54 protein-coding genes (1 of these 54 only partly in view) are annotated in these 55795 nt (G+C 65.2%); 10 read left to right on the forward strand and 44 right to left on the reverse strand.

Annotated features, from left to right (window positions below):
- Positions 1-32: 32 nt before the first annotated feature.
- The 21 genes from V9K97_RS16005 to dksA all read right to left on the reverse strand — a co-directional run bounded on the left by V9K97_RS16005 (position 33) and on the right by dksA (position 24017).
- Positions 33-209 carry a hypothetical protein gene (locus tag V9K97_RS16005; protein WP_165442064.1) on the reverse strand — a complete coding sequence of 59 codons (177 nt, stop codon included), beginning with the start codon at positions 207-209 and terminating at the stop codon, positions 33-35.
- A 32-nt stretch (positions 210-241) separates the two neighbouring features.
- Positions 242-1165 carry a UDP-3-O-acyl-N-acetylglucosamine deacetylase gene (lpxC, locus tag V9K97_RS16010; RefSeq protein ID WP_258504050.1) on the reverse strand — a complete coding sequence of 308 codons (924 nt, stop codon included), beginning with the start codon at positions 1163-1165 and terminating at the stop codon, positions 242-244.
- 201 nt (positions 1166-1366) lie between these two features.
- Positions 1367-2587 carry a cell division protein FtsZ gene (gene ftsZ / locus V9K97_RS16015; protein WP_258504049.1) on the reverse strand — a complete coding sequence of 407 codons (1221 nt, stop codon included), beginning with the start codon at positions 2585-2587 and terminating at the stop codon, positions 1367-1369.
- 170 nt (positions 2588-2757) lie between these two features.
- Entirely contained in the window at positions 2758-3987 is a 1230-nt protein-coding gene (gene ftsA / locus V9K97_RS16020; RefSeq protein ID WP_007832444.1) for a cell division protein FtsA, read from the reverse strand.
- A gap of 23 nt (positions 3988-4010) precedes the next feature.
- Positions 4011-4799, reverse strand: coding sequence for a cell division protein FtsQ/DivIB (locus V9K97_RS16025; RefSeq protein WP_258504048.1), 789 nt, complete (start codon positions 4797-4799; stop codon positions 4011-4013).
- 2 nt (positions 4800-4801) lie between these two features.
- Positions 4802-5773 (reverse strand): D-alanine--D-alanine ligase, encoded by a 972-nt coding sequence (locus tag V9K97_RS16030; protein WP_337319206.1) that lies wholly within the window; start codon positions 5771-5773, stop codon positions 4802-4804.
- Complete coding sequence (gene murC / locus V9K97_RS16035; protein ID WP_337297381.1) at positions 5770-7212, reverse strand: UDP-N-acetylmuramate--L-alanine ligase; 1443 nt, start codon at positions 7210-7212, stop codon at positions 5770-5772. Before murC ends, V9K97_RS16030 begins: the two co-directional genes overlap by 4 nt.
- On the reverse strand, positions 7209-8273 hold the full coding sequence (murG, locus tag V9K97_RS16040) for an undecaprenyldiphospho-muramoylpentapeptide beta-N-acetylglucosaminyltransferase (RefSeq protein WP_337297382.1): 1065 nt from the start codon (positions 8271-8273) through the stop codon (positions 7209-7211). Before murG ends, murC begins: the two co-directional genes overlap by 4 nt.
- Positions 8270-9568: a putative lipid II flippase FtsW gene (gene ftsW, locus V9K97_RS16045; RefSeq protein WP_258504044.1), complete on the reverse strand. Its 1299-nt coding sequence runs from the start codon at positions 9566-9568 to the stop codon at positions 8270-8272. The genes murG and ftsW overlap by 4 nt, the downstream gene beginning before the upstream one ends.
- On the reverse strand, positions 9565-11778 hold the full coding sequence (gene murD / locus V9K97_RS16050) for a UDP-N-acetylmuramoyl-L-alanine--D-glutamate ligase (RefSeq protein ID WP_337319208.1): 2214 nt from the start codon (positions 11776-11778) through the stop codon (positions 9565-9567). Before murD ends, ftsW begins: the two co-directional genes overlap by 4 nt.
- A 7-nt stretch (positions 11779-11785) precedes the next feature.
- On the reverse strand, positions 11786-12964 hold the full coding sequence (mraY, locus tag V9K97_RS16055; protein WP_258504042.1) for a phospho-N-acetylmuramoyl-pentapeptide-transferase: 1179 nt from the start codon (positions 12962-12964) through the stop codon (positions 11786-11788).
- Positions 12965-12979: 15 nt separating this feature from the next.
- Entirely contained in the window at positions 12980-14404 is a 1425-nt protein-coding gene (locus V9K97_RS16060) for a UDP-N-acetylmuramoyl-tripeptide--D-alanyl-D-alanine ligase (protein ID WP_443303512.1), read from the reverse strand.
- An 8-nt stretch (positions 14405-14412) separates the two neighbouring features.
- A complete protein-coding gene (locus V9K97_RS16065; RefSeq protein ID WP_337319212.1) occupies positions 14413-15975 on the reverse strand; it encodes a UDP-N-acetylmuramoyl-L-alanyl-D-glutamate--2,6-diaminopimelate ligase in 1563 nt (520 codons plus the stop codon).
- Between the two features lie 2 nt (positions 15976-15977).
- Positions 15978-17726, reverse strand: coding sequence for a peptidoglycan D,D-transpeptidase FtsI family protein (locus V9K97_RS16070; protein WP_337297386.1), 1749 nt, complete (start codon positions 17724-17726; stop codon positions 15978-15980).
- The gene (gene ftsL, locus V9K97_RS16075; protein WP_337319214.1) at positions 17723-18073 is read right to left on the reverse strand and encodes a cell division protein FtsL; all 351 of its coding nucleotides are present in this window, start codon (positions 18071-18073) and stop codon (positions 17723-17725) included. The genes V9K97_RS16070 and ftsL overlap by 4 nt, the downstream gene beginning before the upstream one ends.
- A 2-nt stretch (positions 18074-18075) precedes the next feature.
- A complete protein-coding gene (gene rsmH, locus V9K97_RS16080) occupies positions 18076-18999 on the reverse strand; it encodes a 16S rRNA (cytosine(1402)-N(4))-methyltransferase RsmH (RefSeq protein WP_337297388.1) in 924 nt (307 codons plus the stop codon).
- Between the two features lie 8 nt (positions 19000-19007).
- Positions 19008-19436: a division/cell wall cluster transcriptional repressor MraZ gene (mraZ, locus tag V9K97_RS16085; protein WP_126747920.1), complete on the reverse strand. Its 429-nt coding sequence runs from the start codon at positions 19434-19436 to the stop codon at positions 19008-19010.
- A 269-nt stretch (positions 19437-19705) separates the two neighbouring features.
- On the reverse strand, positions 19706-21034 hold the full coding sequence (gene hslU / locus V9K97_RS16090; protein ID WP_337319216.1) for an ATP-dependent protease ATPase subunit HslU: 1329 nt from the start codon (positions 21032-21034) through the stop codon (positions 19706-19708).
- Between the two features lie 2 nt (positions 21035-21036).
- A complete protein-coding gene (hslV, locus tag V9K97_RS16095) occupies positions 21037-21582 on the reverse strand; it encodes an ATP-dependent protease subunit HslV (protein ID WP_026283873.1) in 546 nt (181 codons plus the stop codon).
- A 64-nt stretch (positions 21583-21646) separates the two neighbouring features.
- Positions 21647-23350, reverse strand: coding sequence for an STAS domain-containing protein (locus V9K97_RS16100; RefSeq protein ID WP_337319218.1), 1704 nt, complete (start codon positions 23348-23350; stop codon positions 21647-21649).
- A 43-nt stretch (positions 23351-23393) separates the two neighbouring features.
- A complete protein-coding gene (dksA, locus tag V9K97_RS16105) occupies positions 23394-24017 on the reverse strand; it encodes an RNA polymerase-binding protein DksA (RefSeq protein WP_012746056.1) in 624 nt (207 codons plus the stop codon).
- Between the two features lie 13 nt (positions 24018-24030).
- Between dksA and V9K97_RS27300 the strand changes: the two genes are divergently transcribed.
- Together V9K97_RS27300 and V9K97_RS16110 are read left to right on the forward strand one after the other, a co-directional pair.
- On the forward strand, positions 24031-24471 hold the full coding sequence (locus tag V9K97_RS27300; protein ID WP_443303475.1) for a hypothetical protein: 441 nt from the start codon (positions 24031-24033) through the stop codon (positions 24469-24471).
- 300 nt (positions 24472-24771) lie between these two features.
- The gene (locus V9K97_RS16110) at positions 24772-26253 is read left to right on the forward strand and encodes a YdgA family protein (protein WP_337319220.1); all 1482 of its coding nucleotides are present in this window, start codon (positions 24772-24774) and stop codon (positions 26251-26253) included.
- Positions 26254-26334: 81 nt separating this feature from the next.
- Here the strand turns inward: V9K97_RS16110 and V9K97_RS16115 are convergent, their stop codons facing one another.
- From V9K97_RS16115 to V9K97_RS16150, 8 genes are all read right to left on the reverse strand, one after another.
- Positions 26335-27387 carry a CobW family GTP-binding protein gene (locus tag V9K97_RS16115; RefSeq protein WP_157612035.1) on the reverse strand — a complete coding sequence of 351 codons (1053 nt, stop codon included), beginning with the start codon at positions 27385-27387 and terminating at the stop codon, positions 26335-26337.
- An 85-nt stretch (positions 27388-27472) separates the two neighbouring features.
- Positions 27473-28693: a class I SAM-dependent rRNA methyltransferase gene (locus tag V9K97_RS16120; protein ID WP_337319222.1), complete on the reverse strand. Its 1221-nt coding sequence runs from the start codon at positions 28691-28693 to the stop codon at positions 27473-27475.
- A complete protein-coding gene (locus tag V9K97_RS16125) occupies positions 28690-29730 on the reverse strand; it encodes a tyrosine recombinase XerC (protein WP_337319224.1) in 1041 nt (346 codons plus the stop codon). The genes V9K97_RS16120 and V9K97_RS16125 overlap by 4 nt, the downstream gene beginning before the upstream one ends.
- Positions 29714-30319, reverse strand: coding sequence for a YdcF family protein (locus V9K97_RS16130; RefSeq protein ID WP_337297395.1), 606 nt, complete (start codon positions 30317-30319; stop codon positions 29714-29716). Before V9K97_RS16130 ends, V9K97_RS16125 begins: the two co-directional genes overlap by 17 nt.
- 26 nt (positions 30320-30345) lie before the next feature.
- Positions 30346-31044, reverse strand: a complete 699-nt coding sequence (locus tag V9K97_RS16135; protein WP_157612032.1) for a DUF484 family protein — start codon at positions 31042-31044, stop codon at positions 30346-30348.
- Positions 31041-31925, reverse strand: a complete 885-nt coding sequence (gene dapF / locus V9K97_RS16140) for a diaminopimelate epimerase (RefSeq protein ID WP_337319226.1) — start codon at positions 31923-31925, stop codon at positions 31041-31043. Before dapF ends, V9K97_RS16135 begins: the two co-directional genes overlap by 4 nt.
- Before the next feature lie 7 nt (positions 31926-31932).
- Positions 31933-32607: a 2-hydroxychromene-2-carboxylate isomerase gene (locus tag V9K97_RS16145; RefSeq protein ID WP_337319228.1), complete on the reverse strand. Its 675-nt coding sequence runs from the start codon at positions 32605-32607 to the stop codon at positions 31933-31935.
- Positions 32608-32643: 36 nt separating this feature from the next.
- Positions 32644-33021, reverse strand: coding sequence for an I78 family peptidase inhibitor (locus V9K97_RS16150; RefSeq protein WP_337319230.1), 378 nt, complete (start codon positions 33019-33021; stop codon positions 32644-32646).
- 57 nt (positions 33022-33078) lie between these two features.
- Here V9K97_RS16150 and V9K97_RS16155 point away from each other — a divergent pair, with 57 nt between their 5' ends.
- Both V9K97_RS16155 and V9K97_RS16160 read left to right on the forward strand, forming a co-directional pair.
- On the forward strand, positions 33079-33309 hold the full coding sequence (locus V9K97_RS16155) for a helix-turn-helix domain-containing protein (protein ID WP_337319232.1): 231 nt from the start codon (positions 33079-33081) through the stop codon (positions 33307-33309).
- The gene (locus V9K97_RS16160) at positions 33306-34019 is read left to right on the forward strand and encodes a LysR substrate-binding domain-containing protein (protein WP_337319234.1); all 714 of its coding nucleotides are present in this window, start codon (positions 33306-33308) and stop codon (positions 34017-34019) included. The genes V9K97_RS16155 and V9K97_RS16160 overlap by 4 nt, the downstream gene beginning before the upstream one ends.
- Here the strand turns inward: V9K97_RS16160 and V9K97_RS16165 are convergent.
- The 10 genes from V9K97_RS16165 to V9K97_RS16210 all read right to left on the reverse strand — a co-directional run bounded on the left by V9K97_RS16165 (position 33982) and on the right by V9K97_RS16210 (position 46928).
- Positions 33982-36132, reverse strand: coding sequence for an alpha/beta hydrolase domain-containing protein (locus V9K97_RS16165; RefSeq protein ID WP_337319236.1), 2151 nt, complete (start codon positions 36130-36132; stop codon positions 33982-33984). The two genes, V9K97_RS16160 and V9K97_RS16165, sit on opposite strands and share 38 nt — an antisense overlap.
- A 461-nt stretch (positions 36133-36593) precedes the next feature.
- Entirely contained in the window at positions 36594-37289 is a 696-nt protein-coding gene (locus V9K97_RS16170) for an EthD domain-containing protein (RefSeq protein WP_337319238.1), read from the reverse strand.
- Complete coding sequence (locus V9K97_RS16175) at positions 37286-38479, reverse strand: NADH:flavin oxidoreductase/NADH oxidase (RefSeq protein ID WP_337319240.1); 1194 nt, start codon at positions 38477-38479, stop codon at positions 37286-37288. Before V9K97_RS16175 ends, V9K97_RS16170 begins: the two co-directional genes overlap by 4 nt.
- A gap of 146 nt (positions 38480-38625) precedes the next feature.
- A complete protein-coding gene (locus tag V9K97_RS16180) occupies positions 38626-39585 on the reverse strand; it encodes an MBL fold metallo-hydrolase (protein WP_337319242.1) in 960 nt (319 codons plus the stop codon).
- 31 nt (positions 39586-39616) lie between these two features.
- Entirely contained in the window at positions 39617-40327 is a 711-nt protein-coding gene (locus V9K97_RS16185; RefSeq protein WP_337319244.1) for an ABC transporter ATP-binding protein, read from the reverse strand.
- Positions 40328-40342: 15 nt separating this feature from the next.
- Positions 40343-42121 carry a branched-chain amino acid ABC transporter ATP-binding protein/permease gene (locus V9K97_RS16190; protein WP_337319246.1) on the reverse strand — a complete coding sequence of 593 codons (1779 nt, stop codon included), beginning with the start codon at positions 42119-42121 and terminating at the stop codon, positions 40343-40345.
- Positions 42118-43041, reverse strand: a complete 924-nt coding sequence (locus tag V9K97_RS16195) for a branched-chain amino acid ABC transporter permease (protein WP_337319248.1) — start codon at positions 43039-43041, stop codon at positions 42118-42120. The genes V9K97_RS16190 and V9K97_RS16195 overlap by 4 nt, the downstream gene beginning before the upstream one ends.
- Before the next feature lie 57 nt (positions 43042-43098).
- Positions 43099-44295, reverse strand: coding sequence for an ABC transporter substrate-binding protein (locus V9K97_RS16200; protein ID WP_337319250.1), 1197 nt, complete (start codon positions 44293-44295; stop codon positions 43099-43101).
- Positions 44296-44363: 68 nt separating this feature from the next.
- On the reverse strand, positions 44364-45140 hold the full coding sequence (locus tag V9K97_RS16205; RefSeq protein ID WP_337319252.1) for an SDR family NAD(P)-dependent oxidoreductase: 777 nt from the start codon (positions 45138-45140) through the stop codon (positions 44364-44366).
- A 27-nt stretch (positions 45141-45167) separates the two neighbouring features.
- Positions 45168-46928 carry an FAD-dependent oxidoreductase gene (locus tag V9K97_RS16210; protein WP_337319254.1) on the reverse strand — a complete coding sequence of 587 codons (1761 nt, stop codon included), beginning with the start codon at positions 46926-46928 and terminating at the stop codon, positions 45168-45170.
- 135 nt (positions 46929-47063) lie between these two features.
- Between V9K97_RS16210 and V9K97_RS16215 the strand changes: the two genes are divergently transcribed.
- On the forward strand, positions 47064-47858 hold the full coding sequence (locus tag V9K97_RS16215; protein WP_337319256.1) for an IclR family transcriptional regulator: 795 nt from the start codon (positions 47064-47066) through the stop codon (positions 47856-47858).
- Positions 47859-48262: 404 nt separating this feature from the next.
- On the opposite strand, the gene V9K97_RS16220 is transcribed toward V9K97_RS16215, so the two are convergent.
- The gene (locus V9K97_RS16220) at positions 48263-49816 is read right to left on the reverse strand and encodes a methyl-accepting chemotaxis protein (RefSeq protein WP_337319258.1); all 1554 of its coding nucleotides are present in this window, start codon (positions 49814-49816) and stop codon (positions 48263-48265) included.
- Between the two features lie 158 nt (positions 49817-49974).
- On the opposite strand from V9K97_RS16220, the gene V9K97_RS16225 reads away from it, so the two are divergent.
- From V9K97_RS16225 to V9K97_RS16235, 3 genes are all read left to right on the forward strand, one after another.
- Entirely contained in the window at positions 49975-50994 is a 1020-nt protein-coding gene (locus V9K97_RS16225; protein WP_337319260.1) for an RNA polymerase subunit sigma-70, read from the forward strand.
- 102 nt (positions 50995-51096) lie between these two features.
- On the forward strand, positions 51097-51681 hold the full coding sequence (locus V9K97_RS16230) for a dihydrofolate reductase family protein (protein WP_337319261.1): 585 nt from the start codon (positions 51097-51099) through the stop codon (positions 51679-51681).
- A 113-nt stretch (positions 51682-51794) separates the two neighbouring features.
- Positions 51795-52271 carry an NUDIX hydrolase gene (locus V9K97_RS16235; protein WP_337319263.1) on the forward strand — a complete coding sequence of 159 codons (477 nt, stop codon included), beginning with the start codon at positions 51795-51797 and terminating at the stop codon, positions 52269-52271.
- A 59-nt stretch (positions 52272-52330) separates the two neighbouring features.
- On the opposite strand, the gene V9K97_RS16240 is transcribed toward V9K97_RS16235, so the two are convergent.
- Complete coding sequence (locus V9K97_RS16240; RefSeq protein ID WP_337319266.1) at positions 52331-52609, reverse strand: hypothetical protein; 279 nt, start codon at positions 52607-52609, stop codon at positions 52331-52333.
- Between the two features lie 171 nt (positions 52610-52780).
- On the opposite strand from V9K97_RS16240, the gene V9K97_RS16245 reads away from it, so the two are divergent.
- Both V9K97_RS16245 and V9K97_RS16250 read left to right on the forward strand, forming a co-directional pair.
- On the forward strand, positions 52781-53167 hold the full coding sequence (locus V9K97_RS16245) for a response regulator (RefSeq protein WP_337319268.1): 387 nt from the start codon (positions 52781-52783) through the stop codon (positions 53165-53167).
- Positions 53168-53294: 127 nt separating this feature from the next.
- A complete protein-coding gene (locus V9K97_RS16250) occupies positions 53295-53651 on the forward strand; it encodes a hypothetical protein (protein ID WP_337319270.1) in 357 nt (118 codons plus the stop codon).
- 85 nt (positions 53652-53736) lie between these two features.
- Here V9K97_RS16250 and V9K97_RS16255 read toward each other — a convergent pair whose 3' ends face one another.
- The 3 genes from V9K97_RS16255 to V9K97_RS16265 all read right to left on the reverse strand — a co-directional run.
- Positions 53737-54138, reverse strand: a complete 402-nt coding sequence (locus V9K97_RS16255) for a GreA/GreB family elongation factor (RefSeq protein WP_337319273.1) — start codon at positions 54136-54138, stop codon at positions 53737-53739.
- A 343-nt stretch (positions 54139-54481) separates the two neighbouring features.
- The gene (locus V9K97_RS16260; protein ID WP_337319275.1) at positions 54482-54772 is read right to left on the reverse strand and encodes a putative quinol monooxygenase; all 291 of its coding nucleotides are present in this window, start codon (positions 54770-54772) and stop codon (positions 54482-54484) included.
- A gap of 142 nt (positions 54773-54914) precedes the next feature.
- On the reverse strand, positions 54915-55795 hold the 3' portion of the coding sequence (locus tag V9K97_RS16265) for an AraC family transcriptional regulator (RefSeq protein ID WP_337319277.1). Its footprint extends 61 nt past the window's final position; only the last 881 of its 942 coding nucleotides appear in the window; its start codon lies beyond the right edge, outside the window; the stop codon is at positions 54915-54917.

The following is a 55795-nucleotide window of genomic DNA, read 5'->3' on the forward strand; positions in this document are numbered from 1 at the left end:
AATGGCGCGGCGCAAGCCAGGCCCGCTACCAGCTAGGCCACACGCTCGGCAATCAGCACCGCAAAGAAGCCGAACGCCGCGAGCAGCGTCCACTTGAGCACGATCCAACCGAAGCGCCGGTACTTGACCTGCCCGGTTCCGGCATAGAACGCGAACGACACGCCCGCCACCAGCAGAAGCAGCAGGATGGCCCAGCGGAAGACAAGCATTGCGTGAAACGAGGAACTGAAGAACCTGCCTGCTACCAGGCCCGCGCCACTTCGCCGAAACCGCGCGGTGCGCGCTTCTCGTCTTCGAAAGTCACGACCTCGTAGGCATCGCTATTCGCCAGCAGTTCGCGCAGCAGCTTGTTGTTGAGCGCGTGGCCCGACCGGAACGCGGTATACGCGGCCAGCAGCGGCTTGCCGATGATGTACAGGTCGCCCATCGCATCAAGAATCTTGTGCTTCACGAACTCGTCGTCGTAGCGCAGCCCGCCGGCATTGAGCACCTTGGTGTCGTCCATCACGATGGCGTTGTCCAGCCCGCCGCCGAGCGCCAGGCCCTTGCTGCGCATGTACTCGACTTCCTTCGTGAAGCCGAAGGTGCGGGCGCGTGCAATGTCGCGGCTGTAGGAATCCTTGCCCAGGTCGAACTCCACGCGCTGGCCGGTGGAGTTGACCACGCGATGGTCGAAGTCGATCTCGAAGCTCAGCTTGTAGCCGTGGTACGGCTCAAGGCTCGCCCACTTCTCGTTGGCGCCCTCGCCTTCGCGCACCTCCACCTTGCGGGTTACGCGAATGAAGCGGCGCGGCGCCTTCTGCAGCTCGATGCCCGCGCTTTGCAGCAAGAACACGAAGGACGAAGCCGATCCGTCGAGGATCGGCACTTCGTCGGCCGTGATGTCGATGTAGAGGTTGTCGATGCCCAGGCCTGCGCAGGCCGACATCAGGTGTTCGACCGTCTGCACTTTCGCGCCGCCAGTAGAAACGGTGGAAGCCAGGCGCGTGTCGGTCACCGCCTCGGCGGTCATGCGGATGTCGACCGGCTCGGGCAGGTCGACGCGCCGGAACACGATGCCCGTGTCCGACGGAGCCGGGCGCAGCGTGAGCTCCACGCGCTGTCCGCTGTGAAGCCCCACGCCCACGGCGCGGCTGATCGACTTGAGAGTTCTTTGTTGCAGCACGCCCGCGATTTTAGGCGGGCGACGGGCATGGCGGCCTATGCCCCTCGCTATGGCACCGATAGACATAGGTTCTATTTCCAGCGGGGCGATGGACGCAAAGGGCACGAAGCGAACGCAGCGCCTAGGGCGGCGGAAGTCCCTTTCAGGTCTTCCCCGTACCCCTTGCGAACCTTCGTGCCCTCTGCGTTCGGTGGCCCGGCCTCAGTCAGCCTGACGGCGCAGGAATGCGGGGATCTCGAAGTCGTCCATGCCGCCCGAAGACAGCGCGTCCACCTTGGCCGCGGCCATTGTGCGGTTGGTACGCCACACGCTGGGAACCGCCATGCCGTCGTAGTTGGGCTGGCTCACGCCGTGGCCACCGTGGCCTGCATGGCCCGTGCCGCCGAGCGTGGGCACGTTGAACGGGATGTTGTCGGTGCCGGTGCGGATCACTTCGAGCGTCGGTGCCTGGCGGCGTGCGTCGGCGCGCGAGAGGCCGGTGGCCACCACGGTCACGCGCATTTCGTCGCCCAGGCTCTCGTCGTAGGCGGCGCCGTAGATCACGTGCGCATCGGGCGAGGCGTAGGCGCGGATGGTGTTCATCGCGAGCTTCGACTCGTTCAGCTTCAGCGAACCCTTCGACGCGGTCACCAGCACCAGCACGCCCTTGGCACCCGAGAGGTCGATGCCTTCGAGCAGCGGGCAGGCCACGGCCTGTTCGGCGGCGATGCGGGCGCGGTCCGGGCCGGCAGCGGCTGCGGTGCCCATCATGGCCTTGCCCGGCTCGCCCATCACGGTGCGCACGTCTTCGAAGTCGACGTTCACGCCGCCGTACTCGTTGATGATTTCCGAGATGCCGCCCACGGCGTTCTTCAGCACGTCGTTCGCATGCGCGAAGGCTTCGTCCTGGGTGATGTCCTCGCCCAGCACGTCGAGCAGCTTCTCGTTGAGCACCACGATCAGCGAGTCGACATTCGCCTCGAGCTCGGCCAGGCCGGCGTCGGCGTTGGTCATGCGGCGACCGCCTTCCCAGTCGAAGGGCTTGGTCACCACACCCACGGTGAGGATGCCCATTTCCTTTGCCACGCGTGCAATCACGGGGGCGGCGCCGGTACCGGTGCCGCCGCCCATGCCGGCCGTGATGAAGAGCATGTGCGCGCCGTCGATGGCGGCGCGGATGTCGTCCACCGCGGCTTCGGCCGCGTCACGGCCCTTGTCGGGCTTGCTGCCCGCGCCCAGGCCGCTCGTGCCCAGCTGGATGATCTTGTGTGCGTTGCTGCGCTGGAGCGCTTGCGCGTCGGTGTTGGCGCAGACGAACTGAACGCCCTGCACGCCGCGCTCCATCATGTGAGCGACGGCATTGCCGCCACCGCCGCCCACTCCGATCACCTTGATCTGAGTGCCTTGGTTGAATTCTTCGACTTCGATCATTTCGATGGTCATTTCTAACTCCTTGAATTTTGCAGTTGCCGTTGTGTATCTATGAATTTTTCTGGTGTCTTGACGAGTTCAACGTAGCCGTCGTCGCGGCGGTGGACCTGTGCGCCGCCATCGCTCGTTGAAATGCAATGGGGGGCCGCCGCGTGCGAGCCAGAGTGGGGAGTGATTCATGCTTAGAAGTTCCCCACGATGAAGTCCTTGAAACGTCCGAACGCAGTCTTTACGGATCCGTTCTTCTGCGCGACCTTGAAGCCGCGCATGCGTGCGAAGCGTGCTTCTTCGAGCAAACCCATCACGGTGGCGGCGCGCGGCTGCGCGACCATGTCGGACAGCGCGCTCGAGTACTTCGGAATGCCGCGCCGCACCGGCTTCAGGAAGATGTCTTCGCCGAGCTCGACCATGCCTGGCATCACGGCGCTGCCGCCCGTGAGCACCACGCCCGACGACAGCACCTCTTCGTAGCCCGACTCGCGCACCACCTGCTGCACGAGCGAAAAGATTTCTTCGATGCGCGGCTCGATCACGCCGGCCAGTGCCTGCTTGCTCAGCATGCGCGGGCCGCGGTCGCCGAGGCCAGGCACTTCCACCTGTGTGTCGGGGTCCGCCAGAAGCTGCTTGGCATAGCCGTTCTCGACCTTGATGTCTTCCGCGTCCTTGGTGGGCGTGCGCAGCGCCATGGCGATGTCGCTGGTGATCAGGTCGCCCGCGATCGGAATCACGGCCGTGTGGCGAATCGCGCCGTTGGTGAAGATGGCCACGTCGGTCGTGCCCGCGCCAATGTCCACCAGCACCACGCCAAGCTCGCGCTCGTCTTCGGTCAGCACCGCCTGGCTCGAGGCCAGCGGGTTCAGCATCAGCTGGTCGACCTCCAGGCCGCAGCGGCGCACGCACTTGATGATGTTCTCAGCCGCGCTCTGCGCACCGGTCACGATGTGCACCTTGGCTTCGAGCCGCATGCCGCTCATGCCGATCGGCTCCTTCACGTCCTGGCCGTCGATCACGAACTCCTGCGGCTCCACCAGCAACAGGCGCTGGTCGCTCGAAATGTTGATGGCGCGCGCGGTTTCCACCACGCGGGCCACGTCGGCGGGCGTCACTTCCTTGTCCTTCACGGCCACCATGCCGCTCGAGTTGATGCCGCGGATGTGGCTGCCGGTAATGCCCGTGTAGACGCGGCTGATCTTGCAGTCGGCCATCAGCTCGGCCTCTTTCAGGGCCTGCTGGATGCTCTGCACGGTGGCGTCGATGTTCACCACCACGCCGCGCTTCAGGCCGTTGCTCGGCGCAATGCCGAGCCCGGCCAGCTTGAGTTCACCGCCGGGCAGCACCTCGGCCACCACCACCATCACCTTGGCGGTGCCGATGTCGAGTCCGACAACCAGGTCTTTGTATTCTTTGGGCATTGAATGTCCTCGGTATTCGCTATTTACTTCTTCTTGGTCTTCGGGTCGGTAACGACCGTGGTGACGCCACGAAGGCGCAACGCGTAGGCATCGTTGTGGCGCAGATCGGCCCCTTCGACGTCCGCCGCGGTGCGGTGGTATTGGCCCGCGACCTGGGTCACGGTTTTCAGGAAACGCTGCGCACGGGCGGCCACCTCTTCGGGCTGCCCGCGGCCAAGCTCGATCTCGGCGCCGCTGTTCAGCACCACCTTCCAGCTGCCCCGGCTCGAAAGCGTGAGCTCGTCGACGCTGAAGTCGTAGGGCTGGAAGATCGGCGCAATCACGCGGTACATGCCCAGCACCTGCCCGGCCTGCTCGATGGGACCGTCGAGCCGCGGCAGGCGGTCGTCCACCTCGGCCACGTTGGCTTCGAACACGTCGCCAAAGCTGTTGATCAGCTTCGAGCCTGCTTCGTCGCCCCAGTTGGCCACGGGCACCTGCTCGGTCAGGGTGACGCGCAGCTTGTTCGGAAACTCGCGCCGCACCACCGCCTTGCGCACCCAGGGCACCGACTCGAAGGCCGTTCTTGCACGGGCGAGATCGACCGTGAAGAAGTTGCCCGAGAGCTGTGGCGCCACGTTGGCGCGCAGGGTCACTTCGTTGTTGTGCGTCACGTCGCCGTCGACCTTGATGCCGGCAATGGGAAAGAACGGCTGCCGCAGCACCCACCATGCGCCCGCCGCAAGCAGCATGAGCGCCACCACCGCGAACGCGAGGTTCGAGACGATGTTCATGAGCTTGACGTCGAACGGCGCCTGGATGCTGTCGGCCATGGCTATTGCGTTTCCCCTGTGGAGTCCAGCGAAGCCGAGGCCAGCACGCGCAGGCACAGGTCTTCGTAGGCAATGCCCGATGCGCGCGCCGACATCGGCACCAGCGAGTGGCTGGTCATGCCGGGCGAGGTGTTCATCTCGAGCAGGAAGGGCTTGCGGTCGCTCGCGCGAATCATCACGTCGGCACGGCCCCAGCCGCGGCAACCGAGCGTGTGGTACGCGGCCAGCGTGATGCGCTGGATCTCGCGCTCCTCGGCTTCGGCGAGGCCGCTCGGGCAGTGGTACTTCACGTCGTCGGTGAAATACTTGTTCTGGTAGTCGTAGGCGCCTTCGGGTGCGGCAATGCGCACCACGGGCAGCGCGCGCGCATCGAGCCCCTGGCCGAGCACGGCGCAGGTCACTTCCTCGCCCTCGATGAATTCCTCGCACAACACATCGGCGTCGTATTTGGCCGAAAGCGCCACGGCGTCCTGCATCTGCGAGTAGCCCTCGACCTTGGTCACGCCGATGGACGAGCCCTCGCGCGGTGGCTTCACGATCAGCGGCAGGCCCAGCACGTCGGGCACGGCGCGAATCTGTTCGCGGCTTTGCTGGTCGAAAGCCAGGCGCACGTATTTCGGCGTCGGCAGCCCATCGGCCTGCCAGATGCGCTTGGTCATGACCTTGTCCATGGCCACGCTGGAAGCCATCACGCCCGAGCCGGTATAGGGAATGCCGAGCAGCTCGAGCGCGCCCTGCACCGTGCCGTCTTCGCCATGCCGCCCGTGCAGCGCAATGAAGCAGCGCGCAAAGCCGTCGCGCCGAAGCTCGACCAGATCGCGCTCCGACGGATCGAAGGCATGCGCATCGACGCCGCGCGAGCGCAGGGCCTCGAGCACGCCGTTGCCCGACATGAGGGAAATTTCTCGCTCGGCGGAGCTTCCGCCGAACAGCACGGCCACCTTGCCGAATTGCTTTGGATCTTGAAGAGTCATTGGGTAACCTCCGCGCCGCGCGCTGCGGTGGCAAGTTCGACCACCTTGCCGGGCACCGCGCCGATGGAGCCCGCGCCCATGCAAAGCACCACGTCGCCGGCGCGCGCGTTGTCCGCAATGGCCTGCGGCATGGCGTTGATGTCGTCCACGAACACCGGCTCCACCTTGCCTGCCACGCGCAGGGCACGCGCCAGCGAGCGGCCGTCGGCGGCCACGATGGGCGGCTCGCCGGCGGCGTACACCTCGCCCAGCAGCACCGCGTCGGCATTGCCGATGACCTTGACGAAGTCTTCGAAGCAGTCGCGCGTGCGGGTGTAACGGTGCGGCTGAAAGGCCAGCACCAGCCGGCGGCCCGGGAAGGCGCCGCGCGCGGCGGCAATGGTCGCGGCCATCTCGACCGGGTGATGGCCGTAGTCGTCGATCACGGTGAAGGTGCCCGGCGCATCCACGCCGGCCTGCCCCTGCACGGCCACGTCGCCGTAGCTCTGGAAGCGGCGCCCCACGCCCTTGAAGTCGGCCAGCCCGCGCTGCACCGCTTCGTCGGGAATACCGAGCTCCACCGCCACCGCGATCACCGAGAGCGCGTTGCGCACGTTGTGCTCGCCCGGCAGGTTCAGCACGATGGGCAGGTCGGGCAGCGTGACGCCATTGCGGCGCTGCGCCGTGAAATGCATCTGCGCGCCCACGGCGCGCACGTCGACCGCGCGCACCTGGGCGCCTTCGTCGAAACCGTAGCTGGTGACCGGGCAGGTGACCTCGCCCACGATGTCGCGCACCGCCGGATCGTCGGTGCACAAGATGGCCACGCCGTAGAACGGCATGCGGTGCAGGAAGTCGACGAACGCCTTCTTGAGCTTCGCGAAGTCGTGCCCGTAGGTTTCCATGTGGTCGGCATCGATGTTCGTGACCACCGCCATCACCGGCAGCAGGTTCAGGAACGAAGCGTCCGACTCATCGGCCTCCACCACGATGTAGTCGCCGCTGCCGAGCTGTGCATTAGCGCCGGCGCTGTTCAGGCGGCCGCCGATCACGAAGGTCGGGTCGAGCCCGGCGGCTTCGAGCACGCTCGCCACCAGGCTGGTGGTGGTGGTCTTGCCGTGCGTGCCGGCAATCGCGATGCCCTGCTTCAGGCGCATCAGCTCGGCCAGCATCATGGCGCGCGGCACCACGGGAATGCGCTTCTCGCGCGCGGCGAGCACCTCGGGGTTGTCGGACTGCACCGCCGTGGAGGTCACGACGGCGTCGGCGCCCTCGATGTGCGCGGCCGCGTGGCCCACGAAGGTACCGATGCCCAGGCTCGCGAGCCGGCGCAGCGTGGCGCTGTCCGCCAGGTCGGAGCCCGTGATGCGGTAGCCCAGGTTCAGCAGCACTTCGGCAATGCCGCTCATGCCCGAGCCGCCGACGCCCACGAAGTGAATATGACGAATCGCGTGCTTCATTTGGCAAGCTCCTCGCAGGCGCGGACGACCGCGTCGACGGCTTCGGTCTTCTGCATGGTTTTGGCCTTGGCGGCCTTTTCGATCAGCGCGGTGCGCTCGGTTTTCTGTAGCAAATCAGCCAGCAATTCAGGTGTGAGGTCGGTCTGCTGCACCAGCCAGCCGCCGCCCGCATCGACGAGGAAGCGCGCGTTGGTGGTCTGGTGGTCGTCGACCGCCGAAGGAAAAGGCACGAACAGCGCTGCTGCGCCGACGGCCGCGATTTCTGTAACGGTGCTGGCCCCTGCACGCGCGACGATGATGTCGGCATCGGCATAGGCCTGCGCGGTGTCTTCGATGAACGGCGTGAGCTCGCCCTCGACGCCGGCTGCGGCGTAGTTGGCGCGCAGCTCGTCGATCTGCCTGGCTCCGCTCTGGTGCAGCACCGTGGGGCGCGTGCCCGGCTCGATGCGCGCGAGCGCCTGCGGCACCACGGCATTGAGCGCCTTGGCGCCCAGGCTGCCGCCGACCACCAAGAGCCGCAGCGGCCCGCTGCGGCCCGCAAAGCGCACGGCCGGCGCGGGTTGCGACGTGAACGCCGCGCGCAGCGGATTGCCCACCCACTGCGCCTTCTTCAGCACATTGGGAAAAGCCGTGAACACCCGATCGGCCACGCCCGCCAGCACCTTGTTGGCAAGACCGGCGACCGAGTTCTGCTCGTGCAGCACCAGCGGCTTGTTGAGCAGCACGCTCATCATTCCGCCCGGAAAGGTGATGTAGCCGCCCAGGCCCACCACGACGTCGGGCTTGACACGGCGCACCACGCCAAGGCTCTGCCAGAAAGCACGAAGGAGCCGCAGCGGAAGCAGGAACAGCGTGAGCGGCCCCTTGCCGCGCACGCCGCCGAACTGGACCGGCTCGAAAGCGAAGCCGCGCGGCGGCACCAGTTTTTCTTCCATGCTGCCGGGCGCGCCCAGCCAGTGCACGCGCCAGCCGCGCTCGCGCAGGGCCTCGGCCACCGCGAGTCCCGGAAAGATGTGGCCGCCCGTGCCGCCGGCCATGACGAGTGCTGTGCGGCCTGTCATATGCGGCCTCCACGCATCAGCACACGATTCTCATAATCGATTCGCAGCACTACCGCCAGAGCCACCAGGTTCATCAGGATGGCCGAACCGCCAAAGCTCATCAGCGGCAAGGTCAGCCCCTTGGTCGGCAGCGCGCCCAGGTTAACGCCCATGTTGATGAAGGCCTGGAAGCCGATCCACACGCCCACGCCCTGCGCCACGAGCCCCGAGAACACTCGGTCCAGAGCAATCGCCTGGCGGCCGATATGCATGATGCGGCGGGTCAGCCAGAGGAACAGGCCGATGATCAGCAGCACGCCGACCAGGCCGAACTCCTCGCCAATTACGGCCAGCAGGAAGTCGGTGTGCGCCTCGGGCAGCCAGTGCAGTTTTTCAACGCTGCCGCCCAGCCCCACGCCGAAGATCTCGCCGCGGCCGATGGCAATGAGCGAATGCGAGAGCTGGTAGCCCTTGCCCAGCGCATGCTCCTCGCTCCACGGGTCGAGGTACGCAAAGATGCGCTCGCGCCGCCACGGGCTGCTGGCCACGATGGTGCCGAAGGCCACCACCACCAGCGCGGCAATGACGAAGAACATGCGCGCGTTCACGCCGCCCAGGAACAGGATGCCCATGGCGATCACGGCAATCACCATGAAGGCGCCCATGTCGGGCTCGGCCATCACCAGCATGCCGACCACCACTACTGCAATGCCCATCGGCAGCACCGCGCGGAAGAATCGCTCCTTGATTTCCATCTTGCGCACCATGTAGCTGGCGGCATAGAACACCATTGCGAGCTTGGCGAGTTCGGACGGCTGAAAGCGCATGAAGCCCAGCGGCAGCCAGCGCCGCGCGCCGTTCACGTTGATGCCGATGTGCGGAATGAGCACCGCCACCAGCAGCAGCAACGAGGCCACGAAGAGCCAGGGCGCAGAGCGCTCCCACGTCTTCATGGGAATCTGGAAGGCCAGTAGCGCCGCAATGAACGCGACCGCCACCGACGCCGCATGCCGCGTGAGAAAGAACACCGGACCGTAGCCCGCACGTGCGAAGCGCGGGTTGTCCGGTAGCGCAATGGAAGCTGAATACACCATCACCAGGCCCCAGGTGAGCAGCGCGACGGTGACCCAGACCAGTGCCTGGTCGAAGCCCAGCACACGCATCGGCGTGGCCTTGGTCTGCGTAACGCCGGCGCCGCCCAGCCGCACCGGCAGGTGCATGGGCAAGGCGTCGATGCCGCTGCGCGCGCGCCCGAACCAGCCACCGAAACGGGTTGGCTTGGCGTTGGGCGTGGCGCCGGCGGCTGTGGTGTTCAAACCGGGTCTCCCGAGGAAAAGTCGGAATCGTTCGACGAGTCAGATTCGCGGGGGTTGTCCGCGAGCGTCTGCACGGCCTCGCGGAACACCGCCGCGCGGTGTTCGTAGTCCTTGAACATGTCGAAGCTCGCACAGGCGGGTGACAGCAGCACGGCATCGCCGGGATTGGCGCGCGCGGCGGCCAGGTTGACGGCTTCTTCCATCGAGCCCGCATGCATCAGCGAGACGCCGGTGGAGGCCAGCGCCTGCTCGATGAGCGGTGCGTCGCGGCCGATGAGCACCACGGCGCGCGCGTACTGGCGTACCGGTTCGGCCAGCGGTTCGAAGTCTTGTCCCTTGCCTTCGCCGCCGAGGATGACGACCACGCGCCGGTCTTCGCCCAGGCCGCTCAGGGCGGCGGCCGTGGCACCGACGTTGGTGCCCTTGCTGTCGTCGAAATACTCGACATCGTCCACCAGCGCGATCGGCTCGACCCGGTGCGGCTCGCCGCGGTATTCGCGCAGGCCATAGAGCATGGGGCCGAGTGGGCAGTCGGCGGCGCTGGCGAGCGCAAGTGCAGCCAATGCGTTCATGGCGTTGTGGCGCCCGCGAATGCGCAGCGCGTCCGCAGGCATCAGGCGCTGAAGGAAGATTTCTTCTTCCACCACCGCGCCGCGCTTGCGCTTTTGCGTTTCGTCGGCTTCCAACGCACGCACCAGCCAGGCCATGCCGTTGACGCGCTCGATGCCGTAGTCGCCCGGGCGCAGCGGCATCGCGCTGCCGAAGGTAATGTGCGTGCGGATCTGCGGACGCTGCAGCTTCACCCTGACGGGCGCGGGCAACATCCCCATCACGCCCGGGTCGTCGCGGTTCAGCACCATGAGGCCCTGCGCGCCGAAGATGCGCGCCTTCGCAGCCGCGTACGCGGGCATGTCGCCGTGCCAGTCGAGATGGTCCTGCGTGAGGTTGAGCACCGTTGCGGCCGTGGGCTCGAAGCCCTGCACGCCGTCGAGCTGGAAGCTCGAGAGTTCGAGCACCCACACGTCGGGCAGCGTCTCGGCGTCGATGTGTGCAGCCAGCGTGTCGAGCAGCGTCGGGCCGATGTTGCCCGCCACCGCCACGGTCTTGCCCGCGCGCTCGACCAGCTGGCCCGTGAGCGCGGTGACGGTGGTCTTGCCGTTGGTGCCGGTGATGGCAAGCACGGCGGGCGTGTAGCCCTTCGGTGCCGGCGGCTCTTCGATCGGCACCAGTGGGAGCTGGGCCGTCGGCTCTTCCTCGACGGCGGCGGAAGCCGGGTTGGAGGCGGCGAGCTCGGCAATCCTGGCGACGAACTCGGCGGCCTCCTTGGCGGCGGTAGGCACGTAGGGCTTGCCGGTGCTCGGCAGCCTCGAAACGGTAGCGGGCGCCGGCGATGCGGCGGTCGCTTCAGGTGTTTCTGCGTTCGGCGCTTCTGCGTTCGGCGCTTCGTCCGAAGGCGGCGAAACAGGAATGCTCAGAGAAGGATCGCGCGGCATGGCTTCCGCCATGGCGGGGGTTGCCGCAAGCTCGCCTTCGGTGGTCGGCTCGGCCGGCGCTTCCGTTGGCCCGGGTGTTGCCGGCGCTTCGGTTGCGTTCGTTGCTTCGGTGGATTCCGTGGCTTCGACTGTCGAAGCGGTCTCTGCAGCTTCAGGCGCTTGCGCAGCAGCTTCGACCTGCCCGGTCGATTCCGGCACTTCGGCCGCTTCAGAAGCTTCAGCCTCGACAGGTGCGGCTGCCGGCGGTTCCACGTCCAAGGCCAGTTCGGCCTGCGCTTCAGGCTCCGCAACTTCCACGGGCACTTCCGCGGCGGGCTCGGCTTCGGCCGGCGCTTCCACTTCGGGCTCCGCTTCCACGACCGGCACTTCGACCGTTCGCAAATCCTGCAGCGCGCGCGCAAAGAGGTCGAGCTCGCCGCCGACCGGCAGCCCCACGGCGCGCGCCGCATCGGCGACCGGCGCGATGGTCGCAGGCGACAGCCCCGGGGAACGGTAGACGGCCCGGATCGGCGTGCCTTCGATCAGCGCGGCCGAAAACGGTCCGCCGACGAACGCCACCTCGGGCAATTCCGCCCGCAGCGTTGCAAGCAGCGCGGGTGCCTCGCGCGTATCGGCCACGGTCACCTGCGCGCCGTGGCGTGCGCACCAGCGCGCCATCGCCAGCCCGGACGCACCAAGGCCGAGGATCAATACGGGGAGGTCTTTCAGGTGTCGCATGTGCCCGTTACCGCAGCTTCAGCGTTGAAAGACCCACGAGGCACAACAGCATCGTGATGATCCAGAAGCGCACCACGACCTGCGTCTCGCGCCAGCCGCTTTTCTCGAAGTGGTGGTGCAGCGGCGCCATCTTGAGCACGCGCCGGCCCTCGCCGTAGCGCTTCTTGGTGTACTTGAAGTACATGACCTGGGCCATCACCGAGATCGCCTCGACCACGAAGATGCCGCCCATGATGAAGAACACGATCTCCTGGCGCACGATGACCGCGATGGTGCCCAGCGCGCCGCCGAGCGCCAGCGCGCCCACGTCGCCCATGAACACCTGCGCCGGATGGGTGTTGAACCAGAGAAACGCCAGCCCCGCACCGGCCATGGCCGAGCAGAACACCAGCAGCTCGCCCGATCCCGGAATGTTGGGAAACAGCAGGTACTTGGAATACACGGCGCTGCCCGTGACGTAGGCGAACACGCCCAGCGCCGAGCCCACCATCACCACCGGCATGATCGCCAAGCCGTCCAGGCCGTCTGTCAGGTTGACGGCATTGCTTGCGCCCACGATCACCAGGTAAGTCAGCACCACAAAGCCGATACCGCCGAGCGGATAGCTCACTTCCTTGAAGAACGGCACCAGCAGGTTGATCTTCGGCGGAAAGTCGAGGTCGAACCCTGACTGCACCCAGGCAAAGAACAGCTGCAGCACGCGCCAGTTGGAGCTTTCGGAAATGCTGAAGAGCAGGTAGAAGCCAGCGATCAGGCCGACCACCGACTGCCAGAAATACTTCTCGCGCGAGCGCATGCCTTCCGGGTCCTTGCGCACCACCTTGCGCCAGTCGTCGACCCAGCCGATGGCGCCGAAGCCCATCGTCACCCACAGCACGATCCAGACGAAGCGGTTCGACAGGTCGAACCACAGCAGCGTGGCAAAGGCGATGGCAAACAGCACCAGCACGCCGCCCATGGTGGGCGTGCCGCTCTTGGTCAGGTGCGTTTCCATGCCGTAGCCGCGCACCGGCTGGCCGATCTTGAGCGCGGCCAGGCGGCGGATCACATACGGGCCGGCGACCAGGCCGACCACCAGCGCCGTGAGCGCGGCCATCAGCGCACGGAAGGTGAGGTACTGAAAAACGCGCAAAAACCCGAATTCGGGCGAGAGTGTTTGCAGCCATTGGGCCAGGCTCATCAGCATGTTGTCTTGCGCGGCTCATGCGTCATGACCGGCCTCCTTTTGTTGTTGTCGTGATTGCTCGATGGCCTGCACCACCCGCTCCATCTTCATGAAGCGCGAGCCCTTGACCAGCACGCTCCCGACCTGCGGCAAGCGCGCGAGCACGGCGGCGTTGAGCGCATCGATCTCCGCGAAGTGCCGGCCATCGCTGCCGCTGCTTCCACCGCCGAATGCGGCAATGCTGTGCGCCGTTTCGGCACCCAGCGCGTACACGGCCTCGATGCCGCGCTGCCGCGCCCAGTCGCCCACCTCGGTATGAAATTCAAGTGCGTGGTCGCCCACCTCCCCCATGTCTCCCAGCACCAGCAGGCGCGGGCCAGGCAGCGCCGCGAGCACGTCGATGGCGGCGCGCACGGAATCGGGATTCGCGTTGTAGGTGTCGTCCACAAGCGTGAGCGAATGCCCGCCGGGCAGCACAACCTCGCTCGCCTTGGAACGGCCCTTCACCGGTTCGAATTTGGTGAGGCCCGCTGCAATGGTTTCGAGCGAAACCCCGGCCGCAAGCGCGCAGGCGGTGGCCGCCAGCGCATTGACGACGTTGTGCCGGCCCGCAATGTGCAGGCTCGCATCGAAGTCTCCCAGCGGCGTGCGAATGCCGACCTGCCAGGCGCCATGCCCCCAGTCGGCACGGACCAGCGAAATATCGGCGTCCGGCTGCTCGCCGAAGGTCATGCACCGGGGCGATGCGCCGTCACGTGCCATGTCGTTCCACAGCGGAGTGAACTCGTCGGCATGCGGGAACACGGCGGTGCCACCCTCCGGCAAGAAGGAAAACACCGCACCGTTTTCGCGCGCCACCGCATCGACGGTGGCCATGAACTCGAGGTGTTCGCGCTGGGCGTTGTTCACCAGCGCAATGGTCGGGCGCGCAATGGCGGCCAGGCGTGCAATCTCGCCCGGGTGGTTCATGCCCAACTCGACGACCGCATGCTGGTGCTTGGCCCGCAGGCGCAGCAGCGTCAGCGGCACGCCGATCTCGTTGTTGAAATTGCCGGCCGTCGCCAAGGCACGGTCGGCCCTGAAGGCGACCAGGATGGCCGCGATCATTTGCGTGACGGTGGTCTTGCCGTTGCTGCCGGTCACGGCGATGAGCGGCAGATCGAACTGTGCGCGCCAGCGCGCGCCCAGCGCACCGAGCGCCGCGAGAGAATCGGGCACCTCGAGACCGGCCAGGCCGGCAGCCTCCAGCCCATGGTGCGCAATGGCGGCCACGGCACCGTGTGCCTTGGCATCGGCCAGGAATTCATTGGCGTCGAAGCGCTCGCCCTTGAGCGCCACGAACAGGTCGCCCTGCGACAGCGTGCGGGTGTCGGTGTGAACGCGGGCAATCGCGGTTCCGGGGTCGCCCACCAGGCGCGAGCCGGGAATCCACTGCTGCGCCTGGGCCAGCGTGAGCATCATCGGCTCGCTCATGCGGCACCTCGCTGGGCGAGCGCGTCCTGCGCGTGGATGCGGTCGGAGAACGGAATGCGCTGGCCGGCAATTTCCTGCCAGGCTTCATGGCCCTTGCCGGCGATGAGCACCACGTCTTGCGGCGCGGCCTGCGCAATGGCGTCGGCAATGGCGGCCGCCCGGTCGGGCTGCACCTGGGCCGCTTCGGGGCGCGAGAGGCCGAGCAGCACCTGGCTGATGATCGCGTCGGGGTTCTCGCTGCGCGGGTTGTCGCTGGTCACGATCACGCGGTCGGCCTGGCGCTCGGCGACCGCCGCCATCATCGGCCGCTTGATCGGGTCGCGGTCGCCGCCGCAGCCGAACAGGCACCAGAGCGCGCCGCCGCGCTGCTGAGCGAGCGGGCGCAAGCCGGCCAGCGCCTTGTCGAGCGCGTCGGGCGTGTGGGCGTAGTCGACCACCGCCAGCGGCGCACCCGCACCGGCACTCACCCGCTCCATGCGGCCCGGCACGCTGCCGAGATTCGCGCAAGCCGCCACGGCCTCCGCGAGCGTAAGACCCAACGCGCGCAGCGTGCCCAGCACGCCCAGCAGGTTGGCCACGTTGTACTGGCCGATCAGTCCGGTCGAGATGCGCTCGACGGCATCGGTGCCGTGCTCGGCCACCGAGAACTGAAGCCCCTGCGCGTCGTAACCCACATCGCGCGCCATCAATCGCGCTGGAGAACCGGCGGCCGAAACGGTCCACACGTCGAGCGCGCCGACGCCGGCTTCGATCAGGTTGGCGCACAGGCTCGCGCCGTGCACGTCGTCGATGTTGATCACCGCGGCGCGCAATCCGGGCCAGCGGAACAGCTCGGCCTTGGCTTGCCAGTAGGCCTCCATGCTGCCGTGGTAGTCGAGGTGGTCCTGCGTGAAGTTGGTGAACACGGCCACGGCAATACGCGCGCCGTCGAGCCGGCGCTCGGCAATGCCGATCGACGATGCCTCGATGGCGCAGGCGCCGAAACCGCGTTCGACCAGCGCGCGCAGTTCGCGCTGCATCATTACCGGATCGGGCGTGGTGAGGCCGGTGTAGGTGAGCTCCGGCGGCACGCCGATGCCCAGCGTGCCCATGACCGCGCAGGGCGACGGCACGCTGCGCTCGGTGCTGCCGTCGAGCCGCAGGGTGCGAACGCCGCCGGGCACGGTCAAGGTGGACAGCGCTTCGGCCAGCCACCATGCGGTCGACGTCTTGCCGTTGGTGCCGGTAACGGCCAGCACTTCGAGCGCGGCCGAGGGGTTGCCGTAGAACGCGGAGGCGATCGGGCCCGTCGCAGCCTTGAGGCCCGGGTAGCTTGCGATGCGGTCGCTGAATTCGCCCTGGTCGAAGCCGAAGGCTTCCACGCCTTCGTGCTCGACCAGGCAGGCCGCGGCACCTTGCGCCAGTGCAGCCGCCACGTGCTTGCGCCCGTCGGTTGCGGCGCCGGGCCAGGCAATGAAGCCGTCGCCGGCGCCCACGGGCCGGCTGTCCGCATGCAGCGCACCCTGCACGCGCTCCTGGAGCCAGAGCGCGGCGAGCTGGGGAGAAGTGAGTGTCAGCATGCTCAGAAGCTCTCGTCGACGCCTTGCGTCACCACCAGGGGTTTGACCGCGAGATCGGGCGCAACGTTCATCATGCGCAGGGTCTGCTGCACGACTTCGCTGAAAACAGGCGCGGCGGCCACGCCGCCGAAGTACTGGCCGTCGCTCGGCTCGTCGATCATCACGCCGACGATGATGCGCGGCTTTTCGATGGGCGCCATGCCGGTGAACCACGCGCGATATTTGTTGCTTGCGTAACCTTTGCCAACCTGTTTGTGCGCCGTGCCCGACTTGCCGCCGACCGAATAGCCGATGGTCTGCGCGCGCGTGCCGGTGCCCCCCGGCCCTGCGGCCATCTGCAGCATCTTGCGCACCGCCAGCGCGTTCGAAGGCGAGAACACCCGCACGCCCGCTGGCGGCTCGTTGCTCTTGAGAATGGTGACCGGAATGATCGCGCCGTCGTGCGCGAAGGCTGTGTACGAATGCGCCATTTGAAACAACGACGCCGACAGCCCGTAGCCGTAGGCCATGGTGGCTTGCTCGACCGGCTTCCAGGTCTTCCAGGGGCGCAGTCGCCCGGTCACCGCCCCGGGAAACTGGATCTGCGGCTTCTGGCCGTAGCCGAGCGCGGTGTAGGTGTCCCACATTTCATGCGGAGACATCTTCTGCGCGATCTTCAGCGCGCCGACGTTGCTCGACTTCTGGATCACGCCTTCGACTGTGAGCGTGCCGTAGTTGTGCGTGTCGCTGATGGTGAAGCCGCCCATTTGGTAGCGGCCTGGCGAGGTTTCGATGAGCGTGGACGGCTTCACGCGGCCGGCCTCCAGCGCCATGGCCACGGTGATCGGCTTCATGGTCGAGCCGGGCTCGAAGGTGTCGGTGAGCGCGCGATTGCGCAGCTGCTCGCCGGTGAGGTTCTGGCGCTTGTCGGGCACGTAGCTCGGGTAGTTGGCCAGCGCCAGCACCTCGCCGGTCACGGCGTCGAGCACCACCACGCTGCCGGCCTTGGCACGGCGCGCCGTCACGGCGTCGCGCAGCTTTTGATAGGCGAAGAACTGCACCTTGCTGTCGACGCTGAGCTGGATGTCCTTGCCGTCGACGGGCGGCACCTGCTCGCCCACGCCCTCGACCACCCGGCCCAGGCGGTCCTTGATGACGCGGCGCGAGCCGGCCTTGCCGGCCAGCTCCTTGTTGAATGAAAGCTCGATGCCTTCCTGCCCGTTGTCTTCGACGTTGGTGAAGCCCACCACGTGCGCGGCAGCCTCGCCCTCGGGGTACTGGCGCTTGTATTCCTTGCGCTGGTAGATGCCCTTGAGGTTGAGCGCGGCAATCTGCTTGGCAATGGGCTCGTCGACCTGGCGCTTGATCCAGACGAAGGTCTTGTCTTCGTCCTCGAGCTTCTTGTCGAACTCCTTCTGCGGCATTTCGAGCAGCTTGGCCACCTGCTTGAGCTTGGCCCGCACCTCGGGGTCGTCGCGCTCGATGTCTTCCGGAATGGCCCAGATGCTCGGCGCCACCACGCTGGAGGCCAGGATGAGCCCGTTGCGGTCGAGGATGCGCCCGCGGTTGGCCGGCAGCTCCAGCGTGCGCGCAAAACGCACTTCGCCCTGCCGCTGGAAGAAGCTGTTGTTGAAGACCTGCACGTACGCGGCCCGGCCCGCCAGCACGACGAAGCCGAGCGCAATGCCGGCCACGATGAACTTGCTGCGCCAGACCGGCGTCTTGCTCGCGAGCAAGGGGCTGGTGGTGTAGCGGACGCTGCGGCGGCTCATCGCTGGGGCCTCGCTGCGGTGGGCTTTGGCGCGGGGCCGGCCGGCGGCGCGGGCGGCGGGGCCACCACGGCCGGAATGACCGTGCCATCGGGCCGCACGTACTGCGTGATGGCCGGCGTGGTGGTGCGCATCTGGAGCTGCTCCTTGGCGAGCTTTTCAACGCGCAGCGGCGTGGCCTGGGCGCGCTTTTCCACTTGCAGCCGGTCGTGGTCGAGCTCGAGGCGACGCGCCTCCTGCTGCGAACGGTCGAGCTCGGTGTACAGCTGGCGCGACAGGTACTGCGTGTGCACAAGGTACAGCGCCGTCGCAACGACTGCCAGCAGCAGGAGCAGGTTGAGGCGGGCCATGATCAGTTGGCCCCGGTGCGCTCGGCCACGCGCAGGATGGCGCTGCGCGAGCGCGGGTTGCCGCTCACCTCTTCGGCCGAGGGCTTGATGCGCTCCAGCGCATTGAGCTTCATTACCTTGGGCGCCGCGAAAGGCGCACGCCGGTCGTACACCTCCTTGGAGTGCTTGGCGATGAACTGCTTCACGATGCGGTCTTCCAGCGAGTGGAAGCTGATCACCGCGAGCCGGCCGCCGGGCTGCAGCACCGACAGGCTCGCCTCTAGCGCCTGTTGCAGCTCTTCAAGCTCGGCGTTGATGAAAATCCGAAAAGCCTGAAATGTGCGCGTTGCAGGGTTCTGGCCCTGCTCGCGGGTTTTGACCGTGCCAGCCACGAGCTCGGCCAGTTCGGTGGTGGTTGAAATTGCGCCCCGTTCTTGTCTGCGAGCAACAATCGCCTTTGCAATCTGAACAGCAAACCGTTCTTCGCCATAGTCACGGATCACCTCTGCAATCTGCTGAAGTTCGGCTGTTGCCAGCCATTCGGCCACGCTCTCGCCGCGCGTGGTGTCCATGCGCATGTCGAGCGGGCCGTCGAAACGAAAACTGAAACCGCGCACCGGGTTGTCGATTTGCGGCGAACTCACGCCCAGGTCCATCAGCACACCCGCCACGCTGGCATCGGGCAATTCACCCAGCGAACGGAATCCCTGGTGCCGGATGGAAAAACGCGCATCCGAGATGCGCGCTGCTTCGGCCACCGCTTCCGCATCCTTGTCGAATGCGATCAGCCTGCCTTCCGGAGCCAGCCTCGCGAGAATGGCGCGCGAATGCCCTCCGCGCCCGAACGTCGCGTCCACGTAGGTGCCGGTCGCCGCGGTGCTGCCGGAAAGAAGGGCTTCCACCGCTTCGTTCAGCATCACGGTTGTATGAATCCATGGAGTGTTCACACAAGCCCTCAGAACGCGAAGTCCTGAAACACATCGGGCATCTCGCCCTGGGTGGCCTCGGCCTCCTTGGCCTCGTAGGTGGCCTTGTCCCAGAGCTCGAAATGGTTGCCCATGCCCAACAACAGCGTCTCGCGCGTGATGCCGGTGGCCGCACGCAGTTCGGGCGACACGAGGATACGGCCGGTGCCGTCCATCTCGACGTCCATGGCGTTGCCGAGGAAAACGCGCTTCCACCACTGTGCCGACATCGGCAATGCGGCGATGCGCTCGCGGAATTTCTCCCACTCGGGACGCGGGAACACCATGAGGCACCCGTGCGGGTGCTTGGTGATGGTGAGCTGGCCGTTCGCCGTCGCGCTCAGGACGTCACGATGCCGGGTCGGCACGGAGAGCCGCCCCTTGGCATCGAGACTGAGCGATGAAGCGCCTTGAAACACGACCAGGACCTTTGTGTTGGGAAGGCCGCGGCACCCGAAAGGGGCGCCATCCGCACTTTTTCCCACTTAACTGCACTTTTTTGCACTGTAGCAGGAAACACTTCACGCGCAACTGGTCGTTGGTGGTATTTTTTGTAATGGAATCAACGACTTAGCGCCGATTTCCAAACCTGGAAATCGGCGAATTTCGTTGAAAAAGAAGTACTTAGCTCACGCAATGAATGTAATGCGTGAAGCGCAACCCCGTAACAGGGGCTGCAAAGCGGGCTTCAGAGGATGAAGCGCGAAAGGTCTTCGTCGTGACTTAGTGCCGCAAGGCGCTCGTCGACGTAAGCGGCATCGATGCGGATGGTCTGTCCGCCGATGCGGGTGGCATCGAAGCTTACCTCATCGAGCAGCCGTTCCATCACGGTCGACAAACGGCGTGCGCCGATGTTCTCGGTGCGCTCATTCACTTCGAATGCAATGGCCGCCAGGCGGTTGACGCCCTCGGGCGTGAACTCGAGCGTGACGCCTTCGGTTGCAAGCAGCGCCTGGTACTGCTTCACGAGCGAAGCGCGCGTTTGCGTGAGGATGCTTTCGAAGTCCGCCACCGAGAGCGACTGCAGCTCGACGCGGATCGGAAAGCGCCCCTGCAGCTCGGGAATCAGGTCGCTCGGCTTGCTGAGGTGAAAGGCGCCGCTCGCAATGAAGAGCATGTGGTCGGTGCGCACCACGCCGTACTTGGTGGTCACGGCCGTGCCCTCGACCAGCGGCAGCAGGTCGCGCTGCACGCCCTGGCGCGACACGTCGGAGCCCTGGGCTTCGCTGCGCGTGGCAACCTTGTCGATCTCGTCGATGAAGACGATGCCGTTCTGCTCGGCATTGGTGATGGCCTGGGTACGAATTTCGTCTTCGTTGACCAGCTTGGCGGCCTCTTCGTCGATCAGCAGGCGCATGGCCTCGGCGATCTTGAGCTTGCGCGTCTTGCGCTTGCCGCCGCCGAGCTGGCCGAACATGCCGCGCAGCTGCTCGGTCATTTCCTCCATGCCCGCCGGGCCCATGATCTCTAGCGGAGCGCGGGTCTCGGGAAGGTCGAGCTCGATCTCCTTGTCGTCGAGCTGGTGCTCGCGCAGCTTCTTGCGGAAGGCCTGCCGGGTGGGGTTGGGGCCGTCCAGCGCCGGCGTGGCGCCGTCGCTACCGCGCGCGGGCGGCAGCAGCACGTCGAGAATGCGCTCCTCGGCAGCGTCTTCCGCGCGGGCGCGCACCTTGGCGCTCTCGGCTTCGCGCGTCTGCTTGACGGCAATCTCGGCCAGGTCGCGAATGATCGAATCGACGTCCTTGCCCACATAGCCCACCTCGGTGAACTTGGTCGCTTCCACCTTGATGAAGGGCGCATCGGCCAGCCGCGCGAGGCGGCGCGCAATTTCGGTCTTGCCCACGCCCGTGGGGCCGATCATGAGGATGTTCTTCGGCGTGATCTCGGTGCGAAGCTTTTCTTCGACCTGCTGGCGGCGCCAGCGGTTGCGCAGCGCAATGGCCACGGCGCGCTTGGCGGCCGGTTGCCCGACGATGTGGTTGTCGAGCTCGGAAACGATTTCCTGCGGGGTCATGGACATGGTCAGAGCGCTTCCACCGTGTGGTTCATGTTCGTGTAAATGCAGATTTCGCCGGCTATCGCGAGCGATTTGCGCACAATTTGCTCAGCCGTCAGGTCCGTGTTGTCGATCAGCGCCTTGGCGGCCGACTGCGCATACGCACCGCCCGAGCCGATGGCGATGACGCCGTCTTCAGGCTCCAGCACGTCGCCGTTGCCGGTGATGATGAGCGAGGTGGTGGCGTCAGCCACGGCCAGCATGGCCTCCAGCTTGCGCAGCACGCGATCGGTGCGCCAGTCCTTGGTGAGCTCTACCGCGGCGCGGGTCAGGTGGCCCTGGTGCTTTTCGAGCTTGGCCTCGAAGCGCTCGAAGAGCGTGAAGGCGTCGGCGGTGGCGCCGGCAAAGCCAGCCAGCACCTTGCCGTGATAGAGCCGCCGCACTTTGCGCGCCGTGCCCTTGATGACGATATTGCCGAGAGTGACCTGCCCGTCCCCGCCGATGGCGACTTGGTCGCCCTGGGGGGTCTTGCGGCGCACGCTCACGATGGTGGTGCCGTGAAACTGTTCCATCGAAGCCATCTGGGGACTCCCTGGGGCAATGCAACCCCGTGCGCGCCAACTCGCCGCGCCGGGGCTAGTTCTTGCGGACGGCCACCGTGGCGTGGTCGGCAATGCCCACCAGGTCAAACAGCGCCCCAATCAGGCGGTGGGCGTCCACGAACTGGACCCGCTCGCCCTGGGCGTCGCGCGCGCGCACCCAGCTCAGCAGCGTGCCGGCGGCGGCAAGGTCCATGCGCAGCAGCGCCGCACACGAGATAACCGGCGCGGTGGTGTTGCGCAGGTCCACATCCAGCCGCTGCAGGCTTGAATGCGCCTCGCCGCGAAGGTCGCCGGCCAGCGCGGCAAAACCGCTGTCGGTCGAAGGAAAACTGTCCGATTCGCCGTTGACGGACAACAGCGACCACACGGAGCCTGAACCCGAGCGGCTCCCCTCCGGCGCCTCGATCGTGGTGCATTCGCCATTCGGGTCTTGCCATGCAGGTGGCGACACCTCGTAGGTAATGCAGTAGTTGAGCGCCACCAGCTCGAAGTCGTCCGGCAGGTTCATCATGCGCAGCGTGGCCAGGTGCAGCTGCCACCACACGTCTTCGGTGCTGCGTTCGTTGTTGGGCGTGGCCTCTGCCAGTACGGCAAGCAGTTTGGCCGAGCCGATGAAGCGCAACTTGACCGGCGAATTCGCCCAGTGGGTGAACAGCACGCGCAGCGGCGAGACAGCATCGGCCTCGACAGCGGTCAGCGCGCGCCAGTCGAGCGTCCAGATGGGGCCCGCCTGCGACAACGCACGTGTGAGATTGACCAGCCCATCGCGCGACAGGCGACCGGGGCTGGTCCAGTCGGCAGCCGCCGAAGCCAGTTCGGCGTGCTCGCTGGCGGCTACCGCCTGCACGTCGCGCGCCAGTTCGTCGAGCGGCACCCAGTCGGGTCCCATGCGCTTCATGCGCTGTGCGTAGCGCATGCGGGCGGCGGCAAACCGGGTGGCGTCGCCGGTGGCGCGGTACAGGTCGAACAAGGCGCGCCAGCGGGTCTCGTCGCGCTCGGCGGCGGCGTGGTCGCCTTCGGCGCCGGCACTCTCGGAGGCCAGGGCCTGCAGAAGAATGGCTTCGGCGCCGGTGTCGTCGCCATGCGCGAAACGGATCACGGCCTCTTCGAGCGCGCTGTCGCGTGCGAGCCGCGCGGTGAGCAACGAGGTGTCGTCGACCGCCGCGCTGCCCGGAATGCTGGCCGAAAAGGGAGCGGCCGCGTGGTCCGGAACAGGAGTCTCGGCGGCGGCGGCAGCGGCCGGCGCAGCAGGCGCGGCCCTGAAAGTGGGTGCCGCGAGCAGGCTGGCCACTTCGGCCTCGTCCATGGGCGGGGGCAACGTCTCGGCGCCGGCTTCAGGCGGCGCATTGGCCAGCACCTCGCCATTGGGGCCGCGGCCCTTCCACCACTGCTGCGACATCTGCTCTTCGATCTCGTCGATCTTCTTGAGCGTGAGCGCGCGTCCCTCGGACTTTTCCGTGGTGGTGTTCAGGTTGAAGGACGACGGCGTGACCGTTCCTTCGAAGGCATGGGCGGCCGCTTCGCGTTGCCGCAGCTTGCGGAGCATGTCGAACTCGCGCCGGCGCACAAAGTCGTTGCGCTGGCGCCGCTCGATCATTTCCTTGAGCATTTCCCGGCTGTAGGCCTGGTCGGGCAGCGTGGAATCGGCGGCCGCATTCAGCTCCGACCAATCCTTCAGCGGATTGCGGACGAACTTCGCCACCTTGGAAAGGAGGCGGCTCGTTTCTTCCTTAGCCATCTACAGGAATTTCGAGGCGAACTGGGCTTTTTTGTCTTTCCGCTCAGTCCCCGAACATCTTCTGCTTGAGTTCGCGGCGCTGCTGCGCTTCGAGCGACAGCGTGGCCGTGGGGCGGGCCAGCAGGCGGCCGACGCCGATGGGTTCGCCGGTTTCGTCGCAGTAGCCGTAGTCGCCGGCGTCGATGCGCTGGATCGACTGCTCGATCTTCTTGAGCAGCTTGCGCTCGCGGTCGCGCGTGCGCAGCTCGAGTGCGTGCTCTTCCTCGATGGTGGCGCGGTCGGCCGGATCGGGCACCACCACGGTGTCTTCGCGCAGGTGCTCGGTGGTTTCACCGGCGTTTTCGAGAATGCCGCGCTTGAGCTCGACCAGCTTCAGGCGGAAGAACGCCATCTGCTTTTCATTCATGTACTCGGAGTCGGGCATGGCGATGACTTCGGCGTCGGTCAACTCGGCAGCCGACTTGGCTTTCCAGTTGTTGGCGAGCTTCGGGTCTTTCTTGACCGCCACGGGAGGCGGCGGCACCAGCGCGTTGGAGGGCGCCTGCGAGAAGGAGGACTTGGCAGCGGTGGAAGCCACCGATTGCGGCATGGAAGGCACGGTCAGCTGCGACAGCCGGGACACGCGGCCACCTCGCGCGGGGGCGGGTGCGGCGGTCTGAGCGGGCATCGAAGGTGTCGCCGTGGCGGAAGAAGAGGCGGCAGCCGTTTTTTTCATTGGTATCGGAGGGGCAGAAGTAACGGCAGCAGTGCGGCCGACAGTTTTGGATGGCGGTAGACCCGCATCTGCAGTTTTGGTTGCACTCCTGGCCGGGGCGGATGCCTCCGGCGGCGCAGCAGACTTTGCAGGCTTGACGGGCTTCTTTGCAACGGTCGCGGCCTTGGCCGTTGGCGTTGCTGGCTTCTTTGGAGCGCTTTTTTCTTTCGTGGCCGGAGCTTTTGCAGCGGAAGAAATCTTTTTTGCCGCGGGTACAGCCGGCTTTGCAGCCACCGCTTTGGCGGCGGCGGACTTGGTTGCTGGCATTGCCTTGGCGGCGGGTTTCTTCACGGTGACTGGCTCCTTGAACGAACTGGAACGCGCTTTCACTGGGTGTCTCCTCCCAAGGGAACCACTGCGGGGTTGAGGCCCCGGGCTCCACATTGTCGGAGTGCTCGCAGCGACGAACCCCGGGGTTATACCCCCGAAAGCCCGCCAGAAACTTGCGGCGCCCCCTGCCGTAAGCCACATCTCGCTCTTAAAACGAAAGCGTGGCTGCCGGAACAGGCGCGCGATTGTATAGAGAACTCAAAACAGAAGGGAGATGTACCTGCAAACCGCTTACGTCCGTTAGCATCCCCAGCGTTGCCGGAGGGGGCAACAAGACCTGCCGAGCCCATCGGGCCCTGCGGATCGATCCGATCATTCATACAAAAGAGAAGAAATCTTGAGCAAAAAAGCAGTTTTGGGCACGCTGGCCGCAGCCATCGCCGTTGCCTATGGTGGCAGCACGTGGTGGGCGGGCTCCAAAGTCAAGTCCAGCTACGAAGCCGCCCTGGAGGAGTTGCCGAAGCAGACCGCGCTGGTGCGCGTGATCGATCGCAAATACGAAAGCGGATTCTTCGGTGCGGTCAGCACCGTGACCTTCGAGTTCGGTTGCGCCGCCGATACGGCCGCCGCGCAGGTGCCCGCTGTCGCCAAGCCCGCCGAGCCGGGCGAAGAGGACGACGAAGAAGCCGATGCCGAGAGCACGCCGTTCAAGCCCGTGCGCATTACCGTGCGCGACACCATTCGCCACGGCCCAATTGCCGGCGGCACGCTGGCCGCGGCCACCATCGACAGCGAACTGGTGCTCGACGTGAAGGCCCAGGCCGAAGCCGAAAAGCTCTTCGGCAAGGCCAAGCCCCTGACCGCCCACACCAAGGTGGCGTTCAACGGCGGCTACGCAACCGACCTGGCCGTCGCGCCCATCAAGCTGGCCGAAGAAGGCAAGGGACAGTTCACCTGGCAAGGCGCACAAATGCGCGCCGAGATGAACGGCGCCCGTACCCAGGTGAACTACAGCCTCGCAATGCCCGGCCTGGACCTGACCGACACGCGCACCGGCGTGACCCTGAAAATGGGCAAGCTGGCCGGCAAGGCCGACATGAACAAGAGCGAAGGCTGGATCCTGGCCACGGGCAAGACCGAAGCCCGGCTCGACAGCTTCGAGTTCTCGGCGCCCAAGGGCCTGGGCGCCAGCGGCAGCGGCAAGCCCCTGCCCGCCGTGCTGCTGCAGAACATCGACATGATTGCCGATGCCAACATCAAGGACGGGCTCTACGAATCGATCGGCACCATCAAGGGCACCGGCAAGGTCGGCGAAACGAAGATCGACAAGTTCGAGATGACCAGCGGCGGACGCCGCATTCACGCGGCCGGCTACAAGAAGCTGGCCGACGCCTGGATGCAGTCGGCCGCCATCAACGGCTGCGGCAAGGGCGGCGGCAAGGCCTCCCAGGCTGCCATGCAGGCGCTGATGGACCAGCTCGCCCCCGACCTCAAGGCCATGGCCAAGTACAACCCCGAGCTCGGGCTGGACAAGATGCTGGTCGAAATCGGCGGCAAGCGCGGCGAAATCAGCTACACGGCCGGCCTGGTCGGCGTGACCGACGAAGACCTGAAGGAACCCGGCATGGCGCTCCTGATGAAGCGCGGCGTGCTCAAGGCCAGCGTGCGGCTGCCGATGCAATGGCTGGAGCAGGTTGCCGCCACCGGCGCCGAAAGCGGCCAGCTGCCGCCGCCAGAAATGGTGGCGGGCCTGGTCGAGCAGGGCGAAGGCATGGGCTTCGTCAAGCGCGACGGCACCGACATCACGAGCCAGGTCGAATACAGCGAAGGCAACCTGAAGGTCAACGGCAAGCCGCTGGGCGGCATGGCCGGCAAGTAAGCTTCGGCTCAACTAAAAAAGGCGCTGCCCCTCGGGGCGGCGCCTTTTTTATTGGCTGGCCTCAGTGCCGGCAGCGCGCTGTCACACCAGGCACTGCTCGAGCCCCTGCTCCAGGATTTCGCGCGGCAGCTCGATGCCGATGAACACCATGCGGCTCTGGCGTGCTTCGTCCTTGCCCCACTCGGGGCCCAGGTCGCTGCCCATCAGCTGGTGCACGCCCTGGAAAATCACCTTGCGCTCGGTGCCCTTCATGCTCAGCACGCCCTTGTAGCGCAGCATGCGCGGGCCGTAGATATTGACGATGGCACCCAGAAAATCCTCCAGCTTGGCCGGGTCGAAAGGCCGGTCGGCCTTGTAGACGAAGCTCTTCACGTCGTCGTCCGTGTGGTGATGGTGGCCATGCCCTTCGTGCTTGTGCGAGGGGTGGTCGCAATGCTCGCCATGCGCGTGGTCATGGTCGTGATGGTCGTGGTCGTCTTCCTTCAGGAAGTCCGGATCGATGTCCAGCTTGGCGTTCAGGTTGAAGCCGCGCAGGTCGAAAATGTCTTTCAGCGGCACATCGCCGAAATGCGCCTTTTGCTGCGGCGCGCGCGGGTTCATGTGCTTCAGGCGGTGAATCAGCGCCTCGGTTTCCTCGGCCGATACCAGCTCGCTCTTGCTGATGAAGATCTGGTCGGCAAAGCCCACCTGGCGGCGCGCTTCCTGGCGATCGTTGAGCTGCTGCGGCGCATGCTTGGCATCGACCAGCGTCAAAATCGAGTCGAGCAAATAACTCTCGGCAATTTCGTCGTCCATGAAGAAGGTCTGCGCCACGGGGCCGGGGTCGGCCAGGCCGGTGGTCTCGATCACCACGCGGTCGAAGTCGAGCAGGCCCTGGCGCTTCTTGGCCGCCAGCAGTTGCAGGGCTTCCCGCAGGTCTTCGCGAATGGTGCAGCAGACGCAGCCGTTGCTCATCTGCACGATCTGCTCTTTCGATTCGGTCACGAGAATGTCGCTGTCGATGTTCTCTTCGCCGAACTCGTTCTCGATCACCGCAATCTTCTGGCCGTGGGCCTCCGTCAGGATGCGCTTGAGCAGCGTGGTCTTGCCCGAGCCTAGAAAGCCGGTGAGGATGGTGGCGGGAATAAGGGCCATGGTGTGCTCCGAAAGCGGAAAACTGGGAAGAAGAAAAACTGGAGAGGCAGTTTAGCCAATGCCACTCAGTTGCGTTGGCGCGGGGTCAAGCCGGCTTTTTCACCACCACCAGGCCCTTGAGGTATTCACCCTCCGGGAACTCGATGGTCATCGGGTGGTCGGGCGCCGCCCCCAGGCGTTCGCTGATGTAGCCGTCTACTTGCGCGTCGATACCCGCCGAAGCCACGATCTTGTGAAAAAGATCGGCACTGATGCCGCCCGAGCATGAAAAAGTCAGCAGCACGCCGCCGGGCTCCAGCAGCTTGAGCGCAAGGCGGTTGATGTCCTTGTAGGCGCGGGCCGCGCGATCGGCGTGGGCCGCGGTGGGCGCAAACTTGGGCGGGTCGAGCACGATGGCGTCGAAGGTGCGGCCCTGTTCGATGAACTCGCGCAGCACGGTGTTGACGTTGGCGTCCAGAAACTCGGCTTTCACGCCCGAACCCTCGCCGCCGAAGCCGTTCAGCGCCAGGTTGGCCCGCGCTTTTTCGAGCGCCGGCTGCGAAGAATCGACCGACACCAGCTCCGCGCCATCCATTGCGCCCGCGGCCTGCAGCCCCGCAAGCGCCGCCACGGTAAAGCCGCCGGTGTAGCAAAAGCAGTTGAGCACGCGCCTGAAGCGCCGGTGCTGCGCCAGCTCGGCAAACCGCTGGCGGCTGTCGCGCTGGTCGAGGTAGAAACCGGTCTTGTGGCCGGTCGCAATGTCGAGCGAAAGCTTCCAGCCATGCTCGCGAATCGTCATTTCGGTGACGCCCTCCCCGCGTAGCCAACCGGTGACGGGCTTCAGGCCCTCGCGCTCGCGCCCGCTGGCGTCGGAACGCTCGTAGAGCTTCTGCAGCCCGGTCGCCTCGAGCAGCGCGTCGGCAATGGCAGCCTTCCAGCGCTCGACGCCGGCCGACAGGAACTGCGCCACCAGCGTGTCTCCGTAGCGGTCGACGATGAGGCCAGGCAACCCATCGGCCTCGCCGTGGATCAGCCGCACACCGTCGCTCTGCAGGTCGAAAAGCCCTCTGGCGGCCACGGCGCGGGCGCACACCGAGGCCAGGAATGCGGCATCGATGCGCTGCGTTTCGACAAAGCTCCAGGCCCGCGCGCGGATCTTGGAAATCGGGCTGAACGCCGCCCACGCCAGGAAGGCGCCGTCATGCGATTCGACCCGCACCGTTTCGCCCGAATCGGCGCCGCCGCGGGCAATCGCGGATTCGAAGATCCAGGGGTGGCGGCGCTGCAGCGAGCGCTCTTTGCCGGGCTTGAGGCGGAGGGTTTTCATTTTTGGGTGTCGTCTTTTTTGGGCTTGGCCCGCGCACTTGCTTCGGCGCGGGCCTGTGTATCCGTGCTCTCGGGCCGGGCCTGCGCGCGCGGGTGGGCCGCGTCGTAGGCCTTGGCAAGGTGCTGAAAATCCAGCCGGGTATAGATCTGCGTGGTGGCAATGTTGGCGTGGCCCAGCAGCTCTTGCACGGCGCGCAGGTCGCTGCTCGACTGGAGCACGTGGCTCGCGAACGAATGCCGCAGCATGTGCGGATGCACCGGCGCCGCAAGTCCGGCCTTCAGGCTGCGCTCGCGCAGCAGCTTCCACACGGCATGCGAGGACATCCGCAGGCCCTTGCTGTTGATGAAAAGCGCCGCGGCGCCTCCCGGGTCCCGCAAGCCGGCCGTGGCCAGCGCCGGGCAATCGCCACGCACCGCGAGCCAGTCGCGCAGCGCCTCGGCCGCCTTGCTGCCCAGGGGCACGATGCGGCGCTTGCTGCCTTTGCCGAGCACGTTGGCTTCCATCGCGTCCAGGTCAACCCAGCCAAGGGCCGTGTTGCTGGCGCGCGTATCCAGGCCGGTGAGTTCGCTCACGCGCAGGCCGCAGCCGTAAAGCACTTCGACGATGGCGCCGTCGCGCGCCTCGGTCCAGGGATCGGCCTCGGGGTCGTAGGTTTCGGCGAGCCGCACCGCGTCGTCCACAGCCAGCGCCTTGGGCAACGGCCGCGCGGCCTTGGGCGCATGCACGTCCTGCACGGGGTTGAAGCCCACCAGCCCCTCGTTGCCGAGCCAGCGGTAGAAGCTGCGCCAGCAAGAAAGCACCAGCGCAATGCCGCGCGGCTCGCGGCCGGCGCTGTGCAACTGCGCCATCCAGCGCCGGATGTGCGCGGTTTGCACGCGGTCCAGCGCAAGCCCGGCCTCGGCGGCGTTGGCCGAGAGCGCCTGCAGGTGAATGGCGTAGAGCTCGACCGTGCGCGCCGCCAGCCGGCGCTCCACGCGCACGTGCTCCAGGTATTTTTCTACCCAGCGCGTGTCGGTCGTCTCAGTGGAGGTAGCCATTGAACGCATTGTTCACGACAGCCAAAGGCTCGCGCAATGCGCCCTTGAAAACCATGCCCCAGCGCTGCCAGCAGCGCGTGCTGGCAGCGGCGTACTGCACGTCGAAGTCCTTGTCGAATCCGGCGGCCCGCACCAGCCGCTCCACGCGCCACAGGTGGTAGGGCTCCGACACCACGATCACGCTGCGAATGCCCGCCGCCTGCAGCAGGGGGCGCGACAACGCAAGATTCAGCCGGGTGGAGGTGGAAGCCGGCTCCAGCAGCAGCGGGCCGGCATAGCCTTCGGCGCGCGCATGCTGCCGCATGACCTCGGCTTCGATGCGGCCGTCTTCCTTGTCGACACCGCCCGAGAGCACCAGCTGCTTCACACGGCCCGCGTTGGCCAGCGCAATGCCGGCGTCGACCCGACCCGTAAGGCACGGGTTGGGTTTGCCCCGCAGGTAGGCGCGATTGCCGAGGATCAGCGCGGCATCGGCCGCGCGCTGGGGCGGGTTGTCGAGCGTTTCGGCCGCGCGCCGCCAAATAATGGCCGCAATGGCCAGGTACGCGAGCAACCCGCCAAGCAGCACCGTCCACAGCACGGGCCGCACGGCCCGCCAGGACCGGTGCCGCCCGCTCAAGGCCGCAGCCGCGACAGCGCGCCCGAGGCCAGTTCGGCGATGCGCTCGAGAAAGTCGGTGCCCATTTCGGCGTTGAAGCGCTGTGCGTCCGGCGAGGCCAGCACCAAGAGGCCGAAGGCCGGCGACTCGGCATCGGGCCGCAGCGGAATCAGCGCAATCGACATGGCGCCGGCCGGCTCGGGCAGCCAGTTGGCCGCCTCGAAGCCCGAGTTGAGCCCGCAATAAGGCGAGGTGAGCGAGGTGGCCAGCGCCTTCACGTCGTCGCTCACCCACTGGGCGTAGGCCTCGTTGAGGTAGTCGGCGCCGCAATCCCACACCTTGATGGCGGTTTGCGGCACCAAAAACAGCGATTGCAGGTCGACCGCAATGCGGTACGGCAGGCTGCGCGGGTCGCGCGTGGTCAAGAGGCCCTTGGTCCAGCGCTGCAGGCGGTCGGCAATAACGACGTTTTCAGTGCCGTGGCGCACCATGTCCATCAGGCGATGCTCCAGCGCCTTGATCTTTTCGCGCAGCATCTCGGCCTGGCGCTCCTGCAGGCTCACGGCGCGGTTGCCGTGCGGGCTGGTGAGCTGCACCTGCGCCAGCAGCTGTGCGTGGCGCTCGAAAAAGTCGGGCGTGTTCGCCAGGTAGTTGGCGATGTCGTCTTCGGTGATCGGGTTCATGGCGTCGTCTTTGTTGTTTCTGAAGTTGGTCATGGCAGCTCGGGCACCTCGATGTCTCCCTCGAAAACCGTGGTGGCCGGCCCGGTCATGAGCACCGGGTTGCCTTCGCCCTCCCAGCCGATGGTGAGCACGCCGCCGTGCGTTTGCACGTCGACCCGGCTGTCGAGCAGGCCCAGCCGGATGCCCGCCACCACCGCCGCGCACGCCCCGGTGCCGCAGGCCAGTGTTTCGCCGGCGCCGCGCTCGAACACCCGCAGCTTGACGTTCGTGCGGTCGATCACCTGCATGAAGCCGGCATTCACCCGCTGCGGAAAGCGCGGGTGGTGCTCGATTTGCGGGCCCTGCCGCTCCACTGGCGCCGTGTCGACGTTGTCGACCACCTGCACCGCATGCGGGTTGCCCATTGACAGCACAGCCACCGAAACAATGGCCGAATCGGCATGCGTGCCAAGTGCCAGGTGCCAGGTGTGCCAAGCGCCCGTGGGCTGCGGGTCGAGCCCCGCGGTGTCGAAGGGCACGCGGGCCGGCTCGAAAATGGGCGGGCCCATGTCCACAGTGACGCGGCCGTCCTCGCTCATGCGCGGCTCGATGATGCCGGCCAGCGTTTCGACGCGCACCGTGTCCTTGTCGGTCAGCTGGTGCTCCCGCACAAAGCGCATGAAGCAGCGCGCGCCGTTGCCGCACTGCTCCACCTCGCCGCCGTCGGCGTTGTGGATCACGTACTGAAAGTCGATGTCTTTGCCCGCGTCCTTGGAGGGGCGCCGCACCGTAAGGATCTGGTCGGCGCCCACGCCGAAGTGGCGGTCGGCCAGAAAGCGGTATTGCGCGGCCGTGAGGCCCAGCGTGCCGCGGGTTTCGTCGAGCACGACAAAATCGTTGCCGGCTCCCTGCATCTTGGTAAAGCGGATTCGCATCCGTCGATTATCCGCCCCTGGCGTGGCGCAGCTTGTCCAAAGCCCTGTCCAGAAACGCCAACCGGTCTTGCCCCCAGAAGCGCTCGCCGTTCAGGATGAACGTGGGCGCGCCGAACACGCCGGCCTCTATGGCGTCGGCGCTGTTGGCGCGGTAGATCGCAAGGGTTTCGGCCGCCTGCTCCAGCGCCTGCAGCGAGGCGCCGTCGTAGCCGTTCTCATCGGCCACCGCGATGCGCACCGCCGCTTCGGAGGTGTCGCGCTCTTCCGCCCACAGCGCGCGCAGCAGCGCATGCGAGAGCGGCTGCGCGTCGAGGCCCTTCAGCTGGGCGGCGATCACCATCCAGCCCGGGTACTTGTTCCAGTTGGGGTCGACCGGAGCGCCCTTGGGGTAGTACGCCGGCTCCAGGTTGAGCGGCATGCCCAGGTAGTCGCGCCAGCGCGCCAGTTCGAGCGCGTGGTACGTGCGCCGCGGCTCGGGCCGGGTCTTCAGCGGAATGCCGCCGGTTTGCGGCACCACCGCCTGAAAGTCGTAGGGCTTGAGCGTGAGTCGCACATGGTGGCGGCGCACGATGTCTTGCAGCTGAGGGCCGCCCAGGTAGGCCCAGGGCGAGGAAAGGCTGTAGTAGCAGTCCAGCGCGATGGGCGCAGCGGAGGAAGTGGAGGTGCTGGTCTTCGTCGTCATCGGCGGATTATTGGGTCAACATCAGGTCAACGCCCCTCAGCCGCAGCGCGCGGCAACCACCAGGCCTTGCGGGTCAAGGTCGACATTGAGCCGCGCCGGGTCCGCCAGCGCCGGCAACGGCGTGCCGGCCGCCGCGGATCGGGCCGACTTGGAGCCGGTGCGGGTGCGCATTTCTTCAAGCAGTGGCGCGGTGAGCGGCCGGCCGAGCGCGTAGCGTGCCTGCGCGGCCTGGCAGGCTTCTTCGGCCGGCAGGGTCACGAAGCTCGGCGGCGGCGGCGCCTCGGAGGTGAGCGGGCGGAATTCAGGCTGCGCCTGGCAGCCGGCGATGAACAGCGATGCCGCGCAAAGGGCTGCCGCCATGGCGCCGCGCGCCCGCGTGGAAGAGATGAAACCGGTTTGCTGAGGCATGGGCATGGTGTGTGTCGCTTCTTTCAACGGATCGTATCGCCGGGGTGGTCAAATCCACCCGCAATGATCAACCTGAATCGTTTCGATCTCATCTCTCTGCGACTTTTTGTCGCAGTTGTCGATGGCGGAAGCCTGACCGCGGGCGCGGACCGATTCGGCGTTTCGCTCCCGGCGGCAAGCAAGCGCATTACCGAGCTTGAGCAGCATTGCGGCATGGCGCTGCTCCAGCGCGGCCAGCGCGGCGTACCGCCACGCCCGAAGGTCAGACCCTGCACCGGCACGCCATCGAGGTGATTGCGCGGCTCGAACAGCTGGTGCAGGCCGTCGACGATCTTCAATCGGGCGCCACCGGCCACCTGCGGCTGTGCGCCAACCCCTCCGCTTTCGGCGGCTTTTTGCCCAGCGTGCTGGCCGAGTACGCGCGGCGCTATCCGCAGGTGGTGATCGACATGGAAGACGCCTTGAGCGAAGACGGCATTCGCGCCGTGCTCAAGGGCACGGCGGAGCTGGCGGTGATTGGCGACAACGTGCCGCACGAAGGCCTGGAAACCATCGTCTGCAACGTCGACCAGCTGGTGCTGCTGGTGCCGGCGGGCCACGCGCTCGCCGGCCAGCAGAACGCCTCCATCGTGAACGTGCTCGACCATGACCTGGTCACCCTGGCACGCAGCGCATCGCTCACGCGCAAGGTGATGGCGGCGGCCGACGCGGTCAAGCGCACACCGCGCATCCGGGTGCAGGTGCGCAGCTTCGATTCGATGTGCCGCATGGTCTCGTTCGGGCTTGGCGTCGCCATCTTGCCGCGCGCGGCAGCCGCGCTCTATGCCCAGGCCCTGGGCCTTGTGCAGGTCGGCCTTGAAGGCATCGAAATGGAACGCGTGCTGCTGCTGGCCATGCGCAGCCGCCTGGAACTCTCCGCTCCGGCGGCCGCCCTGGTCGAAATGATCGAAGAAAGCACCGCTGCATTCAGCGGAGCACGGCACTCTCCGAAGCCAGCCGGATAAGCCGGTCGCGGTCCGCCGGCAGAAGAAAGCCCTGCGCGAACGCCTTCTCGGCGGCGCCTCGCACGGCGGCCACGTAGCCCTCGTGGCTGCCGTAGCGCTCCTCGAGCGACAGGCGCGGATCGCCACTGGCAGCTCGCTCGGCGCGCGTGCGCGCGAACGGCACGTAGCCGCCGACGTAGTTGCACACCTGGCCTCGATGGAACCCCTCTGCGGTGACGTTGAAGCCCAGGTAAGTGCCGAGCGGCGCCATCACCAGCACCGTGGGAACGCCGTCGATCTCGTTGCCGTCGGCATCGACCTTCGGCACTTTCATCGGGATCACCTTCTTGATGACCGGCGGCACGTGGGTGGGCGCGCCGGAGGCTTCCGCATGATTGAATTGCGGCCCCCAGTCGTAGTCGAACACCGGAAAGGCAAAGTTCTCCGGCAGGAAGATCGAGTCCGGAATGCCGGGCACCCCGCTCGGAAAGCCCATCGCTTTCTTGTTGGCATCGACCAGCGTCTTGCCCGCAAGCGTGGGCCAGCGGCTGGGCGGCGGGGGCGTTCCGTTCAGCACCCAGTCGCGCATGGCCAGGCGCAGCACGTTGGTAATTTCAGTGTGCGGCACCGGGTTTGCCGCCAGCGTCCCGCGGCCGAAGTTGTTGCCGGGGCAGCTCGGGCCGGTGCTGGCCGCGCCCGTGGCCGCGGGCATGTGCGTGAACCCGCCCACGCCGCCGCCGTGGTGGGAGCTCGGCACGTAGTAGCGCCGAACGTTGCGCGGCAGCGGAATGTCCGCATCGCCCGCCGTGCCGATCCACTCTGGCGTGAGCTTCAATGCGTACACCTCCGCCGACCCGAAATGCTCGATCACCTTCGGGCAGGTGTCGTTGGCGTCGCAACGCGAAAAGATGCTGCCGGTCGGTTGCTTGCGCACCGGGTCTGGCCACTCCACCCACCACTGCGGGCCTTCGCTGCCCTGCTGGTACAGCTCCAGCACGCCGTCCGGCTGGGCCCAGCGCGAGTTGGCCGCCACCCGGCGGCCCGCGATGATCGGCCAGGCCCCGTCGTACACCTTGCGATTGCGCTCGTCCTGGTTCAGGCCCATGAAGATGAACTGCCGCACCATGTTTCCGGACTGCGAGACACCCCGCACCGCCGTGCCCTTAACCAGCCCGGCCACCGGGTTGCGCGTGCCGAAGTCATCGGCCGCCTCGTAGCGAAAGAATGTGCCAACGTCGCGAAACGCCGCCATGCCCACGCCCAATACATAGGCGTTTTGCGCCGGGTACACCACTTGGTACAGCAGGTTGGCGTCGAAGCCGTTGCGCAGGCAGATGTGCACCGGCAGGTTGCCGGGCGCATTGGCCGGGTTGATGTCGATCGGCGTGCCGGGAAACGGATTGCCCGCATCGCACTTGGCAAAGGCCCAATCGCCCGCCGCAATGGCCGGCCCTTCGGTGACGACGCCGTCGACCGTTTCCTTGATGTGCGTCTTCAGTGTTGCCTTGGCCGTGTCCAGCGTGGCCGGAAGGTAGGGCACGGGGTTGGTCTGCACCATCAGCGGCTGCGAGGCTGCGCCGCTGCGGTTGACGATGCGCCCGAACACCTTGCCTGTGACCGCCACGCCGTTCACTTTGGCAATAGGCGCCGCCACCCAGTGATTGGTGCCCTCCGCCCGGTTGGCGGGAATGCCCGTGTTGCCCGCGTTGTCCGCCTGCCAGCCGCTGCGCAGGCCAATGTCGCCCAGCTCGCGCTCGTCCACAACAATGGTGCCCGCGCCGCCGCGGTTGGGCACGTCGTGCCACAGAAAGCCGCTTGCACGGTTCATGTCGACCGGCTTCACCAGATGGAACGTGGTCTCGTACCGCACCTTGCCATCCGCGTCTGCGCCCAGCTTGATGTCGGTGATGACGCTGTTGTGCGGATCGTTCGGGTCGAGCTCGCCGAAGGCACGGCCGCGAATCTGCTCATACGGAATCGACTGCGCCGCAAGAGGCGCGACGCTGTCGATCACGATGCGGGTGACGCGGGCGTTCGCGGGCGCGGCAGTAACAACGATGGCCGCTGCGGCTGCTTTCGCCGCCGTGAACCAGTGCAGACGCAACTGGCGCCCGATCGGGCTGTTGGGGTGCATGCTGTCTCCTGTCTCTTTTTTGTACGGATCCAACGCCGGTGTCAGCGCTTCGCATCCTCACAATTCGCGCGCAGGCCGACAATTCGCGTCTTGTTTAGCCGGTCTTAACCGATGGTTAAGGAGCCGTCCCGCATTGCTCATTGCATCAGCCCGTCGATGGCCATCGCGCATTGCACTCGTCCACTTGCGACGGGATAGCTGCCACAGCCTTGTTATCAAAACGAGGTTTGCGTCGAGCCGCGCCGACGCAGATTGCTGGACTACCTGATGTGGAGTTGTTCGATGAGATAAGCGACGCCGTCAATGGGGCGAGGCGCTGGGTCTACTTGGTTGTGCCCTCCATGCCCGATGCAAGCTGAGCATGAGGTCCCGCCAATACGCTCTGAAGTCGCACGTGGTCCACCCTTCCATCCTTCCTTGCGAGGAACGTCATTCACTTCATCATCTCGGGCCTTTCGGGACTACAGCACTTGTCGCTCGACTACTACGAAGGCCGTGATCTCGGCCAGGAACGTCTTTGCGTGGGCCATCGTCGCCTTCCCAGCCTCGGAGCCGAACGCCGCCTCCAGCGTCTCAACATCCTCGAACCAGAGCTCGACGATGCCGTCGATTGGGAAATCGTCGTAGCCACATGGTTTCCCCTTCACCACCTCACGGGAGATTACAACGTTCTGCCTGTATGCGCTGACGCCCGGCATCTTGCGGACCAGATCACCGTGGACCTTCCATTCGCGGCGAAACGCCTCCTCGCTGAGATCGCCGCGACGCTTCAAGATCGACATGCGCTTCAAGACGCGAGCACGGGCTTGCGGCTCAGGCAAGTCGATGACCACACGTTGCTCGGCGGTCACTATGTGAAGGCCCCCTAGGAAGTGATCCTCGTCCGCCATGAGGTCTGCCGCGAGCTCACTGTCGTTGAACGCGTGGTCCGCCTTGCCGACGTCGTCGAACCAAAGCTGCGAGAACCCATCGAAGTCCCACGGGCCCCGCGGGAAATCAATGCCCCGTTGCAAGCGCTCGGTCACGGGGTTTTGCCAGTACTCCCGCAAACCTGGCGCTCTCCTGGCAAGCTCTCCGTGGTGGCCCTGCCAGTATTCGTTGAATCTTTCCGTGGACCAATCGGACTTCTTGCGGATCAGGCCCATTCTTACGTTCATATCGGTTGCTCCTGGTTGGCGGTGGGTTCAATGAGTTCGGCCGCAGCTTGCTCGCGGGCGCGGGCGAGGCCCGGCGCGCGCTTGGCAAGCCAGACGCCGTGCCGCATTGGCCAGCGCTTGTATTCGGGGTCGACGCCCAAGGTGACGGCAGCATGGTGTGGCCAATACGGATCGAAGAGAGCTTCGCGACCCAGGGCAATCAGATCTGCCTTTCCGTCGGCGAGCACCGCTTCAGCCTGGCGCGCATCGACGATCATCCCGACGGCTTGTGTCTTGATCTCCGCCTCCCGCCGGATCCGCTCTGAGAAAGGAACCTGGAAGCCAAGTCCCCGCGGCACCGGCAGCGCGCGGGTTTCTTCGGTGAGGCCACCGGAGGAGCAGTCGATGACGTCGACGCCGCAACGTGCGAGTTCGCGCGACAGGACGATCGAGTCCTCGAGACTCCAGCCATCCACGCTGCCGTCCACCGCCGAAAGCCGGCAGAAGAGAGGCTTGCCTTCGGGCCAGGCAGCACGAACCTTGCGCGCTATTTCAAGCGCGAGACGCATGCGTCCCTCGAGGCTGCCGCCCCATTCGTCATTACGGTGGTTCGAATTGGGCGAGAGGAAGCTCGCAACCAGATAGCCATGGCCGAAATGGAGCTCCACCACATCGAAGCCCGCCTGTTCCGCGCGCAAGGTCGCATCGACGAAGGCCTGCACCACGTCTGCAATGCCAGCAGAGTCCAGCGCAACCGGCGCAGACCAGCCGGGTCCTGCCGGCAGCGCACTCGGCCCGAGACGTTGCCAAGGCTGCGGATCCGACGCGAGGCGTTGCTCGGACAGCGCTGCGCCCCCTTCCCACAGTGGCTGGCTTCCCGACTTGCGACCCGCGTGGGCCAGCTGAACGCCGATAGCACCGGCGTTGGAATGGACGAAGTCGACGACGCCTTTCAACGGTTCGATCTGGCTGTCATCCCAAAGGCCCAGATCCGCCGTTCCAATGCGTCCTCGAGGATCGACGGCGGTACTTTCGGTGAGGATGAGTCCAGCACCGCCGAGAGCGAATTTCCCAAGGTGGACCATATGCCACGGAGTCGCACGTCCGGATTCGGCCGCATGCTGACACATTGGCGAGATGACGATTCGATTGTTGAGAACGAGCCCGCGAAGCCGAAGTGGCTGGAAAAGAAGTGGGGCGCTGGACGTCATACGAAGCCTGTCAGTTAAGGGGCGACGACTGGAGTGGTCGCGGGTTGCCGAGTACCCAGATAGGTATCGCGCATCGCGGCGCGCGCCGACCTGGCGTCAGCGCGAGACAATGCAGATATCGGTGCTTGCTCTTGCGAGCGAAGGCGTCAACCTTCCAGGGTCTTCCACATCTCGACGTCCCGCTCGGCGGTCCAGATGCGCGGATCGGTGTACTGGGTGACCTCGTCGTAGCACCGTGTGACGTCAAACGGCATGCAGTGGTCAAAGATCACCCAGTGGCCATATTTGGGCTTCATGGCAGCGAACGTGTCCTTGTAGACGGCGTTCAGGTCCTTGCCGGCATCGACACCCTTCTGAACATTGGAGTACACGTCCGAAATGAAATCGCGTGTTTCGCTGAGGCCCTTCGAAACTTCCTCGGGCGTGGTCAGCGCGGCACCGCGGCCGGGCACCAGCGCCTTTGGCTTGAGCGCAGCGACGTTCTCCAGCGTCTTGGGCCAATCCTTGAAGTAGGCATCGCCGGCATAGGGTGTTGCACCGAACTCGACCAGATCTCCCGACAGCAAAGCGCCCTCGCCAGGGAGCCACACAACCGTGTCGCCCTTCGTGTGACCGCGGCCGAGTTGCAGCAGCTGTACCTCTAGCTTGCCCAGCCACAGCGTCATCTTTCCGGTGAAGGTCATGGTGGGCCAAGTCATTCCAGGTGGCACCGTCTCGACACCTGCGAACAGACGCGGGAAGCGGCCGATCTCGCTGGCCTTGTCCTGCTCGCCACGCTCCACAATGAGGTCGTACGTGTCCTGGCTCGCAACGATGTGTTCCGCGCCGTAGGCGCTGGCACCGAGCACACGCACCGCGTGGTAGTGAGTCAGCACGACGTACCTGATTGGCTTGTCAGTCACTTCTCGAATGCGACGAATGACATCGGCCGCCATGGCCGGCGTGGCCTGGGTGTCAGCAACCAGCACGGCGTCGTCTCCGATGATGATGCCGGTGTTCGGGTCGCCTTCGGCCGTGTATGCCCAAGCGTGCTCGGAGATCTGGCTGAAGGTGACATTCTTTTCTTCCAAATCAGCCTGGCTCGCGAACTTTTTTGTTTCGGTCATGGGTACTCCCTGTATGGATTGGGTGAATGGATCAGTGCGAACCGAGATAGGCCGCCTTGACCTTGGGATCGTCAAGGAGTGCGCGACCGGTACCCTCCGCGGTGATGTGCCCTGTTTCGAGTACATAGGCCCGATCAGCAACGCCGAGCGCTTGCTTGGCCATCTGTTCGACCAGCAGGATGGTCAGGCCGGCCTCGCGCAGTTGGCGAATCGCATTGAAGATGTCCTTGATGATCAAGGGTGCGAGGCCGAGCGAGGGTTCATCCAGCAGCAATAAACGGGGGTCGCTCATCAATGCGCGGGAAATTGCCAGCATCTGCTGCTCACCGCCGGACAGGGTTCCAGACAACTGGTCCTGGCGCTCCCGGAGTCGCGGAAACCGTTTGAACTCGCGCTCAATGGAGGCTGCCGTGGCGGCAGGGTCGCTCCTTCGCAAATAAGCACCCAGCATCAGGTTTTCTCGCACGGTCTGATCGGCGAATACGCCTCGGCCCTCCGGGGACATCGCGACTCCAAGGGCCACACGCTGATGTGACGCAACATTCGTGATGTCCTTGCCATCGAGAAGGATGCAACCTGCGCTGACCGGCTCCAAGCCGCAGATGCTTTTGAGCAAGGTGCTTTTGCCAGCGCCATTGGCGCCAATGATGGTCACCACTTCGCCCTTGCGCACTTCGATGCTCACGCCCTTGACCGCCTGAATGGCGCCGTAAGCAACCTTGATTGATTCGAGTTTCAGCATATTTGACCTTCCGGTTCAGGCTGCCGCGAACGCTTCTTTGGGCTCATCGACGCCAAGATAGGCCTCGACAACCCGGGGGTTGGCCTGCACTTCCGCGGGCTTTCCCTCGGCGATCTTGATGCCGTAGTCGAGCACGATGACGTGGTCGGAAATCGACATGACAAGATCCATGTGATGCTCGACCATCAAGATGCTCACACCGCATTTGCCGATCCGAAGCAGCAACTGCCCGAGCTCGGCAGTTTCCTGCGGGTTGAGACCGGCAGCAGGTTCATCGAGCAAAAGGAGTTGCGGTTCGGTCGCCAGCGCCCTCGCGAGCTCGACGCGACGTTGCAAGCCGTAGGGCAGGCTTCCAGCAGGTTGGTGCGCCAGATGCAGCAGGCCCACCAGACTCAGCAACTGCAAGGCGCGCGCCCGCGTCGCAGCCTCTTGCTTCTTCGCGCTCGGCAAGTGGAACAGGGAAGCAAAGAAGCCGTTCGTCATACGGCTGTGACGACCGAGCATGACGTTGTCGAGCACCGACAGTTCAGCGAAGAGACGCAGGTTCTGGAAGGTGCGGCCCATCCCCATGCAGCAGATCGAGTGCACCGGCTGGCCGGAGACTTCCTGGCCAAGGAACCGGATCGAGCCTTCGGTCGGGTCAATCAGGCCAGTCAGCATGTTGATCATCGTGCTCTTGCCGGCCCCGTTCGGCCCGATCAGCGCGTGGATATGCCCGCGCTGCAGCCGGAACGAGACGTTCTGGGCTGGCTTGACGCCGCCGAAGTTCTTGGTGACTCCTTGCACCACCAGCAGCTCCCCTTGGCCCGCGAGGCCGATGTGCGTGGGTGCGGCATCAGCGTTCGACAGTTCAGGTTTTTCAATCGACCGTCTGAACCACTTCGACAACAGGCCGGTCACGCCCCCTGGCATCACATAGAGCGCAAACAGCAGCAAGAAGCCATACAGGAAATGCTGCGCCGATGGCCAGCGCGCCAAGGCGGCATCGACCGCCGTCAGGATGACGGTGCCGACCAGCGGTCCATACTGGGATCCCGCCCCGCCGAACAACACCAGAAGCAGGATGAAGATCGACAGATGGAAGGTGATGAAGTCAGAGTTGATGTACTGGTTCTGTTGGGCGACCAGCGCACCAGCGATGCCGCACGTAACAGCGGCAACGACGAAGGCGATGACCTTGGCGCGATAGACCCGGACACCCACCGATGAAGAAGCAATCTCGTCAGCCTGCAACGAAAGCAGTGCACGGCCGAAGCGACCCTGCAGAAGGTTGCGCAACAAGAGGTGAGTCAAAACGCACAGGCCAATGCCAAGCCAGACCCATTGCAACGAGGTCAATGGCTGCCCGTCCCAGGTCAGGGCCTTGATGCCATAGATACCTTGCGCGCCGCCGAACACCTCGGTCCATTCGCCCACGAGCTTTTCCACAACAATGCCGAACGCCAGCGTCACCATGGCGAGGTAAGGTCCCTTTACTCGCAGCGATGGCAAAGCGATGAGGATGCCGCAGACCGCAGATATGCCGGCTGCCATCACCAGCGCGAGCCATGGATTCAATTCGGTACGCGTCGTCAGCAGTGCAACCGCATAGGCTCCTGCAGCGAAGAGCCCAGCCTGGCCCAGCGACTTCTGCCCTGCATAGCCCACCAGCACGTTCATGCCGGCAGCGCAGAGGTAGTAGACGCACATCATGAAGACGATGCGCAGGTAGTAGTCGTTTCCGAACAGGGACGTGATGCCGATCAGCGCGGCGGCGGCGAGCAGTACGCCTGCAAGATGTCGAGTGCGCTTCATACCTTCTCCACCAGCTTCTTGCCGAACAAGCCTGTCGGGCGGAAAGCCAGGACGAGAATCACGAGGCCGAAGACGGCTACCTCACGCCACTGCGCTTGCCACAGATTCACCAACGACTCGAACACACCGAGAACGAAGCCGCCGATCACACAGCCGCGCGGGTTGCTCAGGCCTCCGATCATTGCGCCAGAGAATCCCTTCAGGCCGACGGTGAGGCCCATGAAGAGCGACGCCTGGGCAATCGGCGCGAGCAGGAAGCCAGACAGCCCTGCGAGCGCCGAACTGATCACAAAGGCGCCGATCATCACGGCGTTGGTGTTGATGCCCATGAGACTGGCAACGTTGCCGTTCGCCGCCACTGCACGCATGGCTTTTCCCACCATGGTCCGGTTCATGACGAAGTCAAAGCCGATCATGATGACCACGGCGACCGCCAGCGTCAGAAGCTCCTGGGGACGAACGCCAATTCCGAAGAGGCGGATCACCTCATCACCCACCGGACCGGGTACCACCACGGGTTTGGGACCCCAGATGGCCAAGCCGATACTCTGCAAGATGACTCCGAAGCCCAGGGTGCTCATGACCCAGGCCATGCCCGGGCGTCCTGCAAAAGGGCGCACACCAACCGCGTAGAGGAGCCAACCGAGAAGGCCCATGATACCGAGCGCTGCCGCTAGAGCAAGAAGCTGGGCTCCAGCGCCTGGCAGTGCCTGCCCAAAGGTGGTCGAGGTCACAGGAAGTCCCAGGACCAGGAAGAGCGCGCTCATGCCGATGAATGCACCTGCCGACACGAACTCGCCATGCGAGAAGTTCAGTGTCTTGGTCGTCGTGAAAGTGATGCTGAAACCCAGCGCGACCAACGCGTAGGCACCGCCCACGGCCAAGCCACTGAGAATCGCTTGTAAGAGCGCCCCAACCATAGTTGCCTCCGAGATGATTGCCCGGGCCGCGGATTCGGCCCGGATACGCAAGTCGCGTTACTGCTTGAAGTCCGCGCCGGCCAGTGAGCCGACGATCGAGTCTGTGTACGGCATCAGCTTGCCGTCCTTCCAGCGAATCCACACCAGGTCCTTGGCCGTCAAGGCCTCGTGGTTGGTCTTGCTGAAGGGCTTGTCGTAGGTCTTGAGAACGCCTTGGACCGGCGTCTTCAGATCTTCGAGTGCGACACGCACGGCAGGGCCGTCAAAACTGTTGGCCTGCTTCGCTGCGGCGGCATAGAGCATGACCGAGTCGTAGCCGTGCAGCGCAAAGGAGAAGGAGCCCGGCGCCTTCAGCTTCGAGCCAACGCGGTCGAACAGCTTCTGTTGGGCTGGCGTACGGGTCTCGCTGACGGTGCGCATGAAGATCGGCCTTTCGGCCAACGTCTTGCCTGCTGCGTCATAGAACGTGATGTTGTCTGCGGCCCACGAGGTCAGTACCAGGGGGAAGTAGTTGATCTTCTCCATGCTGCGTACCAGTTGAGCGATGGGGGTTCCCTGCGCCCAGACCACCACCGTGTCCACGCCCGCAGACTTCATCTTGCTCAGCTGGGAAGTCATGTCCGTATCGCCAACGCCGAATCGCTCCGTCGCCGCGATCTTGATGCCCTGGGATTTGGCAATCTCTTCCATGTCCTTCAGGCCGCCCTGGCCGTATCCGGTCGTCTCGGCCATGAAGCCGACGACCTTCGACTTGTCCGTGTTCTTCTTGACATACGCCATCAGCGCGGCGACCTGCTCGCGGTCCACCATCGAAACGCGGAACATGTAGTTGTCGGCCCCCTGGCTCATCGGCTTCGTGATGTCAGTGCCCGAGCCCACGTTGCCGATGACTGGAATCTTCTTCTGGTTGGCGATGTGCTTCCAGGCCATGGCATTGCCGGAGTTGGTCGGACCGAACACGGCGGCGACCTTTTCGTTATCGACGAGCTCGCTCATGTTCTGGATCGACTTCGGTGGTGCCGAAGTGTCGTCGCGAGTGATGAGCGTCAACTTCTTGCCAAGGACGCCGCCCGCAGCATTGATGTCGGCGATCGCCGCTTCCATCCCTAACACTGCTGCTTGGCCGCTTTGCGCCGAGGGAGAGGCCGACAAATCGCCGTTGTAGCCCAATTTGATATCTTGAGCCATTGCGACCGTTGCAGCAACAAGGCTCGCGGCAAGTACGGCCCGCTTCAGGAACTTAGGAATGCTCATAGCTGTCTCCGGATTTATCGAACTCAGTGAGTTCAGGGTTGTGAACAAGGAAGGAATAAGCCTGCGAATCAGGAAGCGAGGAAGCCGCCATCAATGGGAAGAGTCACGCCTGTCACGTAGGAAGCCATGCGCGATGCCAGGAACACCACGGGGCCGACCAGTTCCTCGGGCTGCCCCACGCGCCCCATCGGCGTGCGCAGCATGAACTTGTCGAGGCGATCTGGCGCTTCCCGCGTGAACGATGTCATGGGCGTCTCGATGACACCTGGTGCAATCGCGTTCACACGGACACCGTCTTTCGCCAGTTCGACCGCGAGCGCTTGCGTCATGAGCTTGACCGCGCCCTTGGAGGGGGAGTACCCCACGACGTTCGGAATTCCGGTGCTCGAAGCGATGGACCCGACGTTGATGATCACGCCCTTGGTTTCCTTCAGCGAATCCAACCACGCGTGCGTTGGAAGGAACGTGCCCATCACATTCACAGTCAGCGTGCGCTCGAGGTTCGAAGCCACTCTCGGACTGTCCAACCCTTCGCGGATGATGATGCCGGCGTTATTCACCAGGATGTCGATGTTTCCTACTTCGCTCGCGACTGTGAGCGCCAGTGCTTGGCAAGCCTCCCTCGAAGTCACGTCCAGCTTGTATGCGACGGCCTGGCCGCCTGCAGCATTGATCTCGGCAGCAACTGCTGTGGCGTTCTCTTCATTCAGATCGGTTACGACGACTTTGGCGCCCGCTTTCGCGAGACCCTTTGCGATCGCCTTGCCATTGCCTTGGCCTGCGCCAGTCACAAGAGCGATGCGCCCGTTCAGAACCTGTGGTGCCATGAGTTCGGAGATTTCCATATATGCGTCCTGCTTCGTTTGTGGGGATCAGGCGGCGCGGACACGCTGGCGCGGAGTGGCCAACTGGACGACATCAGCGGCCGCAGGTCTCTTCGGTTGGTTTGCAAGCGCGTTACCGACCACGTAGCCAAAGGTCAGCGCCGGACCGAGCGTGATGCCGGCGCCGGGGTAGTTGCCACCCATGATGCTGGCGGCGTCATTGCCGACGGCATAGAGACCGTTGATTGGTTCCCGAGCCTGCGTGAGGACTTGGCAAAACTCATTCGTCAGGAGGCCGGCGAATGTGCCGATCTCGCCGACAACAATCTTGATCGCGTAGTACGGGCCCTGGCGGATTGGAGCCATGCACGGGTTCGGCGCCACCAGGGAGTCGCCCTGGAAGCGGTTGTAGGCTGTGCTGCCCTTGCCGAACTTCGTGTCGACACCGTTGGCGGCATCACGGTTGAAGGATTCGACCTCCTCCTGCAGCGCCACATCGGGCACGCCGATCACCTTGGCCAGTTCCTGCAAACTGTTGCCCTTTTTGAGATAACCGCTCTTCAGATGCTTGCCGATGGGCAGTGGAAACGGCGCCACTGCGCCCAATCCATATTCCCGCAGGTGCTTGTGATCGCAGATGAGCCAGCAAGTGACCTCCGGCATCCCCTTGCAGGCCTTCACCAGGTTCTGGATGAAGTCGTGATAAGACAGCGCCTCGTTGGTGAAGCGGCGTCCTGTCGGGGTGACCGCAATCGCCCCCGGCTTCGCGCGGTCGATGAAATGGGGCATGACGCTCTCGGAACCATCCTTGCGCCTGGTCACCGAAGTTGGACACCATGCTGCGGCATTCGGAATCGTGGGGTCAACCCAGCCTCCGACGGATTCACCCAGGCGCAAGCCGTCACCAGTATTCAGTGCGGGCGACGGGGTGAAATGCTCGCGGCCGGTCGGCGCATGCGGGAACAGTTGCTTACGACGCTCCACGTCATAGGGGAAGCCACCGCACGCGAGGACCACGCCACGGCGCACTCGGATCTCGAGCGACTTGCCGTCCTGAACGACGTTTGCTCCGACGACGGCATCACCTTCCACGATGAGCGACTTCACTGTCGAATTCAGCCAGACCGGGACGTCAAGGTCCATTGCGGCCTTCGCAAGTCGGCCAGCCAAGGCGTTGCCATTGGTCAGCGTCATCCCGCGGCCATACCTCACGACGTCGAGCAAATGGCCGCCGAAGCGTTTGGCGACGTACCAGAATGATTCGAACGACTTGAAGGCACGCAGGAAGTGCCACAGTTCCTTTCCGGAGCCCAGCATCATCCCGAACACGGTCAGTTCGGGCACAGGCGGCGCCAGCTTGTCAATCCGGCTGCCTAGTTCGCGTCCATCGAACGGGCGAGTCACCATGGACCGGCCAGCCTGCTGACCGCCAGGCGCTTCAGCGTGGTAGTCGGGAAACACCGGCGGCATGTCGAACTGCACGCATGTGTTCTCGGTGAAGAAGTCGAAGGCTTTTGGTCCGTTTTCGATGAAGGCATCAACGCGCGCCGCGTCGAAATGGGTGGTGGCCTCGTGCTGCAGATAAGCGCGCGCCGCCCCCGCCGGCTCGACGATGCCCTGCTCCTTCGCGAGCTTGGTGCCGGGAATCCAAAGCCATCCGCCTGAACGTGCGGTGGTGCCGCCGTAGACCGCCGCCTTGTCGACGACCAGAACCTTGAGGCCTTGGTGAGCCGCGGTGACTGCTGCCGACATGCCAGACGCGCCAGTGCCGACCACCAATACGTCGTACTCAGTTTCCTGCTTGCTCATTGACCCATTGCTCCTGGAGGTAAGGGGTCCCATCTGCGACCCAACGGCGTTAGTATTGTGCTAACGCATATTACCTGTACTAATCGTTTACCCTGATCTAATCCAGTAGGTAGAATCAGATTGTTAGGAGACGGCATGGCCACCAGCGAAAACGAAGGCAGTTCCGAGAAGGAACGTAGAGGCATCCAATCCATCGAAGCTGGAGGCCAATTGCTGCTTGCGCTCGGCGCCCAAGGTCGCCCGATGCCTTTGAGGGAACTCGCGAAGGCTGCGGACATGGCCCCCGGAAAGGCTCACCCCTATCTCGTGAGCTTCGCCAAACTGGGGTTGGTCACCCAAGAGGCTTCCACGGGCTACTACTGGCTAGGTCCGACTGCGATGCAACTTGGCTTGGTCACTCTTCGAATGCTCAATCCTGTCCGCGAGGCCACGCCGTTCGCGGAGGACTTGGCACGGGAGACCGGGCACAGCGTGGCTCTTTCGGTCTGGGGCAATCAAGGTCCGACCATCGTGTATCTCTTCGACGCGATCTATCCGCTTCACACGAACATTCGCACCGGAACCGTCATGTCGCTGGCGGGCACCGCTACAGGCCGTCTGTTCGCTGCCTATCTGCCGCCCAAGCTCATCGAGGAATCGCTGCTCGAGGATGAGCGGCGGCTCGGGCCGGACATCGCAAAGCCTGTAGACGCGGAAGATTTGCAAGGCATGCTGAACGATGTGCGCAAACACGGTGTGTCTCGCTCCATCAACAACCCCACACCCGGCGTCTGCTCCTTTGCTGCACCCGTCTTCGACTACTCCGGAAACATCGTGCTGGGGATCACGCTCATGGGACGCTCGCGATCTTTCGATACGGAGTGGACCGGTACCCAGGCGAAAGCGGTGAGAACTTGCGGCGTCGAAGTTTCTAAACGCCTCGGTCGTTGAGCTGCGCCCGACGGCCCTCATCCGCTGCCTCGCAACTCCCCAGTGAGCAAAGGGCGTCACGCCACTAGCCTTTCTGTGATTCGGCTTGGTGCTCGAGGTTGCTGTCCGCTTGCAACTGCTAAGCCGACGTTTTGGGGGGCGAAGTTGAAAGTCGCTGAAGGGCCCACTCCAGCCGTTCGTGAAGCTCTGAAGCAGTCATTGGCTGGCGAATCGCGAAAACCCGACCCACGACCTGCAAGAGCGAGGCCGACAGCTGTAGCCACGATCGAATCCAGAGGAGAGCGGACGGAATCACTTGACCCGACCCGGCCGCTACCTTCACAAAAGAAATCTTCTGTCACCCCAATGACGAGTGCGGGTGTTCATACGTGGCGGCGGCAGGCGGGTTGCGAAGCCGCGTCGCGTCAGAGCCTGAACGCGCTGACCGCCTGTGAGAGGCTGCCGGCCTGCGCCTGCAGCGATCCCGCGGCAGTGCCCGCCTGCTGCACCAGCGCGGCATTCTGCTGCGTGCCCTGGTCGATCTGCGCGATGGCCTGGTTCACTTGCTCGATGCCGTCGGTCTGCTCCCGGCTCGCGACCGTGATCTCGCCCATGATCTCGGTAACGCGCTGCACGCTGGCGACGATCTCGCGCATGGTGCGGCCGGCCTGGTCCACCAGTTCGCTGCCGGCTTCGACGCGGCCTACCGAATCGCCGATCAAATCCTTGATCTCCTTGGCCGCTGCGGCCGAGCGCTGCGCCAGGCTGCGCACCTCGGAGGCCACCACGGCAAAGCCGCGGCCCTGCTCGCCGGCCCGTGCCGCCTCGACCGCTGCGTTCAGCGCGAGGATGTTGGTCTGGAAGGCGATGCCGTCGATCACGCCGATGATGTCGACGATCTTCTTCGACGAGCCATTGATGGCCGCCATGGTGTCGATCACCTGGCCGACGATCGTTCCGCCCTCGGCCGCCACCGACGATGCGGAGACCGCGAGCTGGTTGGCCTGCCGCGCGTTCTCGGCGTTCTGCTTGACGGTGGATGTGAGCTCTTCCATCGAAGCCGCCGTCTCCTCGAGCGAACTCGCCTGGTGCTCGGTGCGCGACGACAGGTCGCGGTTGCCGGCCGAGATCTGGGCCGAGGCTTCGCCGATGTTCTCCACGCCGCGATGCACCTCGCTGACCAGCCGGACGAGACTGGTGTTCATCTCGTGCAACGCCCGCATCAACAGGCCGGCTTCGTCGCGGCCGGCCGGCATCACCTGGGTGGCAAGATTGCCGGCGGCGACCGACTGCGCCACGCGCACCGCCTCGTTGAGCGGACGCGTGATCGAACGCGTGAGCCACAGCGCAGCGGCAATGCCCAGCGCCAGAGAGAGACCACTGAGCAGCAGCATCAGCCAGCGGGCGGTCTGGTAGGCCTGCGCGGCCTCGGCCGCGGTGCGATCCGCGCCCTCTTTGAGCACCTTCTCGAACGTGCCGACATGCGCGATCACCTGCGTCAGCAGCGGCATGCATTCCTGCGTGAGCGCGCGCACGGCGTCCTCGGTCTTGCCGCCGGTCGCGAGCGACACGACCTTGCCCGCGATCACCAGGTACTGTGCCTCGAGCGCCTGCAGCTGCGCGAGCAGGCGCTGCTCTTCTTCCACCGCGGCCGAGTGGGGGTCTTTCAATATCGCGCCCAAGGTCTTCATGCCCTCGTCGATCTCGAACTGGGAGGACTTCACGAGGTCCAGGTCCTTCTTCTGCAGCTGCGCATCGCTCACCAGCGCCAGATTGCGCGCCGCGATCGCCCGTGTGCCGATTGCAAATCGAATTCGGTTGAGCGCATAAAGCTTGCCGCCGGCCACCTCGTTGACGACCCGGATCTCATCGGCGAGCCTGGCCATTTGTTGCAGGCCGATCGCGCCGATGGCAAGCAGGAGCAGCAGCAGTAGCGTGAAGCCCATCCCTAGACGGGTGCCGATCTTCAGGTCTCTCATGGGATTTTCGGGAACGAATGGAGATTCGATTTTCCCGGGGGGCCCCGTCGCGGCAGTGGGCGAACAAGGGGGGCAATGCGGTTCATTTCGGGCGTTTGCCCGCGGGGCGGCTACGCAGCGATTGCTGTCAGTTGCAGATGGGTGCGCCAGAATGCGCCATGTCCCCTGCGCCCGACCTTGTCGCCGAAGCCGAGTGCCTGTCGCGTGCACGTGCCGGCGACACCGCGGCTTTCGACCAACTGGTGGCGCCCCATCGCCGCCAGCTTCACGCTCACTGCTATCGAATGTTGGGCTCCCCTTTCGATGCAGACGATGCGCTTCAGGAGGCCCTGCTTGCCGCCTGGCGCGGCCTGGCCGGCTTCGAATCGCGCAGCGCGCTCGGCACCTGGCTTTACCGCATTGCCACCCACGTATGCCTGCGCATGATCTCGCAGCGCCCCCGCCGCATGACATCGCCGGACCATGGCGCGCCGCTGCAGGCCACGGCCGACCTGGGTGAGCCGGTGACCGGGCCGGTGTGGTTGGAACCCTTGCCCGACGCCGAGTGGATCGGCAATCATGAAGATCCGGCCACCACGCTGCAAGGGCGCGAGTCGGTCGCCCTTGCGTTCGTGGCCGCGCTGCAGCACCTGCCCGGCACGCAGCGCGCCGTGCTGCTGCTGCGCGAGGTGCTGGAGTATTCGGCAGCCGAAGCGGCCGAGATGCTCGGCACCTCGGTGGCGTCGGTCAACAGCGCGCTGCAGCGCGCGCAGAAGACGGTGAAGGAGCGCGCACCGTCGGCCGACGTGCAGGCACTCGAGGCGCAAGGGATCGATAGCTTGCTGCAGCGCTTCGTCAGCGCCTGGGAGAGCCGCGACGTCGCAGCCCTGGCCAGCCTGCTGGCCGAGGACGCGCGATTCACCATGCCGCCGCTGCCCGCCTGGTTCAGCGGCCGCCGCTTCGCGATAATGTTCTTTGCCGAGCGCGTGTTCCAGACGCCTTGGCGTTTGCAGCCCCTGCGCGCCAATGGCCAACCCGGCTTTGCCTGCTACATGCGGCACGCCGGTGCCGAGCGGTTCACGCCAGGCGGCGTGGTGCTGCTGCGCCTGCGCGGTGGGTTGATCGAATCCATCGACAGCTTCATCGACCCAGCAGTCTGCCGGCGCTTCGGCATGCCCGACGAACTTCTTATCTGCTGATACAGCTGCCGGGGCCGATGAGTTTGGCCCTCGCCCTGTCTCCAAGTAGATGACACGCCCCGGAAGGGCCGGCGGCGTGGCACAACTCAAGGAGACCTTTTCATGGCCAAGCTCATCGTCAGCATCCTCAGTTCACTCGACGGCTACTGCGCCGGCCCGGGCGGCGCGCTCGGCGGCCTGCCGATGGATGCCGCCTTCAGCGCCCACAACCTCGACTGCATGCGCCGCGCCGGCACGCTGCTCTTCGGCGCGACCACCTTCCCTATGTTCGAGGCCTATTGGCCCAACGTCGACCGCGGCCCTGACAGTGAGCCGGTGCAGCGCGAGATTGCCGAGCGTGTGGGGGCGGCGCGCAAGGTGCTCGTCAGCGACCGCCTGGTCGTGCGCCCCGACTCACCCTGGGCCGAGACCGAAGTGGTCAGCCGGGTCCAAGCCCCGGCACGCATCAGCCAACTCAAAGCCGCGCCCGGCCCCGACCTGCTGATCTACGGCAGCCACGTGCTCTACAACGACCTTCTGGCACGGCGGCTGGTCGACGAACTGCATCTGCTGGTGGGTAGCGTGCTGCTGGGTGAGGGTGTACCCACCTTCGAGCCCGGCCTGGCGCAGAGCTGGAAGCTGCTGGGCCACAACCGCCTGCCAGGGTCGGACACCGTGGCGTTGCACTATGACTGCCGGCCGCAGTGAGCGGAGCAACGCGCGCTCTTGGCCGCATTCGGACTAGCGGGCGGGCGCTGGGGGCTGCGCTGCTCGATGATGCAAACTTGCGCGAGTCCCACTGCAAACGACGGGCAGCCCCCATGATTTCAGTTCATCTTCACGGCCAGCGCTTCCAGGTCCGTGCCGCGGCCATCGTGCTCGATGCCGGTTACCTGCTCGTGCATCGTGCGCCGGGCGATGCGTACTGGGCGCTACCGGGCGGCCGCGTCGAGGTCGGCGAAGCCGCGTCGGCGACGGTTGTGCGCGAGATGAGGGAAGAACTCGGCGAGGCGGTCGAATGCGGCCCTCTTGTGCATGTCGCCGAGAATTTCTTCGACCTTGCGGGCCAGCGCAACCACGAGATCGGCTTCTATTTTTCCGTTGCACTCGATCCGTGCTCCAGCGTGCTCGACAAGGAACGAACCCACCACGGCATCGAAAGCCACCTGCAGCTGGAGTTCCGCTGGTTCGCGCTCGCGGAACTCGCGTCGATCAACCTACGGCCGACCTTTCTGGCGGCCTCGCTGACGACCGAGCCGCTGGTGTTCTCGCATGCGGTGCAGCGTGAATACGCATGAGTTCACTTCGGAAATTCTTCCAGTAGAGCCGATGCTCAAGAGTTTCTCCCATGGTCACCTCAAGAGTCTTTCGAGGCAACCTGCTGTTCAAGCGTCTCGTTCACTGTCTTCAGCTTTTCCTCGGCTGACTTGAGCTTTTCCTTGAGCTGGTCTGTTTGCTCGATCGCCTGGCCGACGTCGGGGTTCAGCGTCTCTTTCGGCACTTCACTGTCCAGCACCGTATGGACGACCGATAGATCCTCGGCAACTTCCTGGACCGTCTCAGCCGCATGCTTGTTCTCTTCAAGCGCCTTGGCCAGATCGGCGGCGTCTTTATCGTCGGGGGATGGGCGGGTCATGGCACACCTTTCACTTTGAAATCCGATGTTAGTCGGCATGTAGCAACGACTCGGTCGCTTCTGCAAGATCAAGCTTTTGACCTACATCATCAACCCGGCCGATACGTATAAACATTCACAGCCAGCAACCTATCGCAACAAGTGGGATTGAGCAACGACGCTCCAACCGCCATGCCGCTCCAGACAGTTCTCATCGAGGACAGCACCACCATCAGAGAGGCTCTGATCCCGGCGTTGGCTGACCTCGCCAATGCGGAAGTTGTTGCCCTGGCTGAGACGGCAAGCGAGGCTGTCACCGTCCTCAAGAATCTGCGCAATGCCTGGGACCTGGCTGTGGTCGATCTTTTCTTGCGCGAAGGCTCGGGTCTCACGGTATTGCGAGCTTGCAAGGAACGCGCATCGCATCAGAGGATGGTTGTCCTGACGAACTACCCGACCGACGAAATGCGGCGCCGGAGCCTGGAGTTGGGCGCCGATGCACTGTTCGACAAATCGAACGAACTCGACCGCTTTTTCGAGTGGTGCCTCAGTCCCGACATTCCGCACTCCCCTGGTTGAAGCCCGCCGCGCATCCGATCCGCGTTTGCCCGAACGGGCGAGCACCGGGAAATCGGCCGCCCTTTCGCTGCTCGGATACCATCTTGTCGACGCTCTTTCCCCCCTCACAGCACAACGACTCGATGACATGCGTACCGCCATTTACTACTCGCTGATGCTCCTGCTCGGATTTGCCTGGTACAAGTATGGGCAAAAGTTGCTTCAAAAAGAGCGTTGGAATGAGAAGGGCGAGCGCACCGAAGGCCTTGTAGGGCCGGTGGGATTGCTCATGACTGCTGCCGGAGTCTGCTACTTCCTGTTCGAGTTTTTGCGCGCGCTCGTTCGAGGTGAGGTGCCATGCGTCGGCAAGGCGTGCAGGATGCAGGTCTACACCCTGGCGGCGAATACTGGCGATTACTGGGCCAACATGTTCTTCCTTGCGTGGATGGTCCTTGGCCTGGGCTATGCAGCCTACGTAACACTCAAGATCTGGTTTCGGGCGTAGGGTTGTCGTAAGGGCGGCCTGGCGTTTGCGGCGCGCCAGCGCGCACTCGGCGCCCCGCGCGGGAGCTCCACCTCGAGCCGGGCGTCTATCGCTGGTAGTCGCCAGCAGCCTCGGGCTGGAAGAGAATCGCCGCAACTTCAGCAGCGCAGCTGTCGCCGTTCGGCGTCAGCCACTTCGCGATGTCGCCGACCTTCAGGCCGAGCAGGCTGCTGCCAACCGGAGAGAGCACCGAGATAAAACCGGCCGCCGCCTCGGCATCGCCCGGGTAGCACACAGTGAGCGTTTGACGCCGCGCGGTGTGCAGATCGACGAGTTCCACTCGCGAGCACATCGTCACCACATTGGGTGGCACCGCGCGCGAGCTCGTCACTTCGGCAATTGCCAACAGGTCTGCCAGGCCTGGCGGAAGCTCGCGCCCGAGCAGTTTGCTCAGGCGGACGAAGTCAAGGTCGGTGAGCGTGCGCTCGCCGTGAATCGTTGCATGCATTGACGCACTCCATCGAATGCGAGCGTCGTCCCATGAGGACGGCGACCGCTACCGCGCGAGGCTTTGTGCCCGGCGGTGGATGGTTGCGCTGAAAGGGGAGAGAGCGGACCGCCGGGCTTAGGAATGTGCGGGCGTCAGCTGTCGACGCACCTTCTTTGCGGCCGCACGGGCGTAGGCCGCTGCGAGAAGCAGCGCAGCCATGGCAACGTGGATGCAAGCGATGGTGGCGGTCATGAGTGGGGAGTGTAGGCCGAGGGGCGCCGTTGCAGTCGTTGCGCCGGCAATGGCCTCACACCTCTTGCCAGATTAAGCCGCCACCGACGGCGCGCCGCCGAGCCGTCGATCAAAGCTCCATGCAATAGCGGCTCACAGGCGCACAAGCCAACTGCGCCTCCAGCGCACTCCAGGCGCCCGACACCACCGCGCGGTCGATGTGCGCCTGATGGTGGCGCTTTGATTCCCACGATTCGACCAGCGTGAACGCGCAGGCGTTGTCGCTGTGCCCGAACAGCCGCACGCCCCGGCAACCATCCGCCGACGGCAATGACTGCTTGACCTGGTTCATGAGCTCGGCGAATGCAGAAGCGCCCTGTGGCTTGGCTTCGAAAGTGATGATGACGTTGATCGGGTCCATGAAATTTTGCGCTGCTTTCAACAAAAGAAAAAGGAAGCAGGCAGGTTAGCCAGCGCCCTTCCCCGCGCCAAGACGCAAAGCTGCGAACACATTGACCATGGCTGCGAAGCTGCCGCAGCCCCCGTCCCCCTCCCCCGTCCCTTCAACCCGACTGCACGCGCCGCACGTATTCCGCGGGCGTTGCCTCGAACCGCCTGCGGAACGCGCGGTTGAAATGCGCCGCGCTCTCGAAGCCCACCTTCGCAGCCGCATCGCCGGGGCGCAGCCCCGTGCCCAGCATCAGCATGCGCGCCTCTTCCAGCCGCAAGTCGCGAATGCAGCGCATCGGCGTGACCCCGGCCACCTCGCGGAAACTGTGCGCGAAGTGCGACGGGCTCATGTGCACGTGGCTGGCAATTTCGGCCACCGACAGCGGCCGGCCCAAGTGGCGGCGCATGAAGGCGATGGCCGCCTGTATGCGTGCGCCCGCCTTGGTGACGGCGCTCGCGCTGCGAATGGCCGCCGCAGCCTCGGAGCGCAGCAACCGCAGCACGATCTCTTCGACCGCCAGCGGCGCAAGCGTGCGGCGGTCTACCGGGTCGTCGGCCGCCAGCAGCAGGCGCGCGAAGGCCTCGACCACCTCCGGCCCCACCGGCGCCGTGAAGTTCTCGGTCACCCGGGCCGGCTCGGCCGCGAGCGTGCCGCTTTCTGCCAGCGCGACGAAAGACTTGACCAGCACATCGGGCGGCAGGTCGAGATGAATGGCGAGGTACGGCTCTTCGGCGCTCGCCCCGACCACCGTGCCGAGGCACGCGACCTCGGCGCCGAGCACCAGGCATTGGGTGGCGCCGTAGTCCAGCGAGCGGCGGTCGCTAGCACCGAGGTGCGCGGTCTTGCGGCCTTGCAGGACGACCACGACGCCGGGTGTGAGGCGTTGGGTTTTCTCGTAGCGAATGGGTTGGGAGAAGCGGTAGTAGCGCAGGCCGGGGTAGAGGGCGTCGGTGCGGCCGTCTGAAGAGGCTCGCGCCGCGACCATGTTCCGGA

The sequence above is a fragment of the Variovorax sp. CCNWLW186 genome (assembly GCF_037203865.1).
In the GTDB taxonomy this organism is placed as follows: Bacteria; Pseudomonadota; Gammaproteobacteria; order Burkholderiales; family Burkholderiaceae_C; genus Variovorax.

Excerpts from the sequence above, each read along its gene's own strand:
- V9K97_RS16230 (WP_337319261.1), top strand. The coding sequence starts at position 51,097 with ATGGCCAAGCTCATCGTCAGCATCCTCAGTTCACTCGACGGCTACTGC.
- V9K97_RS16065 (WP_337319212.1), bottom strand. The coding sequence starts at position 15,975 with ATGCTGACACTCACTTCTCCCCAGCTCGCCGCGCTCTGGCTCCAGGAG.
- V9K97_RS16220 (WP_337319258.1), bottom strand. The coding sequence starts at position 49,816 with ATGAGAGACCTGAAGATCGGCACCCGTCTAGGGATGGGCTTCACGCTA.
- V9K97_RS16005 (WP_165442064.1), bottom strand. The coding sequence starts at position 209 with ATGCTTGTCTTCCGCTGGGCCATCCTGCTGCTTCTGCTGGTGGCGGGC.
- V9K97_RS16145 (WP_337319228.1), bottom strand. The coding sequence starts at position 32,607 with ATGACGACGAAGACCAGCACCTCCACTTCCTCCGCTGCGCCCATCGCG.
- V9K97_RS16195 (WP_337319248.1), bottom strand. The coding sequence starts at position 43,041 with ATGGTTGGGGCGCTCTTACAAGCGATTCTCAGTGGCTTGGCCGTGGGC.
- V9K97_RS16250 (WP_337319270.1), top strand. The coding sequence starts at position 53,295 with ATGCGTACCGCCATTTACTACTCGCTGATGCTCCTGCTCGGATTTGCC.
- V9K97_RS16170 (WP_337319238.1), bottom strand. The coding sequence starts at position 37,289 with ATGAACGTAAGAATGGGCCTGATCCGCAAGAAGTCCGATTGGTCCACG.
- V9K97_RS16180 (WP_337319242.1), bottom strand. The coding sequence starts at position 39,585 with ATGACCGAAACAAAAAAGTTCGCGAGCCAGGCTGATTTGGAAGAAAAG.
- V9K97_RS16125 (WP_337319224.1), bottom strand. The coding sequence starts at position 29,730 with ATGGCTACCTCCACTGAGACGACCGACACGCGCTGGGTAGAAAAATAC.
- V9K97_RS16225 (WP_337319260.1), top strand. The coding sequence starts at position 49,975 with ATGTCCCCTGCGCCCGACCTTGTCGCCGAAGCCGAGTGCCTGTCGCGT.
- V9K97_RS16260 (WP_337319275.1), bottom strand. The coding sequence starts at position 54,772 with ATGGACCCGATCAACGTCATCATCACTTTCGAAGCCAAGCCACAGGGC.
- V9K97_RS16235 (WP_337319263.1), top strand. The coding sequence starts at position 51,795 with ATGATTTCAGTTCATCTTCACGGCCAGCGCTTCCAGGTCCGTGCCGCG.
- V9K97_RS16215 (WP_337319256.1), top strand. The coding sequence starts at position 47,064 with ATGGCCACCAGCGAAAACGAAGGCAGTTCCGAGAAGGAACGTAGAGGC.
- V9K97_RS16185 (WP_337319244.1), bottom strand. The coding sequence starts at position 40,327 with ATGCTGAAACTCGAATCAATCAAGGTTGCTTACGGCGCCATTCAGGCG.
- V9K97_RS16255 (WP_337319273.1), bottom strand. The coding sequence starts at position 54,138 with ATGCATGCAACGATTCACGGCGAGCGCACGCTCACCGACCTTGACTTC.
- V9K97_RS16030 (WP_337319206.1), bottom strand. The coding sequence starts at position 5,773 with ATGACTCTTCAAGATCCAAAGCAATTCGGCAAGGTGGCCGTGCTGTTC.
- V9K97_RS16060 (WP_443303512.1), bottom strand. The coding sequence starts at position 14,404 with ATGATGCTCACGCTGGCCCAGGCGCAGCAGTGGATTCCCGGCTCGCGC.
- V9K97_RS16175 (WP_337319240.1), bottom strand. The coding sequence starts at position 38,479 with ATGACGTCCAGCGCCCCACTTCTTTTCCAGCCACTTCGGCTTCGCGGG.
- hslV (WP_026283873.1), bottom strand. The coding sequence starts at position 21,582 with ATGGAACAGTTTCACGGCACCACCATCGTGAGCGTGCGCCGCAAGACC.
- dapF (WP_337319226.1), bottom strand. The coding sequence starts at position 31,925 with ATGCGAATCCGCTTTACCAAGATGCAGGGAGCCGGCAACGATTTTGTC.
- V9K97_RS16120 (WP_337319222.1), bottom strand. The coding sequence starts at position 28,693 with ATGAAAACCCTCCGCCTCAAGCCCGGCAAAGAGCGCTCGCTGCAGCGC.
- V9K97_RS16070 (WP_337297386.1), bottom strand. The coding sequence starts at position 17,726 with ATGAGCCGCCGCAGCGTCCGCTACACCACCAGCCCCTTGCTCGCGAGC.
- V9K97_RS16115 (WP_157612035.1), bottom strand. The coding sequence starts at position 27,387 with ATGGCCCTTATTCCCGCCACCATCCTCACCGGCTTTCTAGGCTCGGGC.
- V9K97_RS16025 (WP_258504048.1), bottom strand. The coding sequence starts at position 4,799 with ATGGCCGACAGCATCCAGGCGCCGTTCGACGTCAAGCTCATGAACATC.
- V9K97_RS16155 (WP_337319232.1), top strand. The coding sequence starts at position 33,079 with ATGATCAACCTGAATCGTTTCGATCTCATCTCTCTGCGACTTTTTGTC.
- V9K97_RS16190 (WP_337319246.1), bottom strand. The coding sequence starts at position 42,121 with ATGAAGCGCACTCGACATCTTGCAGGCGTACTGCTCGCCGCCGCCGCG.
- V9K97_RS16210 (WP_337319254.1), bottom strand. The coding sequence starts at position 46,928 with ATGAGCAAGCAGGAAACTGAGTACGACGTATTGGTGGTCGGCACTGGC.
- V9K97_RS16100 (WP_337319218.1), bottom strand. The coding sequence starts at position 23,350 with ATGGCTAAGGAAGAAACGAGCCGCCTCCTTTCCAAGGTGGCGAAGTTC.
- ftsZ (WP_258504049.1), bottom strand. The coding sequence starts at position 2,587 with ATGACCATCGAAATGATCGAAGTCGAAGAATTCAACCAAGGCACTCAG.
- V9K97_RS16205 (WP_337319252.1), bottom strand. The coding sequence starts at position 45,140 with ATGGAAATCTCCGAACTCATGGCACCACAGGTTCTGAACGGGCGCATC.
- murD (WP_337319208.1), bottom strand. The coding sequence starts at position 11,778 with ATGCGACACCTGAAAGACCTCCCCGTATTGATCCTCGGCCTTGGTGCG.
- murC (WP_337297381.1), bottom strand. The coding sequence starts at position 7,212 with ATGAAGCACGCGATTCGTCATATTCACTTCGTGGGCGTCGGCGGCTCG.
- ftsL (WP_337319214.1), bottom strand. The coding sequence starts at position 18,073 with ATGGCCCGCCTCAACCTGCTCCTGCTGCTGGCAGTCGTTGCGACGGCG.
- hslU (WP_337319216.1), bottom strand. The coding sequence starts at position 21,034 with ATGTCCATGACCCCGCAGGAAATCGTTTCCGAGCTCGACAACCACATC.
- V9K97_RS16150 (WP_337319230.1), bottom strand. The coding sequence starts at position 33,021 with ATGCCCATGCCTCAGCAAACCGGTTTCATCTCTTCCACGCGGGCGCGC.
- mraY (WP_258504042.1), bottom strand. The coding sequence starts at position 12,964 with ATGCTGATGAGCCTGGCCCAATGGCTGCAAACACTCTCGCCCGAATTC.
- dksA (WP_012746056.1), bottom strand. The coding sequence starts at position 24,017 with ATGCCCGCTCAGACCGCCGCACCCGCCCCCGCGCGAGGTGGCCGCGTG.
- V9K97_RS16240 (WP_337319266.1), bottom strand. The coding sequence starts at position 52,609 with ATGACCCGCCCATCCCCCGACGATAAAGACGCCGCCGATCTGGCCAAG.
- murG (WP_337297382.1), bottom strand. The coding sequence starts at position 8,273 with ATGACAGGCCGCACAGCACTCGTCATGGCCGGCGGCACGGGCGGCCAC.
- V9K97_RS16165 (WP_337319236.1), bottom strand. The coding sequence starts at position 36,132 with ATGCACCCCAACAGCCCGATCGGGCGCCAGTTGCGTCTGCACTGGTTC.
- V9K97_RS16200 (WP_337319250.1), bottom strand. The coding sequence starts at position 44,295 with ATGAGCATTCCTAAGTTCCTGAAGCGGGCCGTACTTGCCGCGAGCCTT.
- V9K97_RS16135 (WP_157612032.1), bottom strand. The coding sequence starts at position 31,044 with ATGACCAACTTCAGAAACAACAAAGACGACGCCATGAACCCGATCACC.
- ftsA (WP_007832444.1), bottom strand. The coding sequence starts at position 3,987 with ATGCCCAAAGAATACAAAGACCTGGTTGTCGGACTCGACATCGGCACC.
- V9K97_RS16245 (WP_337319268.1), top strand. The coding sequence starts at position 52,781 with ATGCCGCTCCAGACAGTTCTCATCGAGGACAGCACCACCATCAGAGAG.